The sequence below is a fragment of the Pelorhabdus sp. sgz311001 genome (assembly GCF_055901755.1).
On the sequence record NZ_JBVXUT010000001.1, the window covers coordinates 1,146,225 to 1,188,015 of the forward strand.

Annotated in this window: 45 protein-coding genes and 1 rRNA gene (1 of these 46 running past the window's edge); all 46 read right to left on the reverse strand. The window is 40.4% G+C overall.

The window, feature by feature from the left end:
• Positions 1–485 carry the beginning of a DUF342 domain-containing protein gene (locus AC0MXB_RS05875; protein ID WP_474038673.1) on the reverse strand. 1,138 nt of this gene lie to the left of the window's left edge, so 485 of the gene's 1,623 nt are visible here — the first part of the coding sequence; the start codon lies at positions 483–485; its stop codon lies off the left edge, out of view.
• Positions 486–509: 24 nt separating this feature from the next.
• Positions 510–1,265: a FliA/WhiG family RNA polymerase sigma factor gene (locus tag AC0MXB_RS05880; protein WP_474038674.1), complete on the reverse strand. Its 756-nt coding sequence runs from the start codon at positions 1,263–1,265 to the stop codon at positions 510–512.
• Positions 1,266–1,291: 26 nt separating this feature from the next.
• On the reverse strand, positions 1,292–1,618 hold the full coding sequence (locus AC0MXB_RS05885; protein WP_474038675.1) for a hypothetical protein: 327 nt from the start codon (positions 1,616–1,618) through the stop codon (positions 1,292–1,294).
• Between the two features lie 17 nt (positions 1,619–1,635).
• Positions 1,636–2,121 carry a chemotaxis protein CheD gene (locus tag AC0MXB_RS05890; RefSeq protein WP_474038676.1) on the reverse strand — a complete coding sequence of 162 codons (486 nt, stop codon included), beginning with the start codon at positions 2,119–2,121 and terminating at the stop codon, positions 1,636–1,638.
• Complete coding sequence (locus AC0MXB_RS05895; RefSeq protein WP_474038677.1) at positions 2,121–2,741, reverse strand: chemotaxis protein CheC; 621 nt, start codon at positions 2,739–2,741, stop codon at positions 2,121–2,123. Before AC0MXB_RS05895 ends, AC0MXB_RS05890 begins: the two co-directional genes overlap by 1 nt.
• A gap of 28 nt (positions 2,742–2,769) precedes the next feature.
• Positions 2,770–3,237 (reverse strand): chemotaxis protein CheW, encoded by a 468-nt coding sequence (locus AC0MXB_RS05900; protein ID WP_474038678.1) that lies wholly within the window; start codon positions 3,235–3,237, stop codon positions 2,770–2,772.
• 14 nt (positions 3,238–3,251) lie between these two features.
• Complete coding sequence (locus AC0MXB_RS05905; protein ID WP_474038679.1) at positions 3,252–5,318, reverse strand: chemotaxis protein CheA; 2,067 nt, start codon at positions 5,316–5,318, stop codon at positions 3,252–3,254.
• Between the two features lie 14 nt (positions 5,319–5,332).
• Positions 5,333–6,385 carry a protein-glutamate methylesterase/protein-glutamine glutaminase gene (locus AC0MXB_RS05910; RefSeq protein WP_474038680.1) on the reverse strand — a complete coding sequence of 351 codons (1,053 nt, stop codon included), beginning with the start codon at positions 6,383–6,385 and terminating at the stop codon, positions 5,333–5,335.
• Between the two features lie 19 nt (positions 6,386–6,404).
• Positions 6,405–7,046 (reverse strand): flagellar brake protein, encoded by a 642-nt coding sequence (locus tag AC0MXB_RS05915; protein ID WP_474038753.1) that lies wholly within the window; start codon positions 7,044–7,046, stop codon positions 6,405–6,407.
• Between the two features lie 25 nt (positions 7,047–7,071).
• Complete coding sequence (locus tag AC0MXB_RS05920; protein WP_474038681.1) at positions 7,072–7,974, reverse strand: MinD/ParA family protein; 903 nt, start codon at positions 7,972–7,974, stop codon at positions 7,072–7,074.
• Between the two features lie 3 nt (positions 7,975–7,977).
• A complete protein-coding gene (gene flhF / locus AC0MXB_RS05925; protein ID WP_474038682.1) occupies positions 7,978–9,078 on the reverse strand; it encodes a flagellar biosynthesis protein FlhF in 1,101 nt (366 codons plus the stop codon).
• Between the two features lie 6 nt (positions 9,079–9,084).
• Positions 9,085–11,151, reverse strand: coding sequence for a flagellar biosynthesis protein FlhA (gene flhA, locus AC0MXB_RS05930; protein WP_474038683.1), 2,067 nt, complete (start codon positions 11,149–11,151; stop codon positions 9,085–9,087).
• Between the two features lie 18 nt (positions 11,152–11,169).
• Entirely contained in the window at positions 11,170–12,306 is a 1,137-nt protein-coding gene (gene flhB / locus AC0MXB_RS05935) for a flagellar biosynthesis protein FlhB (RefSeq protein WP_474038684.1), read from the reverse strand.
• Complete coding sequence (gene fliR / locus AC0MXB_RS05940; protein WP_474038685.1) at positions 12,251–13,039, reverse strand: flagellar biosynthetic protein FliR; 789 nt, start codon at positions 13,037–13,039, stop codon at positions 12,251–12,253. The genes flhB and fliR overlap by 56 nt, the downstream gene beginning before the upstream one ends.
• Positions 13,040–13,062: 23 nt before the next feature.
• Positions 13,063–13,332, reverse strand: a complete 270-nt coding sequence (fliQ, locus tag AC0MXB_RS05945; RefSeq protein WP_474038686.1) for a flagellar biosynthesis protein FliQ — start codon at positions 13,330–13,332, stop codon at positions 13,063–13,065.
• A 17-nt stretch (positions 13,333–13,349) separates the two neighbouring features.
• Positions 13,350–14,108 carry a flagellar type III secretion system pore protein FliP gene (gene fliP, locus AC0MXB_RS05950; protein WP_474038687.1) on the reverse strand — a complete coding sequence of 253 codons (759 nt, stop codon included), beginning with the start codon at positions 14,106–14,108 and terminating at the stop codon, positions 13,350–13,352.
• Between the two features lie 5 nt (positions 14,109–14,113).
• Positions 14,114–14,644, reverse strand: coding sequence for a flagellar biosynthetic protein FliO (fliO, locus tag AC0MXB_RS05955; RefSeq protein WP_474038754.1), 531 nt, complete (start codon positions 14,642–14,644; stop codon positions 14,114–14,116).
• 5 nt (positions 14,645–14,649) lie between these two features.
• Positions 14,650–15,012, reverse strand: coding sequence for a response regulator (locus AC0MXB_RS05960; protein WP_474038688.1), 363 nt, complete (start codon positions 15,010–15,012; stop codon positions 14,650–14,652).
• A 30-nt stretch (positions 15,013–15,042) separates the two neighbouring features.
• Positions 15,043–16,185, reverse strand: coding sequence for a flagellar motor switch phosphatase FliY (gene fliY, locus AC0MXB_RS05965; RefSeq protein ID WP_474038689.1), 1,143 nt, complete (start codon positions 16,183–16,185; stop codon positions 15,043–15,045).
• Positions 16,178–17,176 (reverse strand): flagellar motor switch protein FliM, encoded by a 999-nt coding sequence (fliM, locus tag AC0MXB_RS05970; RefSeq protein WP_474038690.1) that lies wholly within the window; start codon positions 17,174–17,176, stop codon positions 16,178–16,180. Before fliM ends, fliY begins: the two co-directional genes overlap by 8 nt.
• Positions 17,177–17,214: 38 nt before the next feature.
• The gene (locus AC0MXB_RS05975; protein WP_474038691.1) at positions 17,215–17,685 is read right to left on the reverse strand and encodes a flagellar basal body-associated FliL family protein; all 471 of its coding nucleotides are present in this window, start codon (positions 17,683–17,685) and stop codon (positions 17,215–17,217) included.
• Between the two features lie 239 nt (positions 17,686–17,924).
• Positions 17,925–18,119: a flagellar FlbD family protein gene (locus AC0MXB_RS05980; protein ID WP_474038692.1), complete on the reverse strand. Its 195-nt coding sequence runs from the start codon at positions 18,117–18,119 to the stop codon at positions 17,925–17,927.
• 60 nt (positions 18,120–18,179) lie between these two features.
• Positions 18,180–19,886 (reverse strand): flagellar hook protein FlgE, encoded by a 1,707-nt coding sequence (locus tag AC0MXB_RS05985; RefSeq protein ID WP_474038693.1) that lies wholly within the window; start codon positions 19,884–19,886, stop codon positions 18,180–18,182.
• Positions 19,887–19,967: 81 nt separating this feature from the next.
• Positions 19,968–20,360 carry a TIGR02530 family flagellar biosynthesis protein gene (locus tag AC0MXB_RS05990; RefSeq protein WP_474038694.1) on the reverse strand — a complete coding sequence of 131 codons (393 nt, stop codon included), beginning with the start codon at positions 20,358–20,360 and terminating at the stop codon, positions 19,968–19,970.
• 35 nt (positions 20,361–20,395) lie between these two features.
• Positions 20,396–20,839 carry a flagellar hook capping FlgD N-terminal domain-containing protein gene (locus AC0MXB_RS05995; protein WP_474038695.1) on the reverse strand — a complete coding sequence of 148 codons (444 nt, stop codon included), beginning with the start codon at positions 20,837–20,839 and terminating at the stop codon, positions 20,396–20,398.
• A gap of 10 nt (positions 20,840–20,849) precedes the next feature.
• Positions 20,850–22,592: a flagellar hook-length control protein FliK gene (locus AC0MXB_RS06000; RefSeq protein WP_474038696.1), complete on the reverse strand. Its 1,743-nt coding sequence runs from the start codon at positions 22,590–22,592 to the stop codon at positions 20,850–20,852.
• A gap of 25 nt (positions 22,593–22,617) precedes the next feature.
• Positions 22,618–23,340 carry a MotE family protein gene (locus AC0MXB_RS06005; protein ID WP_474038697.1) on the reverse strand — a complete coding sequence of 241 codons (723 nt, stop codon included), beginning with the start codon at positions 23,338–23,340 and terminating at the stop codon, positions 22,618–22,620.
• Between the two features lie 57 nt (positions 23,341–23,397).
• On the reverse strand, positions 23,398–24,006 hold the full coding sequence (locus AC0MXB_RS06010) for a lytic transglycosylase domain-containing protein (protein WP_474038698.1): 609 nt from the start codon (positions 24,004–24,006) through the stop codon (positions 23,398–23,400).
• A gap of 18 nt (positions 24,007–24,024) precedes the next feature.
• Complete coding sequence (gene fliJ / locus AC0MXB_RS06015; RefSeq protein WP_474038699.1) at positions 24,025–24,468, reverse strand: flagellar export protein FliJ; 444 nt, start codon at positions 24,466–24,468, stop codon at positions 24,025–24,027.
• 18 nt (positions 24,469–24,486) lie between these two features.
• Positions 24,487–25,800 (reverse strand): flagellar protein export ATPase FliI, encoded by a 1,314-nt coding sequence (gene fliI, locus AC0MXB_RS06020; RefSeq protein ID WP_474038700.1) that lies wholly within the window; start codon positions 25,798–25,800, stop codon positions 24,487–24,489.
• Positions 25,797–26,576 (reverse strand): FliH/SctL family protein, encoded by a 780-nt coding sequence (locus tag AC0MXB_RS06025; RefSeq protein WP_474038701.1) that lies wholly within the window; start codon positions 26,574–26,576, stop codon positions 25,797–25,799. Before AC0MXB_RS06025 ends, fliI begins: the two co-directional genes overlap by 4 nt.
• Positions 26,569–27,579 (reverse strand): flagellar motor switch protein FliG, encoded by a 1,011-nt coding sequence (gene fliG / locus AC0MXB_RS06030; RefSeq protein ID WP_474038702.1) that lies wholly within the window; start codon positions 27,577–27,579, stop codon positions 26,569–26,571. Before fliG ends, AC0MXB_RS06025 begins: the two co-directional genes overlap by 8 nt.
• 25 nt (positions 27,580–27,604) lie before the next feature.
• Positions 27,605–29,149, reverse strand: coding sequence for a flagellar basal-body MS-ring/collar protein FliF (gene fliF / locus AC0MXB_RS06035; RefSeq protein ID WP_474038703.1), 1,545 nt, complete (start codon positions 29,147–29,149; stop codon positions 27,605–27,607).
• Between the two features lie 29 nt (positions 29,150–29,178).
• Positions 29,179–29,487: a flagellar hook-basal body complex protein FliE gene (fliE, locus tag AC0MXB_RS06040; protein ID WP_474038704.1), complete on the reverse strand. Its 309-nt coding sequence runs from the start codon at positions 29,485–29,487 to the stop codon at positions 29,179–29,181.
• Positions 29,488–29,499: 12 nt separating this feature from the next.
• Positions 29,500–29,943 carry a flagellar basal body rod protein FlgC gene (flgC, locus tag AC0MXB_RS06045; RefSeq protein ID WP_474038705.1) on the reverse strand — a complete coding sequence of 148 codons (444 nt, stop codon included), beginning with the start codon at positions 29,941–29,943 and terminating at the stop codon, positions 29,500–29,502.
• 6 nt (positions 29,944–29,949) lie between these two features.
• Positions 29,950–30,360, reverse strand: coding sequence for a flagellar basal body rod protein FlgB (gene flgB, locus AC0MXB_RS06050; protein WP_474038706.1), 411 nt, complete (start codon positions 30,358–30,360; stop codon positions 29,950–29,952).
• A 307-nt stretch (positions 30,361–30,667) separates the two neighbouring features.
• Positions 30,668–31,444 carry a GTP-sensing pleiotropic transcriptional regulator CodY gene (codY, locus tag AC0MXB_RS06055; protein ID WP_474038755.1) on the reverse strand — a complete coding sequence of 259 codons (777 nt, stop codon included), beginning with the start codon at positions 31,442–31,444 and terminating at the stop codon, positions 30,668–30,670.
• A gap of 46 nt (positions 31,445–31,490) precedes the next feature.
• On the reverse strand, positions 31,491–32,882 hold the full coding sequence (gene hslU / locus AC0MXB_RS06060) for an ATP-dependent protease ATPase subunit HslU (protein ID WP_474038707.1): 1,392 nt from the start codon (positions 32,880–32,882) through the stop codon (positions 31,491–31,493).
• Between the two features lie 7 nt (positions 32,883–32,889).
• Positions 32,890–33,426 (reverse strand): ATP-dependent protease subunit HslV, encoded by a 537-nt coding sequence (gene hslV, locus AC0MXB_RS06065; protein WP_474038708.1) that lies wholly within the window; start codon positions 33,424–33,426, stop codon positions 32,890–32,892.
• 228 nt (positions 33,427–33,654) lie between these two features.
• The gene (gene trmFO, locus AC0MXB_RS06070) at positions 33,655–34,950 is read right to left on the reverse strand and encodes an FADH(2)-oxidizing methylenetetrahydrofolate--tRNA-(uracil(54)-C(5))-methyltransferase TrmFO (protein ID WP_474038709.1); all 1,296 of its coding nucleotides are present in this window, start codon (positions 34,948–34,950) and stop codon (positions 33,655–33,657) included.
• Complete coding sequence (gene topA / locus AC0MXB_RS06075; RefSeq protein ID WP_474038710.1) at positions 34,943–37,165, reverse strand: type I DNA topoisomerase; 2,223 nt, start codon at positions 37,163–37,165, stop codon at positions 34,943–34,945. Before topA ends, trmFO begins: the two co-directional genes overlap by 8 nt.
• Positions 37,162–38,241 (reverse strand): DNA-processing protein DprA, encoded by a 1,080-nt coding sequence (dprA, locus tag AC0MXB_RS06080; RefSeq protein ID WP_474038711.1) that lies wholly within the window; start codon positions 38,239–38,241, stop codon positions 37,162–37,164. Before dprA ends, topA begins: the two co-directional genes overlap by 4 nt.
• 116 nt (positions 38,242–38,357) lie before the next feature.
• The gene (gene folK / locus AC0MXB_RS06085) at positions 38,358–39,986 is read right to left on the reverse strand and encodes a 2-amino-4-hydroxy-6-hydroxymethyldihydropteridine diphosphokinase (protein WP_474038712.1); all 1,629 of its coding nucleotides are present in this window, start codon (positions 39,984–39,986) and stop codon (positions 38,358–38,360) included.
• Complete coding sequence (gene folB / locus AC0MXB_RS06090) at positions 39,983–40,360, reverse strand: dihydroneopterin aldolase (protein WP_474038713.1); 378 nt, start codon at positions 40,358–40,360, stop codon at positions 39,983–39,985. The genes folK and folB overlap by 4 nt, the downstream gene beginning before the upstream one ends.
• A 1-nt stretch (position 40,361) precedes the next feature.
• Positions 40,362–41,555, reverse strand: a complete 1,194-nt coding sequence (folP, locus tag AC0MXB_RS06095) for a dihydropteroate synthase (RefSeq protein WP_474038714.1) — start codon at positions 41,553–41,555, stop codon at positions 40,362–40,364.
• A gap of 126 nt (positions 41,556–41,681) precedes the next feature.
• A 5S ribosomal RNA gene (gene rrf, locus AC0MXB_RS06100) occupies positions 41,682–41,791 on the reverse strand; the annotation flags it as partial.

Consider the following 41,791-nt stretch of genomic DNA (forward strand, 5'->3'; position numbering starts at 1 on the left):
CCATCAACAGCGGCAAGACCCTTAGCACATATCACCGTACTGCCAGGACGCTCATTAGCCTGCTGAACTGCCGCCTCATCAATTCCATAAACAATGCCTGCAGCTGCTAATTTATCCATAATTTCTTGCAAATTAATCGGACGGCAACGTGGTGGTTTTTTTATGGAAAGATTGGCTGACATGCGATCACGCGCAACAAGTATCGTATATTCCGGCTCAGCCGCTTCCGCTTTATAATCAGCAATTTTGACAGGTGTCCCCGTAGCTTCGGCAATTGTTTTAGAAATCATCCCCGCTTTTATATCCGAAATTTCTCTTGCAGCCAGCTCTTGTAAAATAGCAGCTTCCGCCACAATTTTTCCGTCTCCCTGGGGAGGATGAACCGTCAAATAAACGCCCTTTTCACTTGTTTCTAGTGAATAATACCCATTAAGGTCTTTTAATTTATCTTCGACTACTTCTACAATGCGTTCATGTTCAGACACTGTAATCCTCCTCTCAAACCGAGACTAGAGTAAACTAGACTTCAGACGGGACAAAGCGGCCCTCATCCGAAAAATAGCCTTGGTATGCAACTGAGAAATTCTTGCTTCCGAAAGTTTCATAATTAAACTAATTTCTTTGAGGGTTAATCCTTCATAATAATAAAGAGATAAAACAATTTTTTCTTTTTCCTGTAAGTTATCAATCGTTTGCGCTAAAGTAATTTTAACCTCTTCATCCTCAATCGCCTGTGATGGATTCACTAGGCCTGAAGAGCTTTCTGACTTTGCATAATCTTCCAAAGGAATCAAAGTCGTTGCATTAAGCTGTGAAAGTAGCTGATAGTACTGTTCTAAAGGTATTGTAAGTTCATCAGCAATTTCCTGATCAGTAGCGGATCGACCTAAACGATTCTCCAGACGGACCAAAGCCTGTTCATACTGTTTCGCCTTTTGGCGCAATGTTGTAGGAATCCAGTCTTGGGCCCGCAGAGAATCTAAAATAGCGCCACGTATGCGAGCAACAGCATACGTTTCAAATTTAACACCACGCTTTTGATCATATCGTTCAATCGCGTCAAGTAATCCAAAGAAACCATTGCTTAGCAAATCATCCTTGTCCACATAGTGAGGTAAACCAATGGCAATCCTACCAGCAACAATTTTTACAAGAGGCAAATATTGTTCAATAATTTTATCCCGTAGAATGATCGACTTCTCTTGACTGTAGGCTTCCCACAATTGAAATATCTCATTATTTTTGCTTTCGTTCAAAACTGTCATTCATTATCCCCCGTCCCTTATCGAAATCACCCTTTCGATTCGGATATATGCTCAAGCTTATCGGCAGATAAGGGTTGAAAAGAAGAATTCACATTCTGCTCTTCTCTTTCATTCTCAAGGGGTTCTTGATTCGAAGCTAAGTCTTTTTTTATTTCTTCACTATTTGCAATAAGACTTTTAAAAGTTCGTTTGACCCACAAGGTAAGAACCAGCCCGAGAGAAGCAAAAAACAATAAAGAGATAGAGGATCGAAACAAAATAGCCATAGGTCGCACTTGCTGGGAAAAGGCACAAAAAGCAGTAAGAACTGATGCAACTGCTGCAAGTGCTAAGGCTGGAATAAATTGATTCACACCATTGCAACTCCTCTCTATAGCTCCTTCTCTCCTTTATCAATTGTTTTTACTCGATACATACCTGTATCAAGTTTTATTTCTACAGTACGTCCGTAATTTCCTCCAGTATCTTCAGCAACTAATCGAATTGCTAGTTTTTTCAAAACAACTTTTACTGCCTCGGAGTTACGTTCACCGACGCGCATAATGTCTGTCGCATTAGTAAAAGTAAACATTTGTGCACCACCAGCAATTTTCGCTGTAATTCGACTGCGAGAGGCGCCGCTTTTGATCATTTCTTCTAACATTAGCGGAATTGCCGTATCAGCGAATTTGGCTGGATTTTCTGTAGAACGAGCTTGGGTACTATCTGGAAGCATAATGTGGGCAAGACCGCCAATTTTAGTAATAGGGTCATATAACGCAATTCCTACACAGGAACCTAGCCCATAGCTGATAATACTGGCTGGATTGGAACCGATTTTATAATCAGCCATTCCGACTTTAATCAATTCAGCCATTATTCCTTCACCCCTATTGCCGAAAGAATCGTGCTCAAGGATCCGGGATCGGGAATCAAAAAGAAGTGGCCTTTTACACCTTCGAATTCAGTCGTAAATTCCGTTTCAATAACGAGGGCATGATCTCCCATTTGACCAATTTGGCTCAAAATAACACTCAAAATAGCGCCAGCCATATCAATTGCCAAAGCGGGAATAGATGGTAAAAGTGTCAATTTTGTAAAAAAGGATAAAGCATTCAGGTAAGCGCCTGCTAAAATATTGCCAATTTCCATCAAAGCCGATTCATCCATGGAGTTCAATGAAGTTGTATAGCCTTGCTCTCGTCCCATCAACATGTCTACGAGATAAAACGCACTATCACGTGGCAGCAAGAACAAAATACTGCCTGGCGCCGGACCAAATACACGCAAATACACGCCAGCTACCATAGCATCAGGACCGCCAACAACATCGGGAACATCGCCAAGAGGAAGAATGGAAACTTGCGGCACAGTCATGTCAATTTTGCGATTAATAATCTGCGATAAGGCAGTGGCGGCATTACCAGCTCCTACATTGCCAATTTCTCGCAAAGCATCAAGCTGCATAGTTGACAACTTTAAAATTTCTTCAGACAAGATTTCCACCTCATTACTTGCGTATTCACTAACCTACTTTAGCATTTTCTTGATTCATACCAATAATCGCTTCTAAATTCAATAAGATCAGCAGACGATTATCAAGCTTGCCAACACCATCTAGATAATTCGCTGCTACGTCAGTAACAACAGACTGGGAAGACTCAATATTTTCATGAGAAATCGCCATAACTTCCGATACAGCATCAACAATTAGACCAACAGTAATTTCTTGTATTTTTACAATAACGATACGTGTATCATCAGTAAACTCGCCAGCTTGCAAACTCAGACGTCGCTTCAAATCAAGAACGGGAAGAACACTCCCTCTTAGATTCATCACGCCGCGAATATAGTCAGGAGTATAAGGCACACGAGTAATATCGGTCATGCGCTTAATCTCCTGAACTTGCAAAATACTAATGGCATATTCTTCTCTGCCTAATTTAAAAACAACAAGTTGAAGTTCATTTTCCGTAAACGTCTGTTCTGCCATTTTTTGCACCTCCCTTATTGCATTAATGAGCCGACATCTAAGATCAGGGCAACTTGGCCGTTCCCTAAAATAGTAGCGCCAGCAATTACTTTAATTCCTGCAAGCAATTTACCTAAAGATTTAATAACAATTTCCTGCTGACCAATCAGCGTATCGACAATAATACCAGCACGCCGATCGCCTAAATGAACAATAACAACGAAAAGTTCTTCCTGTTCATTTTTTTCTTTGGTCGGAACTTCTAAAGATTCCGCCAAACGAACAATTGGAATAATCTGGCCTCGCAGTAAAATAACTTCTTGATTTTGTACTGTTTTGATGTCGTCATGGGTAATATTAATTGTACTATCAATAGCCCCTAACGGAATTGCATAAATTTCTTCACTAACATTGACTAGAAGCGCTTGAATAATTGCTAATGTCAAAGGCAAACGAATTTTAAACTTACTACCTTCGCCTACTTTTGTTTCCACATCAACCATACCGCCAAGCGACTCTATTTTAGTTTTAACAACATCCATACCAACACCGCGTCCAGATACGTCTGTCAGTACCTCCGCTGTTGAAAACCCAGGATAAAAAACCATACGAACTGCTTCATTAGGATCCATTTTATCAACATCAGCTTGCGTAACTAGACCTTTTTCTACAGCCTTACGCTTAATCACTTCTGGATTAATTCCCTTGCCATCGTCTTCAACCATAATAATTACATTATTGCCCTCATGGCTGGCAATCAAACGAACTTCGCCTACCGGATTTTTCCCCTGAGCTTCCCGTTCCTCCGGATGCTCAATACCATGGTCAATGGAGTTACGGAGCAAATGGACAAGGGGATCGCCAATTTCGTCAATAACAGTACGATCAAGTTCTGTTTCTTCCCCTTGAATAATCAAATTAATTTCTTTATTTAACTCATGGGATAAATCGCGAACCATACGAGGAAACCGATTAAAAACTTGGCCAACTGGCACCATGCGGACTTTCATAACAACATTCTGCAAATCTGTTGTTACACGATCCATTTGCTCAATCGTTTCGACAAGGTCTGTCAATTTATGAGTGATTCCAATCTGTTCAAGACGTGTTTTATTAATAACAAGTTCGCCTACTAAATTTAATAAACTATCTAGTTTATCAATATCGACACGAACCGACTGGCCACTTTTGAGTTTTTGTGAATTATCATTTCCTTTAGGCGCACCAGCTGGCTTTTTAGGTGCTGGTGCAGCATTTTGCGGAGTACTAGCACTCGTAGCGGCTGCCACTGGAGCCGCTTTAACTTCCGGTACTTTCATTTCACATACCAAAACCTGCGCAGTGTCAACTTCCGAAATATTTAAAACAGTTTGTTGTATCTTGTCAGCTTCATTGCCAGTCACAAGAAATACCTGGAAAGAAAGTTCAAAATTTTCCCGTTCTAATTCCTCAGCGGCGGGAACCGCTTTAAAAACTTCGCCCATTTCTTCCAAGGCGCTCATTACCATATAGGCGCGAGCTGACTTGAGTATACAGCCATCACGTAGCTTTACTTGTATTTCATAAGCAACTAGCCCTTGCTGCTGGGCTTGTAAAATGACACCTTTCTCGGATTCGCTAAATTCCATCGTCGAAAGCGGCTCACCGCTTGCTGTAGAGGTTGCAGTTGCTGCTGCCGTTGCTGTAACCTGCGGTGAAGCAGCACTTTCACCAGCACCAGATTCACCTTTGGCAATTTGGTGTAATTTTTGAATAAGCGGAGCAATTTCAATATCAGATTCTGTATTATTAGACACGCTTTCAACAAGCTGTTCTAGCGTATCTACGCAACGAAATAACGTATTAACAATAACCTCACTCGCATTTAAAACAGATTTACGCAATAAATCAAGCACATTTTCCATTTCATGCGTTAATTCAGCAATTTGTGTAAATCCCATTGTAGCTGACATACCTTTGATCGTATGAGCGCTACGAAAAATTTCATCAAGAACGCTTAAATCACTTGGATCATTTTCTAATTCTAGTAGATTTTGATTTAATGTCTGCAAATGTTCGCGTGACTCTTCTAAAAACATACCCATGTATTGATTTGTATCCATAGTTGCACCTCCAGTTATTTTGTAACGGCCTTGACAATCTCGTTAGCAACTGCATGAAGTGGTACAAGACGATCAACGACCCCCAACTCAACGGCTGACTTAGGCATCCCATAAACAACAGCCGTTGTCTGGTCTTCAGCAATTGTAATTCCATTAAAACGTTTGATGGCAGCAATCCCTTTTGAACCATCATGGCCCATTCCAGTTAAAATAACTCCAATTGCCTTTTGTTTATATAAATTCGCAATACTTTCCAGCATGGGATCAACTGCTGGGCGATGTCCGCCAATAGGAGGATTTTGATTTAACTTCACAACGGTTTTATTTTGCGTTCGCTCGAAAGTCATATGATAATTTCCAGGAGCAATTAGCACGAGTCCATGACGCAAAATATCATTGTTTTCTGCCTCCTTTATGGTCAAAGCTGAAAGCGAATTTAATCTTTCTGCTAAAGATTTAGTAAAACCAGGAGGCATATGCTGCACAATCACAATACTACTTGGCAGCGTCCCCGGTAAATTTGTCAGCACTTCCTGCAAAGCTCTTGGACCACCTGTTGATGTACCAATGGCAACAACTTTATCATCTACCGCTTCAGCCAAAGGTTGCAGCGGTGTTTTTTTCGGAACCGCGACAGGAGCAACAGGAAAAGGGCTCCTCTTTAGAGTGCTTACATTTACCTTCGCTGCAGCTCGGCATTTTTCGACAACTTCGTTTTGAATGCCGGAAAGTGTCGAAATCGGCCCAGCTGTTTTGGCAATAAAGTCGACTGCACCAAGTTCTAACGCACGTAAAGTGGCTTCCGCTCCATCATGAGTTAAACTGCTAATCATAACTACAGGAACAGGGGTTTGCTTCATGATTTCTTCTAATGCTTTTATTCCGTCAACAACAGGCATCTCTACATCTAAAGTAACAAGATCAGGTTTTAAGTGCTTTACCTTATCAATGGCATCTTTGCCATTGCGAGCCGTGTCAACTACAGAAAAATCAGGCTGGGAAACAAATAAGTCTGTCAGCATTTTGCGCATGAATGCCGAGTCGTCTACAATTAGTACTCTGATCATCTTGGATCCCACCGTTTCTTTATAGTCCTTTTCGTTTACGCTCCAGCTGTTTTTGATAAATAAATTTAATAATTTTCCCTCTATCTTTTTCAATAATTTCGCCATAGGCGATGCCAAGCAAGAAAATTGGTCGTTCCGCCACTTGCTTTTGTACACGGATAACCGTTCCCGTTGCCATAACCAGTTCGCCGTCGCCTAAATCTATCGTCAAAACCACTTCTGTTTGCAATAAAAAGGGTTTTGATGCAATTAAACAAACACCGCCACCGCTAAGATCGCGGGTAATCATTTGTTCACTTTGTTCACCGGCTTCATTCTGCCACTTTACTATAACAGATACTCCTATATCTAAACGGACAAAAGATCTTTGCTGTATCTTTTGTATTTCTGTCGGCATCGTTACAAGCCATACAGGAATTGGACGCAGCCTTTTGTCTTGGTAAACGCTCTTAAATTGATAACGCCCCGTTTCATTTAAAATACTGCCATAAAAAGAAGTTCCTGAAAGAGGAATGACTGGCATTTGCTGCTTCATCGGCATAGCTAAAATTAACTGATTCTTTCCTATTTCTTCAATTCGGCTACGATGATATTCTGTTTCTCGCCCACTCACGAGAATAATTTCTACCCGTTGATTGACTTGTAAAATTTGATGACTAATGAAAAATCCCCCCTATGAAAACCACTTAACGCAATATATCTAAAAACTTCGAAAAAAATCCGCGAATTCCTTTCGGCACCAATATTTTTTCTTCTAAAGTAATTTTATAAGCAATTTCTTCAATACATTGAGAGGAGATTGAGTTCGGATATGACAAAAGAAGGGGTTTTTGTTTTTTCACCGCTTCCATCATAGAGCGATCTTCATAAATAAAGCCTAACTGTGCTAGGGGAATTTTTAAAAATTTCTGAGCTACATGACCCAATTTATCAAAAACAAATTGTCCTTCTGTAACATCAAGAACACGATTCACGACTAAATGCAACGGTGCTGTTACTTGATGACTGGCAATTGTTTTAACCATAGCATACGCATCGGTGATCGCCGTTGGCTCCGGCGTTGTAATTAAAATCACTTCATCTGCAGCCATCACAAAATTAATAACATTACGATGAATGCCAGCTCCCGTATCAATCAATATAATATCAGCCCAGCTATCAAAAAGAGTAATTTTACGAACGAGCCTTTCTAGCGCTTCGTTTGACAAGTTCGCTAATTCATGAATCCCAGAACCACCTGATAAAAATTTAATTCCACACGGCCCCTCCGTAATAACATCATTTACATCCATGTCGCTAGAAAGAAGATGCATTAAGGTATAAGGAACATGACAGCCTAAAACAATATCAATATTAGCCATACCAAGATCGGCATCAATTACTAAAACCTTTTTTTGATAAGCAGCTAAAGCCAAAGCTAAATTAATGGTAAAATTAGTTTTGCCTACTCCGCCTTTACCACTTGTCACTGTAATAACACGGGATTTTGCCAACTGCTGTTGTTTAATAATTTTGCCACGAGGAGACTGCGGCAAAGCTGTCGAAGAGTTTTTCGCCATAAGGCGCAGTTTTTCTGCTTGATCTTTCATAGGCTATTCCTTTAAAAGAAGATTTGCTAATTTAGCCGGATCGGCTAACTCAATATCGTCAGGCACATTCTGACCTGTTGTAATATAAGACAGTCTTGCCGGAAAATGATACAACAAATTAAAAATGGTTCCTATATTCGTAGATTCATCGGCTTTTGTGAACAGAAATTTTTGTGGCGAACAGGCTGAAAACTTATTTACAATCTCTAATGCATCGCGATATTTTGTATTTGTTCCTAAAACCAAATGTTTTTCAATCGAAGCGTCTACCGAAAGCAGTGTTTGCAATTCAACCAAATGTTGTTGATTCGAAGGACTTCTTCCGGCGGTATCTACTAAAACCAAGTTTTTATCGCGATACCGATTAATCGCCGCTTTCAGTTCTTCTGGTGTATACACAATATCTAAGGGAACGCCAATAATATCGGCATAGGTTTTCAGTTGGTCAACTGCGGCAATTCGATATGTATCAGCCGTAACAAGTGCGACTTTATAGCCCTGCTTTAAGGCAAAATTAGCAGCTAGTTTTGCAATTGTCGTTGTTTTACCGACACCAGTCGGACCAATAAGCGCTACAACTTTGCACTGGTTTTCCACAAATTCGATCCCATTAATATTGGCAAAATACTGGTGGATTTTATGATAAAGCTGTCTTTTTACCATTTGCAGTTCTTGTTTAGATGGCGTTGAACTCACAAGAACGTTTTTCAACAGTTCTTCGGCAATAGGTAAATCTACATCATTATTCAAAAGCAATTGCAAGTAAGGAAAAAGTGGATTTTCCGTGGAAGCTTTTGTTCCTTCTTGCGGAACTTTATCTAGCACTTGCTCCATAAGATTCTTCATCGTAGCTAATTCTTCTTGCATTGCTACTATCTTATTTTCCGCTTCAGTGGGTTTTATCGGTAGAATCGGTTTTACATCTGCCGTTTTTACAGCATTTGATTCAATTGCCGCCATAACTTCGACCATATCTTTGGCGAAAAATCCCAAAAAACCGCCTTTTTTAAACCGTCTAGTATGAAGTATAACAGCATCACGGCCTAACTCTGTTTTCACCTGTGCCATTGCTTCCTGCATAGAACTGGCTGTATAAGATTTCACTTTCAATTATACTCTCACCATCCCTACTGCTTGGACTTCTACTTTTGCATCAATCTCAGCGTATGATAATACTACCAAATTTGGCGCAGCCCGTTCCGTCAATTTTCTAAAATAGAGTCGAGCCCCGGGGCTTGTCAAAACAATTGGCTGATATCCCAAGTTCGTAAGCTTAGGAATTTCTTCAGTCAGACTACTAATAAGTTCTTGCATCTTCTGAGGCTCTAAAGCGACAAAAGAACCTTGTTCTGTCCGTTGCACCGAATTAGTGATTATACTTTCTAACTGCGGATCAACAGTCAAACAAGTCAGTGTATTATTTATGACAAAACTGCTGCAAATTTGTCGCGACAAAGAATGACGAACGTACTCTGTCAAAACTTCCATATCTTTTGTCAATGTCGCATAGTCAGCAAGTGTTTCCAGTATTGTAACCATGTCTCGAATCGAAACTCGTTCACGTAAAAGATTAGATAAAACCTTTTGAATATCGCCATAAGCGAGAAGGTTTGGCACCAACTCTTCTACTACAGCTGGATTCTTCTGTTTAATCGAATCAACTAGTGTCTGTACTTCTTGACGCCCAATAATTTCAAAAGCATGCGCTTTAATGACTTCTGTCAAATGAGTGGCTAAAACTGACACAGTATCAACTACAGTATAGCCAGCAAGCTCGGCTTTTTCCCGGTCTGCTTCCTGTATCCAAATGGCGGGCAAACCAAAAGCCGGCTCTTGCGTAGGAATTCCAGGAATTTCCTCAAAAACAGTTCCTGGATTCATCGCCATATAATGTTCAAGTAATAATTCACCTCGAGCAATCTCTACACCTTTTAATTTTATGACATAAACACTCGGTTTTAGTTGAATATTGTCACGAATTCGAATGGTAGGCACAATAAGCCCCAGTTCAATGGCACATTGCCGTCGAATCATGACGACGCGATCTAATAAATCACCGCCTTGGCCAACATCAACAAGTGGAATTAAACTGTAGCCAATTTCGAGTTCCATTTGATCAACTTGGAGCAACGAGACAATATTTTCGGGTTTGCGTACTTCTTCCATTTCTTGCTGTTCCTGTTGATTAACTTCTTCTTTTTCAATCGTCTTCTGCGAATTTTTCAATGCATAAGCCGTAAAAAATAACAAACCGCTTAAGAGAGCGAACGGAATCCCTGGCAAACCTGGCACAATAGCGAAAAAAGCAAGTACTGTACCAACAATCAAAAAGACCCTGTCATTACTGATCAACTGTGTCGCTAGATCATAGCCAAGATTATGATCAGAAGCAGCCCTTGTCACAACAATACCAGTGGCTGTTGAAATAAGCAACGCTGGTATCTGATTCACGAGTCCTTCACCGACAGTTAAAAGGGTATATTGCGACAGAGCCTGGACGGCTGATAAATTAAACTGAACCATGCCAATAACAAAACCGCCAACAATATTAATTACAATAATGATAATAGCAGCAATCGCATCGCCTTTGACAAACTTACTGGCACCATCCATAGCGCCATAAAAATCAGCTTCTCGCTGAATTTTACGCCGCCGTTCCTTCGCCTCAGCATCATTAATCAGCCCAGAATTTAAATCAGCATCAATACTCATCTGCTTACCAGGCATAGCATCCAAAGTAAAGCGAGCCGCCACTTCCGCTACACGTTCAGCGCCTCGAGTAATAACAATAAACTGTATAATGATTAAAATAACAAACATGATAAAACCAACAATAGCATTCCCGCCAACAACATAATTTCCGAAAGCCAAAATCACTTCACCGGCATAGCCACTATTTAAGATCAGCCTTGTTGAAGACACATTAAGGGCTAGGCGAAATAATGTCGTAATAAGTAGCAGAGAGGGAAATACAGAAAAATCAAGTGGTTCTGTATTATAAACTGCAACCATCACAACCGTAAGAGCTAAAGTAATATTCAGTGTCAAAAAAATGTCAAGAAGCATTGTTGGCAGCGGAATAATCATCATAACAACAATTGTTACAATCGCTAGCGCAACAAAAACATCACTATATTTTGTAATTTTGGGAAAAGGTGTAGATGATTGAGAAGCCAAATAATCTCTCTCCTTCTGTTAGGACAGCTTTTTCTTGAGTCGATATACATATGCTAAAACTTCAGCCACAGCCTGATATAACTCAGCGGGAACCAAATCACCGATTTCCGTTAAACTATATAATGACCTTGCCAAAGGTTTATTTTCTACAATCGTAACCCCATGTTCTCGAGCAACTTCTTTAATACGGAAAGCCAAATAATCTTGCCCTTTGGCAACAACAAGCGGCGCCGGCATATCAGACTCATATTTTAAAGCTACAGCAAAGTGTGTCGGATTTGTTACAACCACACTGGCACTCGGCACTTCCTGCATCATTCGCTGCATAGCCATTGCGCGCTGTTTTTGTTTGATTTGACTTTTAATTTTTGGATCGCCTTCGGCTTGTTTCATCTCTTCTTTTACTTCCTGCTTGCTCATCTTCAAACTCTTATTATGCTGCCACCATTGAAAATAATAGTCAGCAACTGATAACACAAGCAATACTGTAACAATACGAAATGCCAAATCAAGCCCTAGCGAACAAATCCACTGTAAAGATGCAATTAAGTCAAAAGAAATCATTTTAGGCAAATTATTAGCCTGGTCTTCCGCAAATTGGTAGATAAAAAAACTTACAACAAAAATTTTGAAAATTGACTTAGCTAATTCGGCTAAAGAGCGCATTGAAAACATGCGCGAAAATCCCGATATAGGGTTCAATTTATCTAAACTTGGTATTAAGGGTTCTAATGTAAACATAAACCCTACTTGAAAATAATTAACAGCAACAGAAACAATTACAATAATAGCCATAAGCGGCAAAGCCGTTTGTAAAAAAACAAGAGCATAAGCCAAAAACAAGACTTGAAAGGAATCAATCGTAAAATCGCTAGAAGGAAAATTAGTAAATACAGTTTTCATCAAACCAGCAAGCTGTTCATACATAAACGGACCAACAAACTTTAGGGAAAAGAAGGCCGCTAACAAAACAACTGCCGAATTAAATTCCATACTTTTAGCAACTTGACCTTTATCACGTGACTCAGACTTTCGCTTTGCTGTTGGATCTTCTGTTTTCTCGCCAGAAAAACGCTGCAAATCAAAATTCAAACTGTGCTTATGGTCCAGCCTGAAATAATTGTATAAGTTTATTAATATCTGCCTGCATCCCATTAAACAATACCTCGAGAAAAAAAATATAAAAAGGCAAAGCCATTGAAAGCATAAATAAACCAATTAATATTTTTGCCGGCATACCAACCATAAAAATATTCATCTGTGGCATTGTCTTAGCTAAAATTCCCATACCAATATCTAAAAGTAATAAGGTAACTAAAACAGGCAAACTAATTTTCAAAGCAATCGCAAAAAAACCTGCTACAAGATTCACCATATAAGGAGCTAATGATTTTGAAAAAACAACATGCGTCACTGGAACAAGACGAAAACTATCTAATAACGCTGTCAGTAACAAATGATGCCCATTAGTTGCTAAAAAAACAAGAAGTGCCAGCATATATTTAAAGTTGCCAATCAAGGGAACCTGCTGTCCATATAAAGGATCTAAAATATTAACCATGGAAAAACCAATTTGGGTATCAATAAGATGCCCCGCCATTTGAATTGCTGAAAAAACAAAAGTAGCTGTAAAACCAATAATAAGTCCTACAATATATTCCGTCATTACAAGAAAAAAATATAATAAGAACGTTTTGGGTAAATCCGGCGTCTGCTGGCCTAAAATTGGCAGCAGAATTAAGGCTAAAATTAAGGAAAGTCCTGCTTTTACAATAATCGGCACATTGCGACTACCATAAATAGGCGCCGCCGTAAATATACCGCTCACTCTTACAAAAAGCAGGAAAAAAAGACCCATTTGATTTTGAACAAGGGCAAATAAATCCACTGCTTTGTCCACCTCTAGCTCTTTTAGTGAATCATTTGCGGCAAGCTTTGTAAAATTGCCTGCGTATAATCAACCATTAATCGCAACATCCAAGGACCAAACACTAAAATAGCTACAAACACAGCAATAATCTTAGGAATGAATGCCAGTGTTTGTTCTTGTATTTGCGTTGTCGCCTGAAAAATACTCACAAGCACTCCCACAACAAGGCCTAACCCTAGCATGGGAGCAGAAATCAACATAACCATAGCTAAAGCATCGCGACCAATTTGTATTGCCATATCACCATTCATCGTTTTTCCCTCCCTTTCTAGTTAAAACTAGTGACTAGCGAGCGAATTAGAAGGTGCCAGCCGTCAACTAAGACAAAAAGTAAAATTTTAAAAGGAAGAGAAATCATAACAGGCGGTACCATCATCATACCCATAGACATCAGCGTACTAGCTACAACCATATCAATAACAATGAATGGAATATAAATTAAAAATCCGATTTGAAAAGCAGTCTTTAATTCACTAATAACGAAGGCCGGAATAAGCGTCATAGTTGAAACCTCTTCTTGCGATGCTGGACGCGGCCCATCTGCTAAATTTATAAATAAAGCGATATCATTTTCACGTGTCTGCTTAAACATAAAAATTCGTAACGGCTTCATCGCCTCATTTAAAGCAGTTGGCTGATCCATAGTTCCTGCTAGATAAGGTTGCAGCGCTTTAGAATTTACTTCATCAATATAAGGTGACATCGTGAAAAAAGTAATGAATAAAGCAAGTCCTACTAAAATCTGATTAGGCGGCATTTGCTGCGTCCCTAAGGCGCTTCGCAAAAAAGAAAGTACGATAATAATCCGCGTAAACGAAGTCATCATGATCAAAATAGAAGGCGCTAACGTTAAAACAGTAAGTCCTAATAATATTTGTAGACTTGTAGCAACTTCCTGTGGCGTACTAGCTTGATCGACGCCCACAGTAACACTCGGAATCGGAATAAGTGGTGCCGCAACCGCTGAAGAGGTTGTCACAAAAGAAGCGAGAAGAACAGCACCAATTACAATAAATACTCTTAGCAAAGCGGTTACCTCTTCTCTATATCCGTTGCATCACGATCTAATGTATTTTTTCGTTCTTTATTCATTTTGTCTCTTCCAAAAACTTCAGGGAACTTATGAGACATATGCTGCAATGAATGAAGCTGACTGCGAAATACTTCCTGAAAAGTTTCTATCTCTTGTGTATTTTGTTCTTGGAGTTCATGAATTTTATCGGGATCAGTTATTGTTTGCAGTAAAGTAATATTGTGGTCTGTGACACCTAAAACCAAATATTCTCCTGCCATTTCCACAACATAAACAGCGCGATTTGTCCCTAACGAAAGGGAGCTTAGAATCTTGCTGGAATTCTTCCGCCCAGCAAGATTCAGTTTATTTCCCCAAAATCGCGAAGTAAAATATGCTAATGCCACAACTACTCCAAAAGTAAACAATAGCGAAATCACATAAGAAAATATGGAAAAACCACTCACAGCCGTTGCTGCCGGCTCTTGATATTTCAGGTATTCACCAGAAGCATCAGCAGCAAATACTTTAGACATCAGCAATAAATTCATCACATTTAGCCTACAGCTTTACGAACGGCCTCAAGAACTCGGTCAGGCTGAAAAGGTTTTACAATAAAATCGCGCGCACCAGCTTGAATCGCTTCAATAACCATGGCTTGTTGTCCCATCGCGCTACACATAATAACTTTCGCATTAGCGTCTATCTTTTTAATCTCTTTAACTGCCGCAATTCCATCCATCTCCGGCATAGTAATATCCATGGTAGTCAATTCAGGACGAAGTTCTTGCCATTTTTCAACAGCCCTAGCACCATTTTCAGCTTCCCCTACTACCTCATAGCCGTTTTTTGATAAAATATCTTTAATCATCATTCGCATAAAAGCAGCATCATCTACTATTAATACTCGAATTGCCATTCAACAATCTCTCCTTATCATTATAAATTTTTACTGTAAATTCGCAGCCCGTTCTAAGGGGCTTACAATATCGGTAACCCTAACGCCAAAATTTTCATCAATTACTACAACTTCACCTTTGGCAATCAATTTTCCATTCACGAGAACATCGACAGCTTCCCCTGCCAATTTATCAAGTTCAATGACAGATCCTGTAGACAACTCGAGAATTTCCTTTATTAATTTACGGGTACGCCCTAATTCTACCGTAACCTGCAACGGTACGTCCATAATTAAATTAATATTTGTATCACCAAGCGGAATTCCACTGGGCGTAAGTGGAGCAAATTGAACTGGCTGAACCACAACATTCGGAGCTGGCTGCGCCGGTTTTGCCGCTTGCATCATAGGTTGCGATGGTGCCGCATAAGCTGCTTGCGTTGCAGCTGGTGGAGCTGGTGTTGGTGCCGCCGCTGGAGTCGGTGTTGGCGCCGCTAGTGGCTGTGCTGCCTCCTGAGACATGTTAAGCAGATTTCCTACCATTTCCTTAGCAATATCTATACCAACAAGCTGCATAATTTCACTATCAATAAGATCTTCTACTTCCATACGAAACGATACGCGAACAATGGATTGATCTCCTTGAGCCAAGTTTGTAATCGGCGTCTCTGTTGAAAAATCAACACGCGTACTCGTTGGCGGCGAAATATCAACTTTCTTTTTAAACATAGTTGAAATAGAAGTCGCCGTAGATCCCATCATTTGATTCATTGCTTCCGTAACAGCGCTTGAATAAAGTTCATTCATCTCCGTCGGAGGATTCGAACCATCGCCGCCCATCATTAGATCAGAAATGATCAAAGCATCCTGCTCACGAATCGCCAGGATATTTGTCCCGGTAAGACCATGCGTATAACCGACTTCAATTACTAAATACGGTAGCGGATATTGCTCTTTGATTTCATCTAAGGTCGTAATGGAGACACGCGGTGTTGTAATTGATACGCGACGCCCTAACAATATTGATAAGGTTGTCGCCGCACTGCCCATAGAAATATTGCCAATCTCACCAAGTGCGTCTTTTTCTATATCAGATAAATCCTCTGCTGCACTTACATCAGCCGCAGGAGACGAACTGGGTTCACCTCTGAGTAAAGCATCAATTTCATCTTGTGAGAGAAATCCATCACTCATCTAAGTCATCTCCTTCTATCACTCTGGTCACTTGTACAGCCATTTTTTTGCCGCTTACACCAGGTTTACATAAAAATTTCTTTTGTTGACCAACATATACAGTTAATTCATCGGACACCTTTGTTTCAAGCTGTAAAACATCCCCTGCTGCAAGACCAAGCATTTCTGCTACACTAATCGTAACTTTGCCTAATTCCGTCGTAATTGGAATCACAGCTTTGCGCAATTTTTTCTGCAACGCTTGAATATTTTCATCAGAATCTTGCTTTGCTACAGAAGAAGCGACCCAGAAAGTTGTCGTTAGTTTTGACATGATGGGCTCTAACACTAAATAAGGAATACATAAATTTAAAAGACCTTCAGCCTGACCAATTTTTGCCTGTAACGTAATAATAACAACCATATCATTAGGCGGAACAATCTGTGTGAACTGAGGATTTGTTTCAATAACATCCATACTTGGATTCATGGCGATAACTTGTTTCCAAGCCTCTTGCAATGATTCCAATGCTTTATTAATCACTCGAGTAATAATCGCTTCTTCAATATCCGTTAAAGGTCTGGGTTTATTCGGTGCTGATCCAACGCCGCCGAATAAGCGGTCAATCAATGCAAATACTACATTAGGATTCAGTTCTAGTATGGCATTTCCTTTTAACGGACTCATTTGAAAAACACTAATTACACTTGGATTCGGCAAAGACCGAATAAATTCTTCATAGGTAAGCTGATCAACAGAAGCGACATCAATATGCACGAGAGTACGCAAATTTGCGGAAAGATATGTATTAAACAGTCGAGCAAAATTCTCATGAATCATATAGAGCGTCCGAATTTGGTCTTTGGAAAATTTATCAGGACGCTTAAAATCATATAATTTTATTTTTCGTTGTTTCTCTTCACTTTGAATATCTTCAGCTGAAAGAACTCCACTCGATATATTAGAAAGCAGCTCATCAATCTCAGCTTGTGAGAGTACGTCGCCGGCCATCCAGTTGCCTCCCTTCCCGCAAAATCTAGAAAATCACATTATTGTATAACAAAATTTGTTATAAATACATTATAAACACGGTCGCCGCCTAAACTTTCATTTACCGCCCCTTTAATGAGATCTTTCAGTTTTTCTTGTTTGGACGGATCAAAATCTTCTATTTTTTGCGACCGTAACACTGAGATGACAGTATCTGTCATTTTCACTTCTTCAGGTGATAAATTCTTTCCTTCCTTCGGCGGCGCGTTCTTTTCCGGTTTGACTTCTAATATAATACCAACTTTAATAAAACGACCACTGCCAGCGCCCCCCACATTCAATACTAATCCTTCTTTGGGATCGCCTATTTTAACAAATTCGCCTGGTTCCGATTTTTTTGTTTCAACAGTTGATTTTTCTGCTACAATTTTATTTGCAATAAAATAAGAAATACCGCCAGCTAATAAAAGTCCAACTACAACTAAACCTGCAACTATTGCTAGCGGAAATTTTTTCCCACCTTCAGCCATTCGGGTCCCCCCCTTAAGAATTATATCATATCGGTCTTAAAGACCTTAGCATTTATCTATAGGCGCTTTAATTCCGTTTCTTTCCTAAGCATATTTTTTCTACAAAGATAAGAAAACTCCTTCAGAAATCGACAAAATTCCGACTTAAGTATGTTATTTATAAAACCAAATACTGAAAAACATGTAATTTTAAACAAAATTCCTTTAAAAATCACCACAATCATTGTAACCTATATGCCCTACCGTAAATTTCTAAATATGGCACGCCGATAATCCATGACCTTGCGAACCACTTCATCCATTCTTTCTTCCACAATAAACTTTTTTCCATTTGTCAAAGTAACAACCGTATCAGGCGTTTCCTCAACAGTCTCAATGAGCTCCGCATTCATAATAAATTCACGCTCACCATTTATTTTTGATAACTTGATCATCTTACTTCCTCCTTAGATAGCGGGAGGAAATCCCCCCGCTATGTCATCGCTCACTTTCTATTATCGTTTCAAACTATTTAATTCTTGTAACATTTCATCACTTGTCGTAATAACCTTAGAGTTTGCCTGATAACCCCGTTCCGTAATAATCATATTAGTAAACTCCGTGGCCAAGTCGACATTAGACATTTCTAAGCTACCGCCAGTAATAGCCCCTAGCCCACCGGTTTTCGCCGCCCCAATCTGAGGTGTCCCAGAGTTATTAGACACCTGATAATTAGAGTCGCCGACTTTCAGTAAACCTTCCGGATTCGCAAAACCAGCTAAGGCTACTTGTGCTAAGTTTCGTCGCTCGCCATTGCTATAGGTCCCCACAATCGTACCAGTTTTATCAAGTGAAGTAGATTGCAGTGTTCCGGCAGGATAACCGTCAGGTGTCTCAAATAGAGTTGAGTCGCCCATACCGCCATATTGTGTCAAACCACTTAGATTTCGAGTGAGGCTTAATTGACTTGTTGCATTTGTAAATGTTGCTTGAAAAGGTAAATTACCGCCAGTACCAGCCGTAACCGCCGCATTGGCATCGGTTATAGTTTGCTTTACATTAGTACTTTCCGTTCCTGGCATATAAAACCCACCAGTTGTCGGTGCATTGCTGGTAAAGCCAGTTACATTTAAAGTAAAGGTTCCCCCCATAGACAAGGACGGCACAGCAGTAGTTCCTGTACTATCGTAAAATGTATATGCCCCAGGAGCCCCAGCAACATACTTAACTATCCCAGATACGGACGTGCCTGAACCACTGGCATCGCTAAGTGTATAAGACCATTTATTCGATTGTGTCGCATCAGCAGTAAACGTAAGTTTATACGTATGGGGTTGTCCACCTTCAATAGAAACAAAGGTTTGTGAATTACTAGCTCCCAGTGTCGAGTCTAAAGTTAATGATGTGAAAGTAGCAGTATCAGTAGGCGATGTCAATCCCGTTGAAGTATCTGGAATTGAAATATAGTTTGGATTACTCCCCGCAGCGTCAAAAGTAAGCACTTGCCAAGCATTTTTAGGGGTTGATGTAGTTGAATCTTTAACTGAAGTATACGTCAGCCAGGTAGAAGTTGGAGTGGCCCCCGATGTCATATCAACCTTATAATAATTTGTATTTACTGCATGCTGTGTTCCTACAGAGTCAGTTGCCGTAGCAGAACCTGGATAACTGTAACCAATTGCAGAATCACCTTTCAAATTTTTCGTGACCTTTATTTCCGTCGAAGCCTTGGAAGCCATCGTAGTACCAAGCTGAACTTGAATTGGCTGCATCGATGCGCCAGGCGTAATAGCTCCTGTAGCATCAGCCATCCAGCCCATTAATTTCAGGCCTCCTGATGAAACATAAGTTCCTTGTGCATCCTGAGTGAAACTGCCTACCCGCGTATAGACCTTATCATTGCCGTTTTGTAAAATAAAGAAGCCATTCCCCGATAAAGCCATATCCGTCTGTTTACCTGTAGATTGCAAGTTGCCATCTTTAAAATTCGTACCAATACTAGCAACTGTCATACCAAGTCCAACCTGCATCGGATTTGTCCCGCCAAGATTGCCCGCTGGAGCAGATGCACCTTGCACAGTCTGACTTAAAATATCCTGGAAATTTGTTGTATTGCTTTTATAGGCAATTGTATTAACATTAGCAACATTATTGCCAATGACATCAATACCTGTTTGCATATTTAACAAACCGGAAACAGCTGAATACATAGAACGTCCCATAAACATAACCTCCAATTTAATTTTTGGTATAAGCTGCTTCAATCATTCAGCAGCTAAATGAGCCTCCATATTAGGTCCAGCTCAAGTGAGAAGAACAGCACTATCAATATTAGTAAACACATTGTCTTTCATGCTCTGGCCATCCATGGCGGTAATGACGGTTCGATTTTTCACACTGACTACAAAAGCCAGGTTATTTAGAACCATTAGCGACTCCTTCGCTCCTTTTTTTTCAGCCTTTTCCACAGCACTGCTGAGTTTTTGCAAATCCTCTGTACTCAGTTCAATATTACGGCTCTGTAGTCGTTCCATGGCATGCTGGGAAAATTTCACACCTGAAATTTTTTCATTAAGAATTTTGCTAAAATCCTGATTAGAGCTTGAAGCACTAGTACTTTGCGTCTTTACCGGAACAGCAGCTGGCGTAAGCGGAAAAACAGGTTGATTTGCATAAAAAATACGAGAATCCGCCACAACTGATCCACCCTTTCCTAGTCAGATTGCTTCACTTATGTTGTTGTATTGCTTTGTGTCGAATTTGTTTGTGTTGTCTGATTTACAACAGCGGAAACATCACTTAGCCCCACCGTGTAATCACCAACAATCAGCTTGGGTTGATTATTGACAACCTTCACTGCACTAACCTGACCATAAAGTAACTGTCCCGATGAGGCATCTGTCCAACTTACAACTTTTCCAATCATCGTCGTAGCTTGTGTCATCTGGGCTGTTGCATTCAAGTTCTGCATCTGTTCTAAGCTAGAAAATTGCGCTAACTGCGCAATCATTTGCGTATCATCTTGCGGCTTAGTAGGATCTTGATTTTGCATTTGTGTAATCAAAAGCTTTAAAAAGTCATCTTTTCCTAATGCAGAATTAGACGTTGTTGTACTACTGTTTGTATTCGTAGTTGGAGTTGTGTCAGTCGTTGTGCCTGTCGCTGAAACTGCCATACGATCCCTCCTAAATTAAATAATCGACACCATCTGCTTCAGTGACAACTGGTTTTGTCACCGCCTCTACAGTTTCTTCAAAGTTATCCTTATTTCCTTTGTAGGAAAATTTGGGTTTTTGCTGTTGCTGCGTAGGCCGTTCTTGATTAGACATAAATTGATTCAAACTAGTGTATACTCCCACATTGTCCACTTTCAGCCCGGAACTTGTCAATTCCTGTTTTAATTGTGGCAACGATGATTCAATTACCGCTCTCACATCGCTGTTGCCAGAATGAAATGAAGCAGTAACTGCACCCTGTTCGACTGTAACTTTCAATGTCAACTCACCAAGATGTTCCGGTTTTAAACGGATGACCATTTCAGTATTTTGTGGACGATTTACTAGTTTAACCTGATCAATGATTTGCTGTACTACCTGAAAGTTATCTTGACTGCTTACAGGCTGATTGTTTGAAGAAGCCGCGCTACTTGCGCTTACTCCCTGCAAAGGAGTAGTACTTTTTTCGCTATGCAGCATCTGTGCAAAAGCAGACTGCGTCGTATCGCCAAGCGACGTTACCTCAGTTTCTGCTACGCTATTCGCTTTTAGCTGTTCCTGACTCGTAAACGTCATTTGTTGCTCACCCTTATCAGAAAACTTCTGATTTTGCTCCCGCAGCTTGTTTTCAATTAATGCCGCAGACGCTTCTTGTGTTTGGCTAGGCTGGGAATCTTGTGGTACAACTTGTTCTTTAGGCAAAATTGGTGTCTGCTGATCAACTACAAGCTTACCTTGCGACTGTAAGGCTGTGAGCATTTCATTTTGCTTACCCGCTGATTTTTCTTCGGTTGGAGTTGCTTGTTGCAATTCTTTGTTACTTGTTATGCTGAGCTGCGATATATCAGGCTGCGGCACACTACCTTCATTTTGCATAAGAATGGTCCCTGGAGACAAAACGGCATTTTCTACAGTAACCTGCTTAGCCGATTCTTTTGTTAACAATCCACTGATTGTATCTGCCGCAACAGAAGTCTTTTGACCCATTTGAGCCTTTTCTGCTCCCAGTACAACTTTTTCCTGCTTTACAGACTCATTTGGCAAAGTCTGTCGTTCAGCCAGTCCGTTTATTTGTTCTAACGTAACGAACGCATTATCTAATGACTGTGTCTGCAAAGTCTGATCTTGTGATACAAGTTGCGCCTGCATTAATTGTTCAGGCTGTGTTTGCTGCGTAATAATCTGGCCAAAGTTTGCCGTAACTATAGGTCCAACTGAAGTTCCAGTTGAAATCTCACCAGCTGTTTGATTCGCCTTACCCTCTGCGGTTACTGCTTGTGATTGACTTTGTTGACCTTGTTGCGGTAAAACAGCCAACAACATGCTATAAAGATCGTTTACAGCAACGGTCTGTAACGTTTGGGTGTCTTGTCCTTTTGTATCCTCAAGTTGACCAATTTTGTCATCTACTACTAGTTTCGACGGTTTTGAACTATTATCTTGATTATCTTGACCGGTAGAAGTTACATTTTTTCCTATTTTTTGTTTGTCTAAAGACAAAGAATCGGCTCCCGCTGTTGACTCCGTATTGCTTCCAGGTTGATTTACTCCATTGAGGGAATTATTGAGAGAATTTGCTGCAACAGTTGCAGAAGATGCTAATGCGGAAGCAAAACTTTTACTTTTCACAGCAACAGTCGGAACACTTTTAGATGAACTTTTAACCGCAGTGGGAACGCTAGCTATAAGATTTACTACATTTTCAGTTTGCATTATTTCACCTCCTTTCTAAGATATTTTATTGAACTGTCGGCACCGCCAGCATAGCTTGACTAATTTGAGCGGCTCGAGCAGGTTCAAACTGTGCCAAAATTTTACCAGCTTGTTCTTCTTCCATTTTATTTAAAACAGCAACAACCGTAGGATTATCAAGCTGCGATAAAATGGGAACTGCTTCATCAGGCTTCATATTGCCATAAAGGCGCGCTAGTTTTGAAATTTTCTTAGCTTCTTCCTGTTGTCGCTGCTTTGCCAATTTTGCCAGATTCTGATCAGTGGCCACACCAGGTGCTGTCGGTTGTGTACCGGGCGCTACCTGTCCAGGCACCTGGGACGCAGCAGGATTAACCGCCGGTACCGGATTCGGCTGCATTGGCGAACCAGTTAAGGCATTGCCTGGCGACGGCTCGACAGGACTCTGCGGCGTTAAATCAACAGCATCGAAATTTGTTTTTGGTTTTTGAAAGAAACGACCAATAAATGGTTTATCCTGTAAATTCAAATCTTCTGCTGTTTTTTGAACATCAAACAATTTTAAATAAATTCCTATAGCAAAGCCAACTGCTAATAAAAGAAGCAACAAAAAAATAACAAAGAGAATCAAAAAAATCCGGCGTTTTTTCTTCGGTGGCGCTCCTTCTATTTCTTCTCCTCCGGCCATCGTATTAGCCTTTTTATCAGTTTTGCCTGTTGGCTTCGCTGTATTTTTAGCTGTATTTTTAGCGTTATTTTTTTCAGCCATTCCATTGCCTGCCTTCCGAACGACATTCCTAACGCCCTCTAGGAATCAAGACGGTCATTAGAAGTTTTTATAGTAAGATAGCACATTTGACACATACGCCTGCGTTTCGGCATAAGGCGGAATTCCTTGATAGTCCTTTACGGCCTGCGGTCCAGCATTATAAGCTGCCACAGCTTGCGCTACGTTGCCGTGAAATGTATCAAGCATCTGCTTTAAATAACGCACACCGCCATCAATATTTTCTCTAGGATCATTGATGTTTCGCACACCAAGCCCAGCTGCCGTATCAGGCATAAGTTGCATAACCCCAACAGCGCCTGTAGAAGATACAGCCTGTGGTGAATAACCAGACTCTGCCTTTGCTACCGCTTGCGCTAGCTTGGGATCAACACCATATTTTTGTGCCGCAGTATGAAGCATGCGAATAATATTATCAGCACCAGGATCATAAGAAGTTTCCTGGGTTTGATTAAGACTGTTATTTTTTATTGAAGAATAAATACTTGAAAAATCACTAGAAGGATTTAAGGACTGATTCGAAATGCTATTTTGTCTTTCCATTGCACCAGTTATAGCTGGTAAAGCATTTTTACTCACAACGCCAAAACGCTGTTCAATGGAAGAAATTCGCTGCAAGACTTGCTGCACTCCCACGAAATTACTCAAAGTAAATTCCTCCTTCTTTTAAAAATCTCTTCCATAGCGCTGCGTACCAAGCTCGTCAAGAAAATTTTGTTCTTGCTGTAACAGCTCACGGTAATGCTGCTGTCGTTTCTTTTCTTTCAACCGCTCTACCACTTTTCTCTGTTTCATGGCTTCTTGAAAAACAAAGAGACTTTCTAAGTGACTCTTTTCTGCGGCAATAACGACTTCTTTTTGATTATCCATCTGTAGCGTAAGTTGCTTAAAATAAGCAGAGTAAAGAATAAAATCAGCAATCGTTTTGTTTTGGCTCAGCGCATTTTGCCACTCTTGGCGATGCGCTTCTATTCTATCGGCTAGAAGCGATAGATCTTCTTGGGCTTGTCGCAAATTTTCAATGGCCTGCGTAAGTCGAAGCTGAGCCTGCTCTTCGCGTCGTCGACGCACTTTAAGTAAAGTTTCCAGTCGAAAACGAAATCGCTGCATATTTTACCCCTCTCAAACTTAAGAAACAACTTGCTCCAAAATACTGATTGTTTGTTCCATGGTTGTTTCATCATAAACTTCTTGCTGTAAAAATTTTTTCACAGCACTAATATGCTCCATGGCCGTATCAATTTCTTCATTACTGCCTTTCACATAAGCGCCAATATTAATTAAATCTTCCGCTTCCCGATATGTCGCTAAAATAGAACGTAGCTTTTGCGCAGCATCCCAGTGAGGGCGCTCGACAATTTCTAACATGACACGACTAACGCTCGCCAAAACATCAATCGCAGGATAATGATTTTTTGCAGCTAAAGCTCTTGATAAAACAATATGGCCGTCTAGAATACTACGGACACTATCAGCAATCGGTTCATTCATATCATCACCATCAACAAGGACTGTATAAATTCCCGTAATGGAACCAATAGAACCAGTACCAGAACGTTCTAACAGCTTAGGAAGCATGGCAAAAACAGATGGAGTGTAGCCTCGTGTCGCCGGTGGCTCGCCAATCGTCAAGCCAACCTCTCGCTGTCCCATAGCAAAACGAGTGACTGAATCCATCATTAACATAACATTCTTGCCTTGATCACGAAAATATTCAGCAATAGCCGTTGCTGTCATTGCCCCTTTCACCCTGAGTAAAGCAGGCTGATCAGATGTTGCCACAACTACAACAGAACGCTTTAGGCCAGCTTCCCCCAAATCGCGTTCAATAAATTCACGAACTTCACGCCCACGTTCACCAATCAAAGCAATTACATTAATATCAGCTTCTGTATTTCTTGCAATCATACCAAGAAGCGTACTCTTACCAACACCACTACCCGCCATAATACCAACACGCTGTCCTCGACCTAGCGTAATCAAAGAATCTATTGCTTTTACGCCAACAGACATCGTTTTGTCAATTCTTTTGCGCGTAAGCGGCGAAGGCGGCATCGCGTGAATTGGGTAGAATTTTTCCGGTTCCAACGGACCCTTGTCATCCATTGGCCGTCCTAATCCATCAACAACTCGTCCCAATAGTGCCTCACCAACACCAATACTCAGCGTTTGGTTGGCCGCCAACACCTCACAACCAGGTCCAATTCCCTGCATTTCTCCTATAGGCATTAACAGAACTCGATTTTGGCGAAACCCTACAACTTCAGCTGGAATCGAAAAAGATTGATCTCGCGACGTTATATAGCAAAGTTCACCTAAATTTACAGCAGGGCCTTGCGACTCAATCACAAGACCAATAATCTGCGTAATTTTCCCAGTCAACCGCATCGTTTGAGCCTGTTCTATTTTTTGCAAATAGGCCTGTGCAGAAAAAATTGTCATGGCATCACTTCCAGCAAAGACTTTTTAATTTCCTCAAACTGTGTATCAATACGTGCGTCAACTGTTCCACTTGTCGTGTCAATTAAACAATTACCGACACTCACCGAATCATCAGACTGTACCAAAATGGGCTGCTCCCTGCCTACCATAGTCTGTAAATCATGCCGCGCCTGCATGACAAGTTCGAAATCATAAGAATTCACTCGCACGATTACTTCCTGTTGATCTCTAACTTTCTCTAATGCAGCGCGAACAATCGGAAGTACCATTACAGGGTTTTCTTCAGTCTCTCTAGCGAGAATTTTCTGGGTAATCGCCAAAACAAGCTGAAGAATGTCTCCTTCTGCTTCCAGAATCATTTTTTTCGCGTCTTGCTGAGCCATAGTTAAAACGTCCGAAGCTTTTAGAGCGCTTTGGCTGATCTCAGCTTGAAGTTCTTCGCGAATTTTTGTTTCAGACACTTTAATTCCTTCGTTATAACCCAACTCATAACCAGCTTGATATCCCGTTTCTTTTCCTTCGTTATGGCCAAGCGCACGAGCTTCTTCCTTGATTTTCTCTCCTTCTGATAGAGCGTTAGCAACGATCTCATCAGCCTGCGCTTTAGCCTGGGTAATCTGCTTCTCACATTCCCGTTGCGTTTTTACCAAAAGCGATTCAATTTCTTCTTTCTCGTTTGGCAAATCCTCTGCTTCCGTGCAGCACAGCTCCGGATCACAAACAGCAATTACCACAGGTTGATCGCGTAATGAAATGGATTTGAAAATCTTATGCAATGATTTCGTCTCCTTTGCCCCGTGAAACAATAATTTCACCGGATTCTTCAAGACGTCTAATTACATTTACAATTTTCTGCTGCGATTCTTCTACATCACGAATACGAACAGGTCCCATATATTCAATTTCTTCTCGTAGCATTTCTGATGCACGCTTCGACATGTTCTTATAGATTTTCTCCGCCACTTCACTGGACGAAGCTTTCAATGCCAAGCCCAGATCCTTCGATTCAATTTCTCTAAGTACAAGTTGCAACGAACGATCGTCCAAAAGAACAATATCTTCGAATACGAACATCCGTTTTTTGATTTCTTCAGCAAGTTCTGGATTTTGGATCTCCAAGTTTTCAATGATAGTTCTTTCTGTCGTCCGATCTACACGGTTTAATACTTCAACAATGGAATCAACACCACCGGCTGCTGTAAAGTCTTGCGTAACAAGTGAAGATAACTTTCTTTCCAAAATTCTCTCCACATCCTTTATAACATCTGGGGACGTACGATCCATAGTAGCAATACGTTTCGCTACATCAACCTGTCTGTCCGCCGGCAAAGCCGAAATAATCGCTGCAGACTGTTCCGGCTGTAAATAAGCCATAATTAAAGCAATCGTTTGCGGGTGCTCATTTTGAATAAAATTTAATAACTGAGAAGGATCTGTCTTTCGCGCAAAATCGAAAGGTCGAATTTGCAGACTTGCTGTTAATCGACTAATAATAGAAACTGCTTTTTCTGACCCCAATGCTTTTTCAAGAATTTCCCTGGCATAATCCAAACCGCCAGCTGACAAATATTCTTTTGCTAAACACATTTGATGAAATTCGTCTAATACCCTATCTTTTACCTCTTGAGGAATCTTTCGCTGATTGGCAATTTCTAACGTCAGTTTTTCAATTTCTTCTTCCCGAAAATGTTTAAAAATCTGGGCAGAAATATCCGGTCCTAGCGAAATAAGAAGAATAGCCGCCTTTTGTTTGCCTGACAACTCATTCGATTCGTACATATCCTTACCTCCCCTATGGCGCGCCTTATTCCTCAGATACCCACGTTTTTAATAATTGCGCAACATCTTCCGGGTTAGACTGAGCAAATTTCTCAATAGATTCACGTACATTGTTGCGTTCAATTTCTTCTGGCGTAAGCTCTTCTGTTTCCTCTTCTTCTAAAAGCTCATCTACAGGCGTGGGAGCCATAGCCATAAGTTCTAGATCTTTTTCGCTTTGCTTCTTCCTTGCATACATGCGAGCCCCTACTACAAGAGCAATCAGCAAGAGTACTGCTAAACCAATTTTTGTATAAAGAGACATTTTCTGCTCTTGTTCCAAATCGGCTTCTTCTTTCTTTTTCTTATCAGCTAGTTCCGTACTAAAAGGAACTGTTTCCACTGAAATCGTATCGCCTCTAGTTGGATTCAACCCTGTTGCCGAAGCTACTGTTCGCATGATCACATCTTGCTGTACATTAGTAATACTGCCGTCAACTAAAACGGCCACAGTCAAGCGACGAATCGAACCAGGCGATGCTACGGTTTTTTCTTTTGTTTCATTAATCTCGTAATTTTTTACAGATTCTTTTTTCTCATAATTGGATTGATTATTATTATTTGCTACATAACCAGGAATATTGGTTGTCGTCCCAGGAACTCCACCAGGAGCATTAGAGGTTCCCCGATAGTTTTCACTGACATCCTGAGAACTGCGAATAATTCCTTTATCATCAACGACAGGTTCAAAGGTATTTCGATCCACTACCCGCTGATCAAAATTCAATTCCACATTAATTCGAGCGGCAACTTTCCCTTCGCCCAAAACTTGTTCTAACATACTTTGCAAGTTTTTCTGCAAATCATCCTGAACTTTCTTGGTCATTTCCAGTTGCGTTAAACTAATAGCGCCATTTTTGCCAGCTTCCTGCGATGAAGGATCATTCAGGACATGAGCATTATCATCAACAATCGTAATATTCTCCGGTTTCAAACCTTGCACACTATGTGCCACTAAATTTACAATGCCATTAATCTGGCCAGGATTCAACTGCGCCGAAGGACGTAGTTTAATCATGATCGATGCCGTAGCCGGTTTTTCATTTTTCTTATACAGACTATCCTCCGGCATTACAATATGGACCCTAGCCTTCTCTACTTCAGTCATTTGCTCAATCGTCTTGGTTAATTCACCTTGAATGGCTTGCAAATAATACACTTTATTTTGAAACTCTGTTGTACCAAACTTATTCTGATCAAAAATTTCAAACCCCTTATTGCCGCGCGGCAACCCTTGAGCGGCTAAGTCCAGACGAATTTTATAAACATCTTTCGACGATACCATAATCGCTGTACCATTGTTACCTATTTCATAGGGAATTTTTGCTTCTTTCAACTTTGCTGCCACTTCACCTGCATCTTTGGCATCAAGACCAGTAAACAAAGGTACACTATCAGGGCGACCCCCCCACCAAAAACTCCATGCAAGGATACCTACAAAAAGTAAAACTGCAGATCCTAAAATAATGTACTTTTCTTTTTTACCGATGTTTTGCCACAGGCGCAGAGACTGTTCTTTCCAGTCAGCCATCGTCTCCACCCTTTCAAATCAGAAAAATATTAGACCTGCATTCGCATGATTTCTTGGTAAGCGTCAATCACTTTGTTGCGAACTGTCATCGTGAGTTGCAAAGAGATGGAAGCTTTTTCTGCCGCAATGACTGCCTCAGAAACATCTTGAATTTTTCCAGCGGCAAGATCTGCCGAAGCCTTACTAGAGTTAAGCTGTAACTGATTGACTTCTCCTAGCGCATTTGAAAAGAGTTGTCCAAACGTTACGCCGCCAGAACGAGCACTACTACTCGCTCGCTTGGTTGGTTCGAACCCGACTTCACTAAGCGATAATGGCTGAATGCCATCAATGGCCATTTATCTTTCCTCCTATTTGCCAATCTCCAGCGCCTTTTGCGCCATAGATTTAGCAGCGTTAATTGTTGTAACATTGGCCTCATAAGCCCGACTTGCTGTAATCATATCTACCATTTCTGTTACAACATTTACATTGGGCATTTCTACATACCCATTCCGATTTGCATCTGGATGAGTAGGATCGTAGACTAATCGCAAAGGCGACTGATCTTTCGTAATGCCAACAACCTTTACGCCAGCATTTTCACCAGACTGGCCAAGCTTTCCTGTTAAAATATCAGAAAAAGAATCGCCTGACGATCTTGGTTCAAATACCAATAATTGACGCCGATAAGGTCCGCCTTCAGCTGTACGCGTCGTATTTACATTGGCAATATTGTTAGATATAACATCCATACGCAACCGTTCAGCCGTCAAGCCGGAAGCCGCAGAGTCAATGGCGCCAAACATTCCCATCTATGGTCACTTCCCTTCTTTAATGGCCGAAACTAAAGTAGAATACTTTTTACTGAGTTGTTGTGCTACTGAATTATAATAAATGCTATTTTTGGCAAGGCCAGCCATTTCTTTATCAATATCGACATTATTTCCATCTAAACGCATTGATGTATCCTTATCGACAACAACAGCTGGATCGGTAGACACTTCCCGCGTCCCTGACAAATGAGCGCCATGAGTTCTTACCAAAGATAACAGTTTTGGGCCCCCTATCGCTTGTTGAAGTTTATCTTCAAATATTACTTCACTGCGTTTAAAGCCCGGCGTATTTACATTGACAATGTTGTTACTAATCACTTTTTGCCGCAAGGCAGAAGCCGATAAGGCTTTTTCCAACAGTCCAGCAGAAGAAGCTGATAACATAGAATCAAGCACAGTAAACCTCCCAAATACCATTTTGACAATACTTTACGATAGGCTACAATTCTACATAAATTTCATAAATTCCTCTTAATTTTTTAAAACTCTTTGTAAAATCCAATAATCAGGACTTTTTGTTTAGAAAAAATACAAACAGCGACGTGCTTAAAATCAAATTCTTAAAAACGCCTTAAAAACATCTTAAAATATTTAATGACAAATAAGGAGGACTGTCTCGTCAAGAAGAAATTCACTTGCAATCTCTTCGTGAGACAGTCCCCTAAAATTCTTATAAATTAACGTTTCTTTGTTAAAGGAATCATTATTTTCTTAGTTTCTTCAATTCATCAAGTAACAATTCATTAAGAACTTTAATATATGTACCTTTCATTCCTAGTGATTTGGATTCAATAACACCAGCGCTTTCAAATTTGCGTAAGGCATTAACAATGACAGAACGAGTAATCCCCACACGATCAGCAATTTTACTTGCTACAAGCAATCCTTCATCGCCTTCTAATTCGTTAAGAATGTGAAGAACAGCTTCGAGTTCTGAATAAGAGAGTGTGCCGATAGCTACTTGTACTGTTGCTTTCTTTCGAGCTTCATCGGCGATTTTATCACTTAAATCTCGTAAAATAGCCATACCGACAACGGTTGCACCATATTCAGCCAAGATTAAATCATCATCAGTAAATTCCTCATCGAACTTAGCAACAATCAAAGTACCAATCCGATCGCCACCGCCATAAATAGGCACAATGGTCGTTAATTTACCATGAAAGAAACATTCGGTATTCTCGCTAAAAGCACAAAGACCACTATCAATGCGAATATTGGGCGAAGTTTCCGAAACACGTAGCAACCAGTCAACATATCTTTCAGGAAAGAGACCATCATCAAGTACTTTTTCTTTCATTACGCCACATTCAAAATTATCGAGTAAGGCGTAACCAAGTACATCGCCTTTTTTACTTACGATATACACGTTTGAATTCATTACGTTTGACAATACAGAAGACATTTCATTGTAATGAACTTTTTCCGATTTTTGTAAAAGCTTATTAATTTTCCGAGTACGTTCCAACAAAGTTAACATCATGTAATTCCTACCTTTCGTTTCATAAAATAAGTAGCTTAACAATCTATAGAATAAATTGAGTTAAATCTTGATTTTCAATAATATGTGACAGCTTTGATTGCACATAAGCACGATCAATTACAATTGTCTGCTTTTCTAATTCAGGCGCTTCAAATGCTAGGTCTTCTAATAATTTCTCCATAATTGTATGAAGTCGTCTAGCGCCGATATTTTCAGTCTGACTGTTTACAGCACAGGCAATTTCCGCTAACTCATCAATTGCCTCAGGCGCAAACTCAATCGTAATATCTTCCACGCCTAATAAGCTAGTATATTGAGTAATTAAAGCATTGGCCGGTTCTGTGAGAATCTGGCAGAAATCTTCTTTCGTCAAATTCGTTAATTCTACACGAATAGGAAAACGCCCTTGAAGTTCTGGTATTAGATCAGAAGGTTTAGAAATATGAAAAGCACCAGCAGCAATAAATAGAATATGATCGGTCTGCAATGCTCCATATTTTGTCATAACAGTCGATCCTTCTACTATTGGAAGAATGTCACGTTGTACTCCTTCTCGCGACACATCCGGTCCTGATGATTGGCCCCGACCAGCAATTTTATCAATTTCATCTAGGAAGATGATCCCTGACGTTTCAGCTAACTCAATAGCACCAGAAATAACTTCATCCATATCAATTAACTTCTGTGCCTCTTCTTGGGTAAAAATCTTTCTGGCATTTGCCACAGTCACTTTGCGCTTCTTCTGCTTTTTCGGCATCAGGCTTCCCAACATGTCTTGAAGATTCATACCCATTTCTTCAGCGCCCGTTCCGGCAAACATTCCCATCATGGGCTGACTCGTGTCTTCCACGACAATTTCAACAAGATTTTCTTCTAGTTCACCTTGCTCTAGCTTTTTGCGCCAAGTTTCTCGCTCCTGATTTACATCAGGCTTTTCGGATACTATCTCAGGCTCTTGCTGAGTAGTAGAAGAAAAGAGCATCTCAAAAGGATTTTTAGTTTTTTCCTTAGCAGGGGCAGGGCTAAATAAATCTAGAATTCGCTCATTGGCTAAAGCCTGTGCTTTATCATTGACTTCAGCAATTTTACTTTGTTTAATCATGCGGATAGCAGTTTCCACCAAATCTCGTACCATTGATTCTACATCTCTACCCACATAACCGACTTCGGTAAACTTAGTTGCTTCTACTTTTACAAAAGGAGCATTGACAAGTTTCGCCAATCGCCTAGCAATCTCTGTCTTACCAACGCCAGTCGGCCCGATCATTAAAATATTTTTAGGAATAATTTCATCTTTTATCGCCTTAGCTAACTGTCTGCTGCGCCAACGATTTCGAAGAGCAATGGCAACTGATGTTTTGGCTGCCTGTTGACCTACAATATACTTATCAAGCTGAGCTACAATCTGTTTTGGTGTCAATTCTGTCAATGCCATTCCTCCTTTATCCTTCTAATTCCTCTACTGTAATATGATGATTTGTAAACACACAAATATCAGCAGCAATTGTAATTGCCTTCTGAGCAATTTCTGCTGCGCTTAAATCCGTATTATCAACTAACGCTCGTGCTGCCGCTAACGCATAGGAACCGCCAGACCCGATTGCAGTGACTCCGTCATCTGGCTCAATCACTTCGCCATTCCCGGAAATCAATAGCAGATGATTTTGATCAGCTACAATTAAAAGTGCCTCTAAACGGCGCAAAACTCGATCTGTACGCCAATCTTTAGCTAATTCTACAGCAGCGCGCATCATATTTCCATTGAATTCTTCCAATTTAACTTCAAACTTTTGAAACAGCGTAAAAGCATCGGCGACAGATCCAGCAAAACCGGCTAAAATTTTGCCATGGTAAAGTCGACGGACTTTTTTAGCATGATGCTTCATAACGGTATTGCCGCCGAAGGTAACCTGGCCATCACCAGCTAATGCTGTTTTTCCTTTTTGCCTAACTGCAACAATTGTCGTCGCGTGAAACATGAGCATACCTCCAGTGGAAAAAACAAAACTTAAAAACACATTAGGCGTAACAGTAGCAAAAGCAAGTCCGATTGGCCTTGCTTGCTGTAACGCACCATAAGCAATCTTTTAATTCTGTAGCTTCCTACAAATAGACAGACTTAATAATATCGCTTATTTAATATTTAATTCATATTAGCATAAGTATGTAAATATTGCAATGTTGTTGTCGCATTTTTCTACACAAATTTAACAATTTACCGGTAAACATGCCAGCGCCCGTTCAGCAATCCGCTCATTTTTTACTCGTTTATCGCGAATTCTTTCCTCTAGCGGTGGTAAAAGACCGAAATTTATATTCATTGGCTGAAAATTCTTCGCAGGTGCTGTCGTAATATAATCCGCTAGAGCCCCGTGGGCTGTTTGGGCGGGAAAGGTAATCAGTTCTTTATCTAAGATAAGACGGCTTGCATTGATACCAGCAATTAAACCGCTCGCAGCTGACTCGACATAGCCTTCTACCCCAGTCATTTGGCCAGCAAAAAAAAGATCCTTTCTGGCCTTAAGTTGCATTGTCGGCAACAGTAAATTAGGGGAATGAATATAGGTATTACGATGCATCACACCATAGCGAACAAATTCCGCTTTTTGCAGACCTGGAATCAAAGAAAATACTCGACTTTGTTCAGGCCATTTCAAATGGGTTTGAAAACCTACTATATTATATAGAGTTCCTTCTTTATTATCTTGGCGTAATTGAACAACAGCATAGGGTTTCGTTCCCGTTCTAGGGTCGACAAGACCTACCGGCTTTAAGGGACCAAAGCGCAACGTATCAATACCACGCCCTGCCATAACTTCTACTGGCATACAACCTTCAAAGAAAATCGCCTTCTCAAATTCTTTAACAGGTGTCGTTTCTGCTGTTGTCAGAGCCTGCCAAAAAGCTTCATATTCTTCTTTAGTCATCGGACAGTTTAAATAATCATCGTCACCCTTATCATAACGAGAAGCGCTAAAAACAATATCCCGATTTAAAGATTCTTTTGTGACTATTGGCGCGGCAGCATCGTAAAAATAAAAATATTCTTCGCCTGTTAATGTTTTAATTGCGTCACTTAAAGCTTCTGAGGTCAAAGGACCACTAGCAATAATAACAGGACCTTCTGCCGGAATCGTAACAGCTTCTTCATAAGTAACCGTAATATTAGGATGATTTACAAGTCGCTCAGTAATTGTTTTGCTAAAAGACTCGCGATCAACAGCCAAGGCACCGCCAGCAGGAACTTTTGTAGCATCAGCCGTTTGTATAATTAAGGAGTTTAAGCGGCGCATTTCCTCTTTTAAAAGACCTACAGCATTTGATAATCCAGCAGCGCGAAGTGAATTACTGCAAACAAGTTCGGCAAAATAGTTAGTATGGTGAGCCGGCGTCGATTTGTTCGGACGCATTTCTATCAGATTAACCGAAATTCCTCGTTCAGCCGCCTGCCAAGCAGCTTCGCTCCCTGCGAGTCCTGCGCCAATAATGGTTAATTTAGACACTCTTTTTCCTCCGCTTTTCTCCTAATTCCTTCGTCGTACTTACTTTTTCTTTTTTAGTCGATTTCTTCGTTGTTTTCTTTGTAGATTCTTTAGTTGCTGCTGAAACAGACTGCTTTGGCTTTTTCTTTTCTTGTTCTCTAGTTGTGCAGTCCTCATTAGAGCATTGTATAATAAACCCTTTTTTAAAGCGGCGTCGAACCATAATAGAACTACAAGTGGCACAGGTTTGCGCTAAAGGTTCATCCCAAGTCATAAAATCACATTCAGGGTAATTCTGGCACCCATAGAAAACCTTACCGCGCTTTGTTTTTCGTTCGACAATTTTCCCACTGCAACGTGGGCAATTGACCCCTGTTTCTTTTACAATAGCCTTGGTATTACGGCATTCTGGGAATCCAGGGCAAGCCAAAAATTTTCCAAAACGCCCTTGCTTCACAACCATAAGGCGACCACACTTTTCACAGGGTACATCTGAAACTTCAACGGGAAGCTCTACATGACCAATTTGTTCATCAGCATAAGAAAGCTTTTCGGCAAACGGCTGATAAAACTCATGAAGAAGCGCTGTTTTTTCAACTTGACGTTCCGCCACATCATCAAGCTGGTCTTCCATGCCTGCCGTAAATTCAACATCAACAATCGTATCAAAATACTGCTTCAAAAGATCGAGCACAACAAAACCCAACTCAGTCGGTTCAAATTTCTTTTCTGAACGAACTACATAGCCTCTAGCAATAATTGTCTCGATAATCGGTGCATACGTACTAGGACGACCAATTCCTTTTTCTTCAAGAACTTTAACCAGCGAAGCCTCCGTATACCGCGGCGGCGGCTCAGTAAAATGCTGCTTCGGAAAAACTTTATAAAATACCAGGGACTGACCCACCGTAAGCTCAGGTAAAATAACATCTTTGTCACTCAAAGAACTTTTTTCTTTTTCCTCATCTTTACTTTCTTGATACACTGCCATATAGCCAGCAAATTTTAGTTGTGAACCAGTAGCACGTAAACCATAAGTTCCAGCAGAAATATCGACTGTAAGTGTATCAAAAACAGCGGCAGTCATCTGACTTGCCACAAAACGATCCCAAATCAATTTATATAAACGGTATTGATCCTTAGAAAGATACGAAAGAACCTGTACAGGCGATAAAACAACACTCGTCGGCCGAATTGCTTCGTGGGCATCTTGCGCATTATTTTTAGTTGCATAAACAGGTGGTTTAGGTGGCAAATACGTTTCGTCATACTGGCTTAGCACAAATTCTCGGGTTTCCTGTTGCGCTGATTCAGCAATACGGGTTGAATCCGTACGCATATAGGTAATCAAGCCTACATGGCCTGCTGAACCAATACTTAATCCTTCGTAAAGCTGTTGCGCAACCATCATCGTTTTGCGTGATGTGAAACCTAGCTTTTTAGCCGCTTCTTGCTGTAAGCTGCTTGTTGTAAACGGCGGTGCTGGATTACGGCGACGTTGACGACGTTTTAAATCTTTTACCAAATAGGTTTCGTGCTCAAGATCGCTAGCAATTTTTTGGGCTGACGCCTCATCAGGTAACATAGGCTTCTTTCCTTCAACTGCAACAAGCGTTGCTTCAAATAAAGATCCTTTGGGCTGGTCACGAAGCTTGGTGTCAATAGTCCAATACTCTTCTGTTTCAAAGGCTTGAATTTCTTTTTCCCGATCGCAAATAATCCGTACAGCTACAGATTGTACTCGTCCCGCACTAAGACCTTTACGTATTTTTCGCCATAACAAAGGGCTAAGCTGATAACCAACAATACGATCTAAGATGCGCCGCGCCTGCTGCGCATCAACCATAGCTAAATCAATTGGACGCGGCTCCTTAATCGCTTTTTGTACAGCTTGTTTTGTAATTTCATGAAATTCAATGCGACAAGGCGAATCAGGTGAAATATTTAACAAGTACGCTAAGTGCCAAGCAATTGCTTCGCCTTCGCGATCAGGGTCAGTTGCCAGATAAACTTTATCGGCAGATTTTGCGGCCTCACGCAAAGCCTTAATAAGATCACCTTTACCACGAATATTAATATATTTTGCCGTAAAATCCTGCTCCACATCAACGCCAAACTGACTTTTCGGTAAATCACGCAAATGACCCATGGAAGCTCTTACTGTATAATTTCTTCCTAAAAATTTTTCAATTGTTTTTGCTTTTGCTGGTGATTCTACTACAACTAGTACCTTCACTCAATAACCTCCTTAGTAGAACGCACATAACCATGTCCGCTATGCTGTACTACTAATCCACGCAGTTCTAACTGCAATAATATATATGAAATATCTGATATATTTACACTCGTCTGTACAGCCATTGCCTCTAGCGATAAAGGCTCTTCATAATTAAGTAAGCTATAAACGGATTTCTCTTCTGGCGACAACGCACAGGAACGTGAAAGCGACCTCGCTTCAATATCGTCTTCTAAAATATCATCCATTTTTTGCACCAATTTAGCGCCTTGTTGTATTAAATGATTCGTTCCTTCGCTCATCTTCGAAAAAATGCTACCAGGGATGGCATAAACATCCCGTCCTTCTTCTAAGGCTCGATCCGCAGTAATTAAAGATCCACTGCGGGTTCCTGCTTCTACCACAAGAACACCACGACTCATACCGCTGATGAGGCGATTTCTAGCTGGAAAATGTCCAGAAGAAGGTGATGTTCCCGGTAAATACTCGGAAACGACAGCACCGCACTCAGCTATCTCTGATAGGAGTTTTTTATTTTCTGTCGGATAGGCTATATCAACACCACAGCCTAATACAGCAATCGTATGGCCTCGTAATAAAGCGCCATGATGCGCCGCCGTATCAATCCCACGAGCAGCACCGCTGACCACCCAATAATCAGATTCCGCCAGAGCAGTTCCAAAATATTGAGCGGCATTTCTGCCATAAGCAGTTGCCTTACGCGCACCCACAATAGCGAATAAACGATCATGCTCTGGTAAGACGCCACGATAAAACAGCAAGCAAGGTGATTCATATATATGGTTTAACAAACAAGGATATTCTTTATCATTTGGTGAACACAATCGGATGTTCTGCCGATCCCATTTTTCCTTTAATATTTCCACATTTAGCTGTTCCCGCATTACCAAAAGATTATTACATGTCCTTGCTGCCAGAATCTTAGACAAAAATAAATCGCCCCGCGGAGCCAGCCAGGCCTGTTGGGCGCTACCAAAATACTGAATTAAAGCATCAATTTTAGCCCGTCCAATACCACTAACATGCAGTAAAGCTGCAATATAATAATTTTCCATTCAACCCGCCTCTTTTTTTTGCCAGAAAAATAGCAACTAAGAAATACGATGTCATAGTACAAATTACTAACATTTTGCAACTTAGCCATAATTATAACTGTCTTTTTTCCTAAAGGTCAAGTTATTTTAAAAAATTTATTCATTTCTATACAGATTCTATCAACGATTTGTTTGACTGCCGCTATGTTTTTATCTGAATTTTTCACCGAACAATCGCTTTTAACCAAAGCTTTTCCCTGTAAAAAATACTGAATCTGCTTTTTGAGTTGAGGCAAAGAACGCGCAATTACAGCTATGTTTTTTCTTTCCAAAAAAACAGCATTCCCTGTCTCTTGTCCTGCAAGCGGTTTATAAATTATGATAGGCAACTGTGCTGTCAAAGCTTCTGCCAAAGTAACTCCGCCTGCTTTCGTTATAATACAGTCCGCCGCCTGCATCAAATCAAAAACGTTTTCGACGTAGCCATGAATTTGCATAGTATGTTTTACCGTAGTTACCAGTTTTTCTAATTTTCGCCTAGTCTGCTGATTACGTCCTGTTACAACAATAAACTGAAAAGAATCTGGCATTTTATCTAATTCTTGCACAATTTCCGTTACAGGCAATAACCCATCGCCGCCGCCCATTAGTAAAATAACAGCCTCATTGCTTGAGGAAATGAATAGATTCAGTTCTTCACGGATTTTACTCTTCTTTTTATCTGGTACAAACTTAGGATTCACTGGAATTCCCGTCACTAAAACTTTATCTTTAATCACACCGGCTTCTATAAAAAATTGTAATGCTTCCTCCTGAGCAACAAAATATTGCGCTACATTTTGATAAAGCCACAACCGATGCACAACAAAGTCAGTTACGACCGCCCAAACAGGCGCATGCAATTTTTTCTCTTTGACCAGAAATGTAGCAATCCCTGTAGCCGTCGCATGGGTCGCTATAATTAAATCAGGTTTCCAGTTAAGAATTTTTTCCTCCATCATAGTTCCTAGAAGACGATTCAAAAAACTGCGCCCCAAAGTCGCGCCGTTACTTTTATGACCCCACTGATAAAAAAAACCATACACGGCGGGAAAAGAACGAAGAATTCTTAAATAAACTGCTTGAAACCAACGAACGCCTCGCTGCGGCAGAAATTGCAACACATCATAAAATTCTGTAATAATAGGAACTCTTTGAGTACTGCCTACAGCATCTAACTCTGCTTGAATTACACGAGCCGCCTGATTATGGCCTGAACCAATGGACAAGGAGAGAAAGAGTACACTAAATGGGATTGCTACCTTACGCACAAAATCCCGGTCAGTCAACTCCTCTACTAGTTGTTTAGCTGTTTTGCCCTCAAAAACAATTTCATCTTCAGCAATTTCTGCGAGTGGTTCTAAGACAAACCGTCTTTTGGTAAAAAGAGGATGAGGCAATACTAAAAATTCACTTTTTCTTACCTCTTGATGATAAAGAATCAAATCAATATCAACAACACGCGGCCCCCACTTTTTTACTCGGACTCGACCTAGCTGCGCTTCAATTTCTAAACAAATTTTTAATAATTCTTCCGGACTATGTTTTGTTTCTACGGCAAGAACAATATTTAAGAAATCAGGTTGATCGCGAAACCCTACAGGCTCTGTTTCATAAAAAGACGACATGTGACAAATTCGAATCTGTCTTTCAATTAAAAGATAACAAGCCTCCTTGAGATAGGAGGCGCGATTTCCCATATTAGAACCTAAGCTTAAATAAATCAATGCTTAGCTCTCCTTGTAATTTGAACTTCCATAGAATCAATCTGACCAGGCAAAGGAACCGCCGGCTTGCGAATGCGTACCGTGACAAACTGCAACGGCAGCGATGTAACACGCAAAATTTCATCGCCAATATGAGCCCCCAATGCTTCAAGCAGCTTAAAGCGATGATTTTCCATAATTTCTTTGACATGATCGTAGATTACAGTATAATCCACAGTATCTTCTAAAGAGTCCGTATTTCCCGCTGTTTGTAAATCAAGAAACATGTCAACATCTACATAAAACTTTTGACCCTGTTCCTGTTCATATTCATAAACACCATGAAAACCATAAAACATCATATCTTTTAAGGATATACGATCTAAATATTCCATATCAATCTCTCCTCAATAGTTGATTTGTCATCTGTGCTGTACGGACAATAGGCAATACATCATGAACGCGTACAATATGGACTCCTTTGAAAATCCCGGCAGCAACAGTAGCTGCTGTTCCCTCCACACGATCCTCAACAGATAGATCAAGCACTTCGCCGATAAAACGTTTGCGAGACGTTCCTAGCAAAATAGGGCAACCTAAACTCTTTAGTTCTTCCAGTCTGCGCATAACTTCTAAGTTTTGGTCCGTTGTTTTACCAAAACCAATACCTGGATCAAGAATAAACTGTGAAAAGTCAATTCCTGCTTTTATGCCAATATCAATACTTTTATAAAAAAACTCAACTAACGCTCCCATAATATCACCAGTATATATAGAATCTTCTTGGTTGTGCATGATAATAACTGGTTTTTTCGCAGCAGCTACAACAGATGCCATAGATGCATCACCTTGTAGCCCCCAAATATCATTAGCAATATGAGCGCCAGCTTGTAATGCAGCCTCTGCAACCTTCGCTTTATATGTATCAATAGAAATAGGTACAGGACAAAGCGGAATCAGTTCTTCTAATACAGGTAAGAGACGTTTGATTTCGTCCTCGGCTGAAACTTGACTAAAGCCAGGCCGAGTTGATTCTGCCCCAATATCAATTAAGTTAGCGCCATGACGCACCATTTCCTGCATATGTGAAATAGCTGATTCTATATTATTGAATTTACCGCCATCAGAAAAAGAATCAGGTGTAAGATTTAAAATTCCCATGACTAAGGTTTTATAAGGTTCAATCTTAAGTTCCATCTCACCAAAATTATAATAACGCTCTACAGGCTCAGCTTCATTTTTTAAAGCAGACTCTATTGCCTTAGCAATAGTCGGTAGCCCCCAGGGTTGCAAACGAATCTGATCTAAGGCCAGATGATATTGCTTTAACGTGGCTGCAATTAGTACATCACTATGACTTTCACTCAAACCAGCGCAACCTTTATGAATAGAAACTTCGCCTCCTTTTGCTAAAAAAGTTTGCTTCAATAAATTCGCTTCTTTAGCAAGAATATGCTCTAATTTAATCGTCTTAAACAGACATTTTTCTCTCATAATTCGATTGCCTTGAAAATCACAGTTTGTTTTCAAAAGCTCGGTCTCAGCCTGAGCTTTCGAAGTAATCGTAATAACGCGTGCTTGATAGTTCATCTGCAGCCTCCTAAAAACCTTATAACAATTTTTAATTTTACCTAAATTATTAAACTTTTGCAAGTTTATGAAATTGTAAGTACAGAAAACAACAAAAAACCACTTCGTAATGAAGTGGTTTTTTGAAATCAGCAACTATCTATCCTCCCAGGCCGTCGCCAGCCAAGTACTTTCGACGTATATGGGCTTAACTTCTGTGTTCGGGATGGGAACAGGTGGAACCCCATAGCTATCGT

Excerpts from the sequence above, each read along its gene's own strand:
- AC0MXB_RS05880 (WP_474038674.1), bottom strand. The coding sequence starts at position 1,265 with ATGACAGTTTTGAACGAAAGCAAAAATAATGAGATATTTCAATTGTGG.
- AC0MXB_RS05890 (WP_474038676.1), bottom strand. The coding sequence starts at position 2,121 with ATGGCTGAATTGATTAAAGTCGGAATGGCTGATTATAAAATCGGTTCC.
- AC0MXB_RS05900 (WP_474038678.1), bottom strand. The coding sequence starts at position 3,237 with ATGGCAGAACAGACGTTTACGGAAAATGAACTTCAACTTGTTGTTTTT.
- AC0MXB_RS05905 (WP_474038679.1), bottom strand. The coding sequence starts at position 5,318 with ATGGATACAAATCAATACATGGGTATGTTTTTAGAAGAGTCACGCGAA.
- AC0MXB_RS05910 (WP_474038680.1), bottom strand. The coding sequence starts at position 6,385 with ATGATCAGAGTACTAATTGTAGACGACTCGGCATTCATGCGCAAAATG.
- AC0MXB_RS05920 (WP_474038681.1), bottom strand. The coding sequence starts at position 7,974 with ATGAAAGATCAAGCAGAAAAACTGCGCCTTATGGCGAAAAACTCTTCG.
- flhB (WP_474038684.1), bottom strand. The coding sequence starts at position 12,306 with ATGGGATGCAGGCAGATATTAATAAACTTATACAATTATTTCAGGCTG.
- fliQ (WP_474038686.1), bottom strand. The coding sequence starts at position 13,332 with ATGAATGGTGATATGGCAATACAAATTGGTCGCGATGCTTTAGCTATG.
- fliO (WP_474038754.1), bottom strand. The coding sequence starts at position 14,644 with ATGAATTTATTGCTGATGTCTAAAGTATTTGCTGCTGATGCTTCTGGT.
- AC0MXB_RS05960 (WP_474038688.1), bottom strand. The coding sequence starts at position 15,012 with ATGGCAATTCGAGTATTAATAGTAGATGATGCTGCTTTTATGCGAATG.
- fliY (WP_474038689.1), bottom strand. The coding sequence starts at position 16,185 with ATGAGTGATGGATTTCTCTCACAAGATGAAATTGATGCTTTACTCAGA.
- fliM (WP_474038690.1), bottom strand. The coding sequence starts at position 17,176 with ATGGCCGGCGACGTACTCTCACAAGCTGAGATTGATGAGCTGCTTTCT.
- AC0MXB_RS05975 (WP_474038691.1), bottom strand. The coding sequence starts at position 17,685 with ATGGCTGAAGGTGGGAAAAAATTTCCGCTAGCAATAGTTGCAGGTTTA.
- AC0MXB_RS05980 (WP_474038692.1), bottom strand. The coding sequence starts at position 18,119 with ATGATCAAGTTATCAAAAATAAATGGTGAGCGTGAATTTATTATGAAT.
- AC0MXB_RS05985 (WP_474038693.1), bottom strand. The coding sequence starts at position 19,886 with ATGGGACGTTCTATGTATTCAGCTGTTTCCGGTTTGTTAAATATGCAA.
- AC0MXB_RS05995 (WP_474038695.1), bottom strand. The coding sequence starts at position 20,839 with ATGGCAGTTTCAGCGACAGGCACAACGACTGACACAACTCCAACTACG.
- AC0MXB_RS06000 (WP_474038696.1), bottom strand. The coding sequence starts at position 22,592 with ATGCAAACTGAAAATGTAGTAAATCTTATAGCTAGCGTTCCCACTGCG.
- AC0MXB_RS06005 (WP_474038697.1), bottom strand. The coding sequence starts at position 23,340 with ATGGCTGAAAAAAATAACGCTAAAAATACAGCTAAAAATACAGCGAAG.
- fliJ (WP_474038699.1), bottom strand. The coding sequence starts at position 24,468 with ATGCAGCGATTTCGTTTTCGACTGGAAACTTTACTTAAAGTGCGTCGA.
- fliI (WP_474038700.1), bottom strand. The coding sequence starts at position 25,800 with ATGACAATTTTTTCTGCACAGGCCTATTTGCAAAAAATAGAACAGGCT.
- fliG (WP_474038702.1), bottom strand. The coding sequence starts at position 27,579 with ATGTACGAATCGAATGAGTTGTCAGGCAAACAAAAGGCGGCTATTCTT.
- fliF (WP_474038703.1), bottom strand. The coding sequence starts at position 29,149 with ATGGCTGACTGGAAAGAACAGTCTCTGCGCCTGTGGCAAAACATCGGT.
- fliE (WP_474038704.1), bottom strand. The coding sequence starts at position 29,487 with ATGGCCATTGATGGCATTCAGCCATTATCGCTTAGTGAAGTCGGGTTC.
- flgC (WP_474038705.1), bottom strand. The coding sequence starts at position 29,943 with ATGGGAATGTTTGGCGCCATTGACTCTGCGGCTTCCGGCTTGACGGCT.
- codY (WP_474038755.1), bottom strand. The coding sequence starts at position 31,444 with ATGTTAACTTTGTTGGAACGTACTCGGAAAATTAATAAGCTTTTACAA.
- hslU (WP_474038707.1), bottom strand. The coding sequence starts at position 32,882 with ATGGCATTGACAGAATTGACACCAAAACAGATTGTAGCTCAGCTTGAT.
- hslV (WP_474038708.1), bottom strand. The coding sequence starts at position 33,426 with ATGTTTCACGCGACGACAATTGTTGCAGTTAGGCAAAAAGGAAAAACA.
- dprA (WP_474038711.1), bottom strand. The coding sequence starts at position 38,241 with ATGGAAAATTATTATATTGCAGCTTTACTGCATGTTAGTGGTATTGGA.
- folB (WP_474038713.1), bottom strand. The coding sequence starts at position 40,360 with ATGGAATATTTAGATCGTATATCCTTAAAAGATATGATGTTTTATGGT.
- folP (WP_474038714.1), bottom strand. The coding sequence starts at position 41,555 with ATGAACTATCAAGCACGCGTTATTACGATTACTTCGAAAGCTCAGGCT.